General features: G+C 63.1%; 56 protein-coding genes (1 of these 56 running past the window's edge). 28 read left to right on the plus strand and 28 right to left on the minus strand.

All coding sequences use genetic code 11. The annotated features are described in order from the left end of the window. Window positions 1-146: the 5' portion of a 3-deoxy-manno-octulosonate cytidylyltransferase gene (locus tag G6N73_RS12570; RefSeq protein WP_165027996.1), read on the minus strand. The gene continues 586 nt to the left of window position 1, outside the view; only the first 146 of its 732 coding nucleotides appear in the window; it begins with the start codon at window positions 144-146; the stop codon falls past the left edge of the window. A gap of 205 nt (window positions 147-351) precedes the next feature. Between G6N73_RS12570 and G6N73_RS12575 the strand changes: the two genes are divergently transcribed. The 9 genes from G6N73_RS12575 to G6N73_RS12615 all read left to right on the plus strand — a co-directional run bounded on the left by G6N73_RS12575 (window position 352) and on the right by G6N73_RS12615 (window position 10,699). Further along, window positions 352-1,101 carry a c-type cytochrome gene (locus G6N73_RS12575; RefSeq protein ID WP_165027997.1) on the plus strand — a complete coding sequence of 250 codons (750 nt, stop codon included), beginning with the start codon at window positions 352-354 and terminating at the stop codon, window positions 1,099-1,101. 156 nt (window positions 1,102-1,257) lie between these two features. Next, window positions 1,258-3,138 (plus strand): extracellular solute-binding protein, encoded by a 1,881-nt coding sequence (locus tag G6N73_RS12580; RefSeq protein WP_165027998.1) that lies wholly within the window; start codon window positions 1,258-1,260, stop codon window positions 3,136-3,138. After that, window positions 3,138-5,018 (plus strand): extracellular solute-binding protein, encoded by a 1,881-nt coding sequence (locus tag G6N73_RS12585; RefSeq protein WP_165028104.1) that lies wholly within the window; start codon window positions 3,138-3,140, stop codon window positions 5,016-5,018. The genes G6N73_RS12580 and G6N73_RS12585 overlap by 1 nt, the downstream gene beginning before the upstream one ends. 66 nt (window positions 5,019-5,084) lie before the next feature. Then, the gene (locus G6N73_RS12590; protein WP_165027999.1) at window positions 5,085-6,179 is read left to right on the plus strand and encodes a microcin C ABC transporter permease YejB; all 1,095 of its coding nucleotides are present in this window, start codon (window positions 5,085-5,087) and stop codon (window positions 6,177-6,179) included. Then, window positions 6,179-7,312 carry an ABC transporter permease gene (locus tag G6N73_RS12595; protein WP_165028001.1) on the plus strand — a complete coding sequence of 378 codons (1,134 nt, stop codon included), beginning with the start codon at window positions 6,179-6,181 and terminating at the stop codon, window positions 7,310-7,312. Before G6N73_RS12590 ends, G6N73_RS12595 begins: the two co-directional genes overlap by 1 nt. A 62-nt stretch (window positions 7,313-7,374) precedes the next feature. Next, complete coding sequence (locus G6N73_RS12600) at window positions 7,375-7,608, plus strand: hypothetical protein (RefSeq protein ID WP_165028003.1); 234 nt, start codon at window positions 7,375-7,377, stop codon at window positions 7,606-7,608. Further along, window positions 7,608-8,108 (plus strand): type II toxin-antitoxin system VapC family toxin, encoded by a 501-nt coding sequence (locus G6N73_RS12605; RefSeq protein ID WP_165028005.1) that lies wholly within the window; start codon window positions 7,608-7,610, stop codon window positions 8,106-8,108. Before G6N73_RS12600 ends, G6N73_RS12605 begins: the two co-directional genes overlap by 1 nt. After that, window positions 8,105-9,733 carry a dipeptide ABC transporter ATP-binding protein gene (locus G6N73_RS12610; RefSeq protein ID WP_165028007.1) on the plus strand — a complete coding sequence of 543 codons (1,629 nt, stop codon included), beginning with the start codon at window positions 8,105-8,107 and terminating at the stop codon, window positions 9,731-9,733. Before G6N73_RS12605 ends, G6N73_RS12610 begins: the two co-directional genes overlap by 4 nt. A gap of 24 nt (window positions 9,734-9,757) precedes the next feature. Then, window positions 9,758-10,699, plus strand: a complete 942-nt coding sequence (locus G6N73_RS12615; protein ID WP_165028009.1) for a 2-hydroxyacid dehydrogenase — start codon at window positions 9,758-9,760, stop codon at window positions 10,697-10,699. Window positions 10,700-10,813: 114 nt separating this feature from the next. Here the strand turns inward: G6N73_RS12615 and G6N73_RS12620 are convergent, their stop codons facing one another. From G6N73_RS12620 to G6N73_RS12630, 3 genes are all read right to left on the minus strand, one after another. Beyond that, a complete protein-coding gene (locus G6N73_RS12620) occupies window positions 10,814-11,674 on the minus strand; it encodes a C40 family peptidase (RefSeq protein WP_165028011.1) in 861 nt (286 codons plus the stop codon). After that, complete coding sequence (locus G6N73_RS12625; protein WP_165028013.1) at window positions 11,671-12,021, minus strand: MarR family winged helix-turn-helix transcriptional regulator; 351 nt, start codon at window positions 12,019-12,021, stop codon at window positions 11,671-11,673. The genes G6N73_RS12620 and G6N73_RS12625 overlap by 4 nt, the downstream gene beginning before the upstream one ends. Window positions 12,022-12,221: 200 nt before the next feature. Next, window positions 12,222-13,586, minus strand: coding sequence for a leucyl aminopeptidase family protein (locus G6N73_RS12630; RefSeq protein ID WP_165028015.1), 1,365 nt, complete (start codon window positions 13,584-13,586; stop codon window positions 12,222-12,224). 127 nt (window positions 13,587-13,713) lie between these two features. Between G6N73_RS12630 and G6N73_RS12635 the strand changes: the two genes are divergently transcribed. Then, complete coding sequence (locus tag G6N73_RS12635) at window positions 13,714-14,538, plus strand: tetratricopeptide repeat protein (protein ID WP_165028017.1); 825 nt, start codon at window positions 13,714-13,716, stop codon at window positions 14,536-14,538. A 55-nt stretch (window positions 14,539-14,593) separates the two neighbouring features. On the opposite strand, the gene G6N73_RS12640 is transcribed toward G6N73_RS12635, so the two are convergent. The 10 genes from G6N73_RS12640 to G6N73_RS12685 all read right to left on the minus strand — a co-directional run bounded on the left by G6N73_RS12640 (window position 14,594) and on the right by G6N73_RS12685 (window position 24,073). Then, on the minus strand, window positions 14,594-14,947 hold the full coding sequence (locus G6N73_RS12640; RefSeq protein WP_165028019.1) for a VOC family protein: 354 nt from the start codon (window positions 14,945-14,947) through the stop codon (window positions 14,594-14,596). A gap of 87 nt (window positions 14,948-15,034) precedes the next feature. Continuing rightward, window positions 15,035-16,051 (minus strand): type II secretion system F family protein, encoded by a 1,017-nt coding sequence (locus G6N73_RS12645; RefSeq protein WP_165028021.1) that lies wholly within the window; start codon window positions 16,049-16,051, stop codon window positions 15,035-15,037. A gap of 4 nt (window positions 16,052-16,055) precedes the next feature. Next, window positions 16,056-17,069 (minus strand): type II secretion system F family protein, encoded by a 1,014-nt coding sequence (locus G6N73_RS12650; protein ID WP_165028023.1) that lies wholly within the window; start codon window positions 17,067-17,069, stop codon window positions 16,056-16,058. A gap of 19 nt (window positions 17,070-17,088) precedes the next feature. After that, a complete protein-coding gene (locus tag G6N73_RS12655; RefSeq protein WP_165028025.1) occupies window positions 17,089-18,585 on the minus strand; it encodes a TadA family conjugal transfer-associated ATPase in 1,497 nt (498 codons plus the stop codon). A gap of 29 nt (window positions 18,586-18,614) precedes the next feature. Further along, the gene (locus G6N73_RS12660; protein ID WP_165028028.1) at window positions 18,615-19,895 is read right to left on the minus strand and encodes a CpaE/TadZ family protein; all 1,281 of its coding nucleotides are present in this window, start codon (window positions 19,893-19,895) and stop codon (window positions 18,615-18,617) included. A gap of 30 nt (window positions 19,896-19,925) precedes the next feature. After that, window positions 19,926-20,660, minus strand: coding sequence for a CpaD family pilus assembly protein (locus G6N73_RS12665; RefSeq protein WP_165028030.1), 735 nt, complete (start codon window positions 20,658-20,660; stop codon window positions 19,926-19,928). Between the two features lie 14 nt (window positions 20,661-20,674). After that, entirely contained in the window at window positions 20,675-22,252 is a 1,578-nt protein-coding gene (locus G6N73_RS12670) for a type II and III secretion system protein family protein (protein ID WP_246251970.1), read from the minus strand. Continuing rightward, on the minus strand, window positions 22,249-23,061 hold the full coding sequence (gene cpaB / locus G6N73_RS12675; protein WP_165028031.1) for a Flp pilus assembly protein CpaB: 813 nt from the start codon (window positions 23,059-23,061) through the stop codon (window positions 22,249-22,251). The genes G6N73_RS12670 and cpaB overlap by 4 nt, the downstream gene beginning before the upstream one ends. A gap of 186 nt (window positions 23,062-23,247) precedes the next feature. Beyond that, a complete protein-coding gene (locus G6N73_RS12680) occupies window positions 23,248-23,769 on the minus strand; it encodes an A24 family peptidase (RefSeq protein ID WP_165028033.1) in 522 nt (173 codons plus the stop codon). 130 nt (window positions 23,770-23,899) lie between these two features. Continuing rightward, on the minus strand, window positions 23,900-24,073 hold the full coding sequence (locus tag G6N73_RS12685; protein ID WP_165028035.1) for a Flp family type IVb pilin: 174 nt from the start codon (window positions 24,071-24,073) through the stop codon (window positions 23,900-23,902). Window positions 24,074-24,429: 356 nt separating this feature from the next. Here G6N73_RS12685 and G6N73_RS12690 point away from each other — a divergent pair, with 356 nt between their 5' ends. The 14 genes from G6N73_RS12690 (at window position 24,430) to G6N73_RS12755 (ending at window position 37,588) form a co-directional block, all read left to right on the plus strand. Then, on the plus strand, window positions 24,430-24,855 hold the full coding sequence (locus G6N73_RS12690; RefSeq protein ID WP_165028037.1) for a pilus assembly protein N-terminal domain-containing protein: 426 nt from the start codon (window positions 24,430-24,432) through the stop codon (window positions 24,853-24,855). A gap of 149 nt (window positions 24,856-25,004) precedes the next feature. Then, window positions 25,005-25,598, plus strand: a complete 594-nt coding sequence (locus G6N73_RS12695; protein ID WP_246251972.1) for a TadE/TadG family type IV pilus assembly protein — start codon at window positions 25,005-25,007, stop codon at window positions 25,596-25,598. A gap of 30 nt (window positions 25,599-25,628) precedes the next feature. Beyond that, window positions 25,629-26,246, plus strand: coding sequence for a TadE/TadG family type IV pilus assembly protein (locus tag G6N73_RS12700; protein ID WP_165028041.1), 618 nt, complete (start codon window positions 25,629-25,631; stop codon window positions 26,244-26,246). Between the two features lie 172 nt (window positions 26,247-26,418). Continuing rightward, window positions 26,419-27,660, plus strand: coding sequence for a phosphopentomutase (locus tag G6N73_RS12705; protein ID WP_165028108.1), 1,242 nt, complete (start codon window positions 26,419-26,421; stop codon window positions 27,658-27,660). Further along, window positions 27,653-28,543, plus strand: a complete 891-nt coding sequence (gene mutM, locus G6N73_RS12710; protein ID WP_165028043.1) for a bifunctional DNA-formamidopyrimidine glycosylase/DNA-(apurinic or apyrimidinic site) lyase — start codon at window positions 27,653-27,655, stop codon at window positions 28,541-28,543. Before G6N73_RS12705 ends, mutM begins: the two co-directional genes overlap by 8 nt. A 60-nt stretch (window positions 28,544-28,603) precedes the next feature. Next, window positions 28,604-29,377: an enoyl-CoA hydratase gene (locus tag G6N73_RS12715; protein WP_165028045.1), complete on the plus strand. Its 774-nt coding sequence runs from the start codon at window positions 28,604-28,606 to the stop codon at window positions 29,375-29,377. Window positions 29,378-29,541: 164 nt separating this feature from the next. Then, window positions 29,542-29,808 (plus strand): 30S ribosomal protein S20, encoded by a 267-nt coding sequence (gene rpsT, locus G6N73_RS12720; RefSeq protein WP_165028047.1) that lies wholly within the window; start codon window positions 29,542-29,544, stop codon window positions 29,806-29,808. Between the two features lie 870 nt (window positions 29,809-30,678). Further along, on the plus strand, window positions 30,679-32,154 hold the full coding sequence (gene dnaA / locus G6N73_RS12725; protein ID WP_425484079.1) for a chromosomal replication initiator protein DnaA: 1,476 nt from the start codon (window positions 30,679-30,681) through the stop codon (window positions 32,152-32,154). 196 nt (window positions 32,155-32,350) lie between these two features. Further along, window positions 32,351-33,469, plus strand: coding sequence for a DNA polymerase III subunit beta (gene dnaN, locus G6N73_RS12730; protein ID WP_165028051.1), 1,119 nt, complete (start codon window positions 32,351-32,353; stop codon window positions 33,467-33,469). Window positions 33,470-33,499: 30 nt separating this feature from the next. Beyond that, entirely contained in the window at window positions 33,500-34,636 is a 1,137-nt protein-coding gene (gene recF / locus G6N73_RS12735) for a DNA replication/repair protein RecF (RefSeq protein ID WP_165028054.1), read from the plus strand. A 31-nt stretch (window positions 34,637-34,667) separates the two neighbouring features. Continuing rightward, on the plus strand, window positions 34,668-35,426 hold the full coding sequence (locus G6N73_RS12740; protein ID WP_165028056.1) for a molybdopterin-synthase adenylyltransferase MoeB: 759 nt from the start codon (window positions 34,668-34,670) through the stop codon (window positions 35,424-35,426). A gap of 4 nt (window positions 35,427-35,430) precedes the next feature. Beyond that, the gene (locus tag G6N73_RS12745) at window positions 35,431-35,919 is read left to right on the plus strand and encodes a GNAT family N-acetyltransferase (RefSeq protein ID WP_165028058.1); all 489 of its coding nucleotides are present in this window, start codon (window positions 35,431-35,433) and stop codon (window positions 35,917-35,919) included. Beyond that, entirely contained in the window at window positions 35,916-37,175 is a 1,260-nt protein-coding gene (locus G6N73_RS12750; protein WP_343044605.1) for an aconitase X, read from the plus strand. Before G6N73_RS12745 ends, G6N73_RS12750 begins: the two co-directional genes overlap by 4 nt. Further along, window positions 37,172-37,588 carry an aconitase X swivel domain-containing protein gene (locus tag G6N73_RS12755; RefSeq protein WP_165028060.1) on the plus strand — a complete coding sequence of 139 codons (417 nt, stop codon included), beginning with the start codon at window positions 37,172-37,174 and terminating at the stop codon, window positions 37,586-37,588. The genes G6N73_RS12750 and G6N73_RS12755 overlap by 4 nt, the downstream gene beginning before the upstream one ends. 20 nt (window positions 37,589-37,608) lie before the next feature. Here the strand turns inward: G6N73_RS12755 and G6N73_RS12760 are convergent, their stop codons facing one another. Both G6N73_RS12760 and G6N73_RS12765 read right to left on the minus strand, forming a co-directional pair. Beyond that, a complete protein-coding gene (locus G6N73_RS12760) occupies window positions 37,609-38,349 on the minus strand; it encodes a DUF4336 domain-containing protein (RefSeq protein ID WP_165028062.1) in 741 nt (246 codons plus the stop codon). Window positions 38,350-38,429: 80 nt separating this feature from the next. Then, the gene (locus G6N73_RS12765) at window positions 38,430-39,431 is read right to left on the minus strand and encodes a 2-hydroxyacid dehydrogenase (RefSeq protein WP_165028064.1); all 1,002 of its coding nucleotides are present in this window, start codon (window positions 39,429-39,431) and stop codon (window positions 38,430-38,432) included. A gap of 160 nt (window positions 39,432-39,591) precedes the next feature. On the opposite strand from G6N73_RS12765, the gene G6N73_RS12770 reads away from it, so the two are divergent. After that, entirely contained in the window at window positions 39,592-40,158 is a 567-nt protein-coding gene (locus G6N73_RS12770) for an SH3 domain-containing protein (RefSeq protein ID WP_206078822.1), read from the plus strand. A 92-nt stretch (window positions 40,159-40,250) separates the two neighbouring features. On the opposite strand, the gene G6N73_RS12775 is transcribed toward G6N73_RS12770, so the two are convergent. Continuing rightward, the gene (locus G6N73_RS12775) at window positions 40,251-40,643 is read right to left on the minus strand and encodes a DUF4260 domain-containing protein (RefSeq protein WP_165028068.1); all 393 of its coding nucleotides are present in this window, start codon (window positions 40,641-40,643) and stop codon (window positions 40,251-40,253) included. Further along, a complete protein-coding gene (gene irrA, locus G6N73_RS12780) occupies window positions 40,636-41,064 on the minus strand; it encodes an iron response transcriptional regulator IrrA (protein ID WP_165028070.1) in 429 nt (142 codons plus the stop codon). The genes G6N73_RS12775 and irrA overlap by 8 nt, the downstream gene beginning before the upstream one ends. A 235-nt stretch (window positions 41,065-41,299) precedes the next feature. Here irrA and fabA point away from each other — a divergent pair, with 235 nt between their 5' ends. The 3 genes from fabA (at window position 41,300) to fabI (ending at window position 43,939) form a co-directional block, all read left to right on the plus strand. Next, window positions 41,300-41,818, plus strand: a complete 519-nt coding sequence (gene fabA, locus G6N73_RS12785) for a 3-hydroxyacyl-[acyl-carrier-protein] dehydratase FabA (RefSeq protein WP_165028072.1) — start codon at window positions 41,300-41,302, stop codon at window positions 41,816-41,818. Window positions 41,819-41,892: 74 nt separating this feature from the next. Beyond that, window positions 41,893-43,113: a beta-ketoacyl-ACP synthase I gene (gene fabB / locus G6N73_RS12790; protein WP_165028074.1), complete on the plus strand. Its 1,221-nt coding sequence runs from the start codon at window positions 41,893-41,895 to the stop codon at window positions 43,111-43,113. A gap of 13 nt (window positions 43,114-43,126) precedes the next feature. Next, window positions 43,127-43,939, plus strand: coding sequence for an enoyl-ACP reductase FabI (gene fabI, locus G6N73_RS12795; protein ID WP_165028076.1), 813 nt, complete (start codon window positions 43,127-43,129; stop codon window positions 43,937-43,939). A 4-nt stretch (window positions 43,940-43,943) separates the two neighbouring features. On the opposite strand, the gene G6N73_RS12800 is transcribed toward fabI, so the two are convergent. The 10 genes from G6N73_RS12800 to rimP form a co-directional block, all read right to left on the minus strand. Beyond that, window positions 43,944-44,960, minus strand: coding sequence for a class I SAM-dependent methyltransferase (locus G6N73_RS12800; protein WP_165028078.1), 1,017 nt, complete (start codon window positions 44,958-44,960; stop codon window positions 43,944-43,946). 74 nt (window positions 44,961-45,034) lie between these two features. Further along, on the minus strand, window positions 45,035-47,182 hold the full coding sequence (gene pnp, locus G6N73_RS12805; RefSeq protein WP_165028080.1) for a polyribonucleotide nucleotidyltransferase: 2,148 nt from the start codon (window positions 47,180-47,182) through the stop codon (window positions 45,035-45,037). 301 nt (window positions 47,183-47,483) lie between these two features. Continuing rightward, on the minus strand, window positions 47,484-47,828 hold the full coding sequence (rpsO, locus tag G6N73_RS12810; RefSeq protein ID WP_280113308.1) for a 30S ribosomal protein S15: 345 nt from the start codon (window positions 47,826-47,828) through the stop codon (window positions 47,484-47,486). 98 nt (window positions 47,829-47,926) lie between these two features. Further along, a complete protein-coding gene (corA, locus tag G6N73_RS12815; RefSeq protein WP_165028082.1) occupies window positions 47,927-49,021 on the minus strand; it encodes a magnesium/cobalt transporter CorA in 1,095 nt (364 codons plus the stop codon). A gap of 135 nt (window positions 49,022-49,156) precedes the next feature. Further along, entirely contained in the window at window positions 49,157-50,125 is a 969-nt protein-coding gene (truB, locus tag G6N73_RS12820) for a tRNA pseudouridine(55) synthase TruB (protein WP_165028084.1), read from the minus strand. Next, the gene (gene rbfA / locus G6N73_RS12825) at window positions 50,125-50,526 is read right to left on the minus strand and encodes a 30S ribosome-binding factor RbfA (RefSeq protein ID WP_165028086.1); all 402 of its coding nucleotides are present in this window, start codon (window positions 50,524-50,526) and stop codon (window positions 50,125-50,127) included. Before rbfA ends, truB begins: the two co-directional genes overlap by 1 nt. A 108-nt stretch (window positions 50,527-50,634) precedes the next feature. Beyond that, a complete protein-coding gene (gene infB, locus G6N73_RS12830) occupies window positions 50,635-53,187 on the minus strand; it encodes a translation initiation factor IF-2 (protein ID WP_165028088.1) in 2,553 nt (850 codons plus the stop codon). Further along, window positions 53,184-53,834: an RNA-binding protein gene (locus G6N73_RS12835; RefSeq protein WP_206078823.1), complete on the minus strand. Its 651-nt coding sequence runs from the start codon at window positions 53,832-53,834 to the stop codon at window positions 53,184-53,186. Before G6N73_RS12835 ends, infB begins: the two co-directional genes overlap by 4 nt. A gap of 38 nt (window positions 53,835-53,872) precedes the next feature. Continuing rightward, window positions 53,873-55,468: a transcription termination factor NusA gene (gene nusA / locus G6N73_RS12840; RefSeq protein ID WP_165028092.1), complete on the minus strand. Its 1,596-nt coding sequence runs from the start codon at window positions 55,466-55,468 to the stop codon at window positions 53,873-53,875. 49 nt (window positions 55,469-55,517) lie between these two features. Further along, window positions 55,518-56,144, minus strand: a complete 627-nt coding sequence (rimP, locus tag G6N73_RS12845; protein WP_165028094.1) for a ribosome maturation factor RimP — start codon at window positions 56,142-56,144, stop codon at window positions 55,518-55,520. Window positions 56,145-56,278: the final 134 nt, after the last annotated feature.

The following is a 56,278-nucleotide window of genomic DNA, read 5'->3' on the forward strand; positions in this document are numbered from 1 at the left end:
GTCGCCACGACGACGCGGCCGAGCCCGCTCTCGCGCGCTCTTTCGGCGACGTGGACGATCATCGGGCGGCCTGAAATGTCGGCCATCGGCTTGCCCGGAAGGCGGGTCGAAGCCAGGCGGGCGGGGATCAGAATGAGGGTCGACATGGTGCGGGTAAATCAGTCTCGTAGGGGCGATTAAAAGTGTCAAAAGGTCTCACTGGCACGGCCCTTATAGGTGTTGCAACCCACAAGCAAAAGACCTAGTTTCCGCCGCAATTCGGCCGGGCTCGGCCGGTCGTCAAAACATGCCGGCTGCCCCGCGGAGGCGCACCTCCCGCCAGCCAGCCGTATGCAGGAAGCCTGGGCGCAGATGGACTCTTTCGAATTCAACAAGCTGATCGGCGCTCTCCTCGGCGCAGTGTTCATCGTGTTCTCGATTTCGATCGTCTCCGACACGATCTTCGCCTCGCCCTCTCCCGAAAAGCCCGGTTTCATCATCGAAGCCGCCGAGGAAGAACCCGCCGAAGGCCCGGCGGCGCCCGTTGAAGAGCCTATCGCCGTTCTGCTGGCCAGCGCCAACCCGGAAGCCGGCGCGGCCGTGTTCAAGAAGTGCACCGCCTGCCACACCGCGGAGAGCGGCGGCGCCAACAAGGTTGGACCCAATCTCTGGAACATCGTCAACCGTCCGCTGGCCTCGCATGAAGGCTTCGCATACTCCGCCGCGATGAAGGAGTTCGCGCAGGGCGGCTCGGTGGTCTGGGATTACGAGCACCTCAGCAACTTCCTGGCGTCGCCGAAGGGCTACATCAAGGGCACTGCGATGGGTTTTGCCGGCGTCAAGAAGCCCGACGAGCGCGCCAATTTGATCGCCTATCTGCGCACGCTGTCTGACAGCCCGGCGCCGCTGCCCGAAGCGGCGGCCCCTGCCGCCGCAGCCGAACCCGCGGCCGCCGCTCCCGAAGGTGGCGCAGCGCCGGCCGAAGCTGCACCGGCCGCGCCTGCTGAAGCTGCGCCTGCACCGGAAGCAACTCCTGCGCCGGCCGAGTCCGCTCCTGCGCCCGTGGAACCTGCCCCCGCGGAGCCCGCGCCCGCTCAGGCAGAACCCTCGCCTGCTCAATGACGAATTTGTAATCTCGAAAATCATGAAAAAGCCGGGTTCCGCCCGGCTTTTTTTGTTAGACATTTTGAATATGCCGCCGAATGCTGGCCCCGGGGCCGTTTTCAGGAGCGGGAGCTGGCCTAGATTGGCTCTCGAAGGTCTGATGGAGAATGAGCGATGAAGGTTTGCGGAATCGGTTTTCTTGGCAAGGCCGGATTGGCTGCCGCGATATTCGCATCCAGCCTTCTCGCGGCATCGGCGGACGAATGGCGCACCTCAGACTCGCTGACCGGCGAATCCAAATACGGCCAGGATTTCAAACGTTACGACTATGTGAATCCGGACGCGCCCAAGGGCGGCACTCTGAATTCCACGGTGGTCGGCACGTTCGATAGCTTCAATCCTTACATCGTCCAAGGCAGCCCGGCGGCGGGCTTTGCCGGATTCGGCGGCGGGTTGCTGTATGACACGCTGATGGAGCAGTCGATCGACGAACCGAGCACCAGCCATGCGCTGGTTGCCGAGGCGTTCAAATTTCCCGACGATTTTTCCTCCGCCACCTATCGCCTCAACCCGAAGGCGAAATGGCACGATGGCAAGCCGATCACCGTGGAAGACGTCATCTGGTCCTTCAACGTGCTCAAGAAGCACAGCCCGCAATACAGCCATTATTACGCCAACGTGACGGAAGCAGTGGCGATTTCCGATCGCGAAGTCGAGTTCCGTTTTGACCAGAAGGGAAATCGCGAACTGCCGCACATCATGGGCGATCTCGTCGTTTTGCCGAAGCATTGGTGGGAAGGCGCCGATGCCTCGGGCAAGAAGCGGGACATCACAAGGCCGACGCTGGAAGCACCGCTCGGCTCGGGGGCCTATCGCATAGAGAGCTTCAAGCCGGGATCGCAGATCGTCTGGGCGCGCGTGCCCGATTATTGGGCGGCAGATGTGCCCGTGAAGGTCGGACGCGAAAATTTCGATCGTCGGGAATATCTCTATTTCCAGGATGACAACGCAGCCTGGCAGGCCTTCACAAAGGGCGGCTACGAGGACATTCAGGTTGAAAACAGCTCGCGTCGCTGGATGACGCAATACAACTTTCCCGCCGTCAAGGACGGCGATGTGATCAAGAAGGAGTTCAAAAGCACCGCCGGCGTTTTCATGCAGGCATTCGCGCTCAATCTGCGGCGGCCGCAATTTCAGGATCGCCGCGTGCGCAAGGCGCTGACGCTCGCCTACAATTTCGAGTATATGAATCGCACGCTCTTTTTCGGACAGAATACCCGCACGAGCAGCTATTTCGTCGGAAGCGAACTCGCCTCGAGCGGCCTGCCCACCGGCAAGGAACTCGAGATTCTCACGCCCTACAAGGACAAGCTGCCGCCGGAGCTTTTCACCGAGGAGTTCAAGCTTCCGGTCTACGACACGCCTCAAGCCGAGCGGAAATATCTGCGGGAGGCCATCGACCTTTTCAGGCAGGCCGGCTGGAAGATCAGCGGCGGCAAGATGCTCAACGACAAGGGCGAGCAGTTCAGGATGGAATTCCTCGGCAGCGGCCCGACCGATGAGGTCTTAGCGAACTCCTACATCGAGACTCTCCGCAAGATCGGCATCGATGCATCGCTGCGCATCGTCGACCCATCTCAGTATGTCAACCGGGTCAACGATTTCGACTTCGACGTGGATACGACGATCCTCAACCAATCCGCTTCGCCGGGCAACGAGCAGCGCGACTGGTGGGGCTCCAAGGCAGCCGACTCGCCGGGATCGCGCAACGTCATGGGCATCAAGGACCCCGTTGTCGACGCGCTGGTGGACCGCGTCATCTTCGCCACCGACCGCGAGGATCTAGTCGCCGCCACCCACGCCCTCGACCGAGTGCTCCTGTGGAACTACTACGCCATCCCGCAATTTCATCGCCCGGTTCAGTGGGTAGCGTATTGGAACAAGTTCGGCATCCCGGAAAAACAGCCGGAATACATCGGCGCGGATATCGATTCCTGGTGGGTCGACCCCGAAAAGGAAGCCGCGCTCGCGGCCAAATACGAAAGCATCAATTGATGCGGCCGATCCCGCGACGGAGTTTTCTTGCCGGGGCCGCTTCGGCAGCGGCCGCGCCGTTACTGCCGCGGTTCGCCTTTGCAGCGACGCCGACCGGCACGAAGCTGCATGGCCTGTCGGCTTTCGGCGACCTGAAATACGCTGCGGATTTCGAGCATTTCGACTACGTCAATCCGGACGCACCCAAGGGCGGCACATTCAATTTCTCGCCATGGAACTGGTTCTTCAACCAGAGTTTGCTGACCTTCAACACGCTGAACAGCTTCGTTCCCAGGGGCGATGCCCCTCCGCGCATGGAAATGTGCTTCGACGCGCTGATGACAGGTCCGTTGACCGGCGCGCTCGACGAACCCGACGCGGTCTACGGGCTGCTTGCCGAAACTGTCATGCTCTCGGACGACCGCAACACATTCGAGTTCGCGCTGAGGCCCGAGGCAAAATTCCATGACGGAACGCCGCTGACAGCCGACGACTGCGCCTTCACCTTCAAGCTCCTCAAAAAGGAAGGCCACCCGAACCTGATGCTGCCGCTGAGCGAACTTGCTGATGCGGCCGCCGTCGACGCCCACACGCTGCGCCTGACGTTCTCTGGCGAGCAGTCGGCGCGTACGGTGCTCGACATAGTCAAGTTTCCGATCCTCTCGAAAGCTTATTTCGAAGCCAATCCGTTCGACGGACGCGGGCTGAAACCGCCGCTCGGCTCGGGGCCGTACAAGGTCGGTCACGCCGCGGCAGGGCAAACCATCGAATATGAGCGCGTGCCGGACTATTGGGGCCGCGACCTGGCGGTCAATCGCGGGCTGTACAATTTCGACCGCATCCGCATCGAGTTCTACAGCGAGCGACAGGCTGCGTTCGAAGCCTTCAAGAAGGGCAACATCCACTACCGGCAGGAATTCACCGCGCGCGTCTGGGCGACCGGTTATGATTTTCCGGCCCTGAAGGCAGGAAAAGTTATCAAGCGCGAGTTTCCCGCCGAGAAGCGGCCGTCCATGCAGGCGACCGCGATCAACCAGCGCCGCGAGCGGTTCCGCGACCGGCGGGTGCGGCAGGCGATCGCGCTTTGCTTCGACTTCGAATGGACGAAGCGAAATTTGTTCTACGATGCCTATGAGCGGTCGCAATCCTCCTTCGAACGGTCGGACTACAAGGCCGAGGGCCTGCCTTCGCCGGCTGAGCTGGCGCTGCTCGAACCCTTGCGCGACGGGATTCCGCCGGAGGCATTCGGCGAAGCAGTCATCCAGCCCGTGTCCGACGGGTCCGGCCGCGACCGGAAGCTCTTGGGCGCGGCGTCGAAGCTGATCGCCGAGGCTGGATGGAAGCGCAACGGCCGGTCGGTCGCCAACGGCAAAGGCGAACCGCTGACGGTCGAAATACTGGTTCAGGACGATGTCTTTGTGCGCATCGACACCCACTGGGTGGAAAACATGAAGGCGATTGGGATCGACGCCTCGATCCGGATGGTGGACTCGGCTCAGTACCAGGCCCGCCAGGCCGATTTCGATTTCGACATACTCTCGATGGCGCTTTCCTTCACCGCCACGCCGACCCGCGACGATATGGAATCGCTGTTCCATTCCCGCTCGGCCAATCTGCCGGGCTCAAGAAATTTTCCGGGCACCGCCGATCCCGCTATCGACGCTCTGATCGACGCGGTGGGCCGCGCCGCAGATCGGCAAAGCCTGGTTACGGCGGTCCGCGCGCTCGACCGGGTCTTGCGCGCGCGGCTCGACTGGATTCCAAATTGGTATTCGGCGAATCACCGGGCGGCTTTCTGGGACATGTTCGGCTTCAAGGAGCCGAAACCCGATTATGGCTTCCCGGTCGAAGCCATGTGGTGGTTCGACAAGGACAAGGCGGCGGCGATTGGCAAAGGGTGATGAACAACGTGACGCGGCTTTGCTGATGCGTTGCCATTCTTCGCACTCCTCGGCGGGCGCGGCCTGATGGGCGCCTATATCCTCAGACGCGTGCTTTTGATGATTCCGACGCTGTTCGGCATCATGGCGATCTCCTTCATCGTCATCCAGTTCGCACCGGGCGGACCGGTCGAGCAGGTGATCGCGCAACTGACCGGGCAGGGCGGCGAAGACCGCCTTTCGGGCGGCGGCAGCGATATGCCTGCGGGCAATGTCGACGCCGGCGGCGGAGCCTCGTCGAGATATCGCGGCGCGCAGGGGCTTAACCCCGAATTCATCGCCAAGCTGGAACAGCAATTCGGCTTCGACAGGCCGCCGCTCGAACGCTTCTTCAAGATGCTGTGGGACTATGCCCGCTTCGATTTCGGCGAGAGTTTCTTTCGCGACATCTCGGTCATCGACCTGATCCTCGAAAAAATGCCGGTGTCGATCTCTATCGGGCTATGGACCACGCTCCTCGCCTATCTGATCTCTATCCCGCTTGGCATCCGCAAGGCGGTCAAGGACGGGTCGGCCTTCGACGTCTGGACCAGCGGAATCGTCATCGTCGGATATGCAATTCCGGGCTTCCTGTTCGCCATTCTGCTCATGGTGCTGTTTGCGGGCGGATCGTTCTTCGACTGGTTCCCGCTACGCGGCCTGACTTCGGACAATTTCGATCAATTGTCGCTCGGCGGAAAGATACTCGACTATTTCTGGCATCTGGCGCTGCCGCTGACGGCGCTGGTGCTCTCCGCATTCGCAACCACGACGCTGCTCACCAAGAACTCGTTCCTGGATGAAATCCGCAAGCAATATGTCGTCACGGCGCGCGCCAAGGGCCTGTCCGAAGGGCGCGTCCTCTACGGCCACGTCTTCCGCAACGCCATGCTGATCGTCATCGCCGGCTTTCCCGGCGCCTTCATCGCGGCCTTCTTCACCGGTTCGCTGCTGATCGAGAATATCTTCTCGCTCGACGGGCTCGGCCTTCTCGGCTTTCGCTCCGTGGTCGCGCGCGACTACCCCGTCGTCTTCGCCAACCTCTACATTTTCTCGCTGATCGGGCTGTTCGTCGGCCTCATCTCCGATCTCATCTACACCTGGATCGACCCGCGCATCGACTTCGAGCGGAGGGACGTCTGATGGCGGCGGTCGAAGGAATCGGCCCGCGCGCCGCCCGGCCGTGGCTGTCGCCGCTCAACCAGCGGCGCTGGCAGAATTTCAAGGCGAACCGGCGCGGCTACTGGTCGCTCTGGATCTTCCTCGTCCTGTTCGTCCTGTCGATGTTGGCCGAATTCGTCGCCAACGACCGGCCGATCCTCGCCTTCTACAAGGGCGAATTGCTGGTTCCGGCGCTGATCGATTATCCGGAGGAGAAATTCGGCGGCTTCTACGCCGTCGCCGACTATCGCGACCCGGTGATATCGGACGAGATCGAGGCCAATGGCTGGCTTCTCTGGCCGCCGGTCCGCTATTCGTATCGCACGGTGAACAATGAAATCCCCGAAGCCGCCCCGGCCCGGCCGTCCTGGATGTTCACGAAGGAAGAACGTTGCCAGCGCTATCCGCTTGGCGTCGACGACCCGAACTGCACGATAGGCAATTGGAATTGGCTCGGCACTGACGACCAGGCGCGCGACGTGCTGGCCCGTGTCATCTACGGCTTTCGCGTTTCGGTGCTGTTCGGCCTGATCCTGACTCTCGGGTCGGCGGTCATCGGCGTTTCGTCAGGTGCAGTCCAGGGCTATTTCGGCGGCTTGGTGGATCTGATTTTCCAGCGCATCATCGAGATCTGGTCGTCGATACCGGTGCTCTACCTGCTCCTCATCATCGCGGCGATCCTGCCGCCCGGCTTCTTCATCCTGCTCGGCATCATGCTCCTGTTCTCCTGGGTGAGCTTCGTCGGCATCGTGCGCGCCGAATTCCTCCGCGCCCGCAACTTCGAATATGTGAACGCGGCGCGCGCGCTCGGCGTGCCCAACCGCACCATCATGTTCCGCCATCTTCTGCCCAACGCGATGGTGGCGACGCTGACCTTCCTGCCTTTCATCCTGAACGGATCGATCACCACGCTGACCTCGCTCGACTTCCTCGGCTTCGGCCTGCCGCCAGGTTCAGCCTCGCTCGGCGAATTGCTGAAGCAGGGCCAACGCAACCTCAACGCGCCCTGGCTTGGGTTCTCGGGTTTCATCGTCATGTCGTTGATGCTGTCGCTGCTGATCTTCATCGGCGAGGCGACGCGCGACGCGTTCGATCCGCGCAAGACGTTCAAATGAGGGGCGATCCGTGCTAGTTTTGCGCAAACCGCATCGGCACTGCCGGATGACAAGGCGATAAGATGAACAGAATTGTTAGGCAGCATTATCCCGCCTCGCAGCTTCCCGACGATCTGCGCGGTCAGATCGCTGAAAACGCGTCAGTGACGGTCACTGTAGAGGAGGAAGCGCGAAAGCCCCTCGGTCGCGAGGAATTGCTCGAACTTATGCGGAAGGCTCAAGAGAACGCTCCCGGAACCAGCGTGGAAGAAGCCGTTGCACGAATTCGCGCACTTCGCGATGAGTGGGATTATTGATGGCTTCCATCCGGCTCTATCTAGACACGAACATCTTCATATCCGCTTTTGAAAACAACGACGACCTAGCAAGAAAGCTGCTTGAGCTTATCTCGTTGAACTCGAACGCGAAATCTCCGTTCTTGGCAACGAGCGAAATGACGCTTGCCGAATTAATGGTCGATCCATTCAGGAAGAGCAATGATCGTCTTATCGAGATTTATGACAATCTGACCTTGGGGAATGCCTTCATCAGAGTGGGCATCGTCAGTCGCGACGTGCTCTGGCATGCCGCCCTATTACGCGCCGAACATGCCTCGCTGCGATTGCCGGACGCGATACATCTTTCGACCGCGATGCATTTCGGCTGCACTCACCTTTTGACTTCAGATACACGATTGAAAGAGGTTTATTCGATCACGTCGAACCGGCATACCTTTCCTAGTTTGAACGCGCATATCTCAACCACAAAGCCAACAATTCCAGTTCTGGATCGAATTATTCGCGAGTTGGCAAAGTGACCTCACCCCTCCTTTCGGTCCGCGATCTCTCCGTCGCTTTCAGCCAGGGCGGCAGGACGACCATGGCCGTCGATCATATCTCCTTCGACATCGCCAAGGGCGAGACGGTGGCGCTGGTCGGCGAATCCGGGTCGGGCAAATCGGTCTCGGCGCTTTCGGTGCTCAAGCTTTTGCCCTACCCGCCGGCCAGCCATCCGTCCGGCGAGGTCCTGTTCCATGGCAGGGATCTTCTGGCCCAGGGCGAGAACGAGTTGCGCAAGGTGCGCGGCAACAAGATCACCATGATCTTCCAGGAGCCGATGACCTCGCTCAATCCGCTGCACACGATCGAGCAGCAGATCGTCGAGATCCTGACGCTGCACCAGGGCATGGGCGAGCGCCAGGCGCGCGCCCGCACGCTCGAACTGCTCAACGAGGTCGGCATACGCGAACCGCAGAAGCGCCTCCAGGCCTACCCGCATCAATTGTCGGGCGGCCAGCGGCAGCGCGTGATGATCGCCATGGCGCTGGCCAACGAGCCGGAACTTTTGATCGCCGACGAGCCGACCACCGCGCTCGACGTGACCGTGCAGGCGCAGATACTCGAGTTGCTTGCCGGCCTGAAGGCCCGCAAGGGCATGTCGATGCTGTTCATCACCCACGACCTCGGCATCGTTCGCAAGATCGCCGATCGTGTCTGCGTGATGACCAATGGCAAGATCGTCGAGACCGGGCCGACCAAGGAAATCTTCGACAATCCCAAGCACGCTTATACCCGCCATCTGCTCGCCGCCGAGCCGAAGGGCCAGCCGCCGGTCGCCGACACCAGCGCGAAGACGGTGATGTCGGGCGAAGGCGTAAAAGTGTGGTTCCCGATCAAGCAGGGGTTTTTCCGCAAGACTGTCGACCACGTGAAGGCGGTGGACGGCATCGACGTCACGGTACGCGCCGGCCAGACGCTCGGCGTGGTGGGCGAATCCGGCTCGGGCAAGACGACGCTCGGCCTCGCTCTCGCCCGCATGATCTCGTCCGAAGGCAAGATCCATTTCAACGGCCGCGACATCGACCGGCTCTCCTTCAACGAAATGCGCCCGCTGCGCCGCGAATTACAGATCGTCTTCCAGGATCCGTTCGGCTCGCTCAGCCCGCGCATGTCGATCGCCGAAATCATCGAGGAGGGGCTGAAAATCCACGAGCCGAAATTGTCGGAGGAAGAGCGTGACCGGCGGGTGGTCGACGTGCTCAAAGAGGTAGGGCTCGATCCCGAGACGCGCTTCCGCTATCCGCACGAATTTTCCGGAGGGCAGCGCCAGCGCATCGCGATCGCGCGGGCGATGGTGCTCAATCCGCGCTTCGTCATGCTCGACGAGCCGACCTCGGCGCTCGACATGAGCGTGCAGGCGCAGGTCGTCGACCTCTTGCGCGACCTGCAGGCAAGGCACGACCTCGCCTATCTGTTCATCAGCCACGATCTCAAGGTGATCCGGGCGCTCGCCAACGAGGTGATCGTCATGCGCAACGGCAAGATCGTCGAGTTCGGCCCGGCCAAGCAGATTTTCGAAGCGCCGCAGTCGGACTATACGAGAGCGCTGATTTCGGCGGCGTTCAAGATCGAGACCGCGCCGACCGGAATCGTCAGCGAATAGCATTCCAGGGAAGAGACTGACATCATGCAGAAGGGCCGCATCCTGCTTTCGGTCACCGGCTTCAATCCGCAGCGCTGGCAGGAATTGCTGTCAGTCGACCGCGAGGTGATGCTGGCGCCGGACGGACCCAACGACCCGTCCATCACCTATGCGGTGGTGTGGAAGCAGCGTCCCAATCTGCTCGCCGGCCTGCCGAACCTGCGCGCCATATTCTCGATCGGCGCCGGCGTCGATCACATATTCACCGATCCCACGGTGCCGGACGTGCCGATCGTGCGCGTCGTCGCTGAAAACCTCACCCAGTACATGACCGAATATGTCACTTGGCGGGTGCTCGACCACCACCGGCAGGGCATGCTCTACCGCGCCCAGCAGCGCAAGAAAATCTGGCATGAGCCGCCCCAGCGGCCTGCAAACGACATTTCGGTCGGCATCATGGGTCTGGGGCAGCTTGGCCGCGCGGCCGCCCAGGCGCTGCTGGCGCTCGGCTTCCGGGTGAACGGCTGGGGCCGCACGGACCGGCCGATGGCCGGCGTCACGACGTTTTCCGGCGATGGCGGGCTGATCCCGTTCCTCAACGCCACCGACATTCTCGTGGTGCTTCTGCCGCTGACGCCGGCGACGCAGGGCATCGTCAATTACGGGCTGCTTCGGGAACTCAGACGCCGCAACGGGCTCGGCGGCGCAGTGCTGATCAATGCCGGTCGCGGCAGGTTGCAGCGCGACGCCGACATCTTGCGCGCGCTGGAGGATGGCACGCTGAAGGAGGCGAGCCTCGACGTGTTCGAGGTGGAGCCGCTGCCCCGGACCAGCCCGCTCTGGGCGCATCCGCGCGTCTTCGTCACGCCGCATGCGGCGGCGACCTCGGACCCCGCGCACCTCGCCGCGCCGATGCTCGAGCAGATGGACGCCTACGAGCGCGGCGAGCCGCTGCACAATCTGGTCAATCGCGAGGCAGGATATTAACCGGGCATTCCTTCGCAGGAAGGGACAATCGCCGGATGTCCGCCGTCCCTAGCAGGGAAGGATCAGCAGTTCCGCCGCCCAGCTTCGCGGGAGGGATCACATTCAACAAAAGGACTACGGCCTTCTGAACCCCGTCGGGCCGCCATAGAGGTAGCCGATGCGGTCGATGGCGTCGGAAAGTCGCTCGCGCGAGACCAGCATGGTATGGCCGTTGGCGTGGATCGTGTTTTCGGCGTCGGTCATGATCGCGACGTGGCCCTTCCAGAAGACGAGGTCGCCGCGCCGCAGTCTCGAAAAGCCGGGGCCTGGCTCGACCGGCGCGCCGATGCTTTCGGCCTGCATGTCAGTGTCGCGCAGCACGTTCCTGCCGGCCATGCGCATGGCGAGCTGCACCAGCCCGGAGCAGTCGATGCCGAAACCCGATACCCCGCCCCAGAGATAGGGCGTGTAGAGGAGCGTCTCGGCCACCGCGACATAGTCCGTCGCGGCTTCACCGATAGGGCGCAGGTGCCCCGCCACCAGCGCTTCGCCGGAGGAGAGCAGCGCATAGCGCGTGCCGCGCGTTTCGGCATAGCCGGTGACGGCCACCGCCGAGCCCATCGACAATTCGCCGGTGCGAGGGAACTTCAGGTCGGGGCCGGGATAGACAAAGCTGCGCGGCGCGGCCACGAGATGGGTCGGTTCGGCCTCGCGCACTCCAAGGGCCGTCTCGACCACATAGCCGACATAGCCGTCGCTTTCCGCCTGGATCCAGGCCCAGCCGGCCGCCCGCTCGAAGACCCGCACATCCGCGCCGAAAAGCGCCTGCGTGTTGACGCCTGCATCCGGGGCCGGCGCCTTCCTGATGTCCGCGACCGCTGCGACGATGCGGGCCGGCTGGCCGGCGACGAAGCGCTCGGCCGCGACTTCGCCCCTGAGGCGGTCGTCGGCGAGATCGGGACGGAAGGCATGCAGGCGGGCGTCACGGGCAGTCAAATCGGCAACTCCTTGGCTTTGGCGATGATAACATCGCCGAGCCGCTCGACATAGAGCGCGCCCTCGACGGTCCGCCTAACCAGCACGTTGCGCTTGTCGAGTTCGTCTCGGTGGCGCGAGACGAGCTTCAGCGCGCCCATCGAATCCAGCGCGCGCGTTATCACCGGCTTGGTGACGTTGAGCCGCGCGGCGAGGCCGCGCACAGTGTGCGGCGGTGGATCGAGATAGATTGTGAGCAGGATCGCCGCCTGGCGCATGGTCAGGTCAGGCGCGTCGTCGCGCACCTCCGAAAGGGTGACCTGCTGCCAGAGCCGGAGGGCCTGGCTGGGCCGCAAGGTGATCGTCATCGCTGCAGAATGGGCGCAAAACGTTTCGGTTCCGTTTCAGTTAGTGCAGATCATCATGTGAAGTCGGCGCCGCCCCTCACCTGTCTGCCGACAAGCTCAGGACGGGGAGAGGAGCGCGCTCCAGCGTTGATGACCCCTCTCCATGTTCGTCACGGGGAGAGGGTAACGGTGAGGGGCAGCGCCAGCCTTTTCCGAAATGCTCAGCCGTACCTCCGGGCCAGCACCCGCTCCAGCGCACGGATGCCCTGGGCTTCGCCGCCGGCAGGGCCGTGGGCGCGGTCGGAGGGGTTCCAGGCAAAAATGTCGAAATGCGCCCAGCTTGCCGCCTTCTCTACGAAGCGGCGGAGGAAGAGAGCGGCCGTGACAGAACCCGCGAAGCCGTCGGTGGTGACGTTGTTGATATCGGCGATCTTGGAGGTCAGCTTGGCCTCGTAGGGCCGCCACAGCGGCATCCGCCAGAGCGGGTCTTCGACGGCGACTGCGGCGGACGCGAGTTCGGCGGCGAGCGCATCGTCGTCCGTGTAGAAAGGCGGCAGATCCGGCCCGAGCGCTACGCGGGCGGCGCCGGTCAGCGTCGCCATGTCGATGAGGAGCTGCGGCTCCTCCTCGTCGGCGAGCGCCAGCGCGTCGGCCAGGACAAGCCTGCCTTCCGCGTCGGTGTTGCCGATCTCGACGGTGAGGCCCTTACGGCTCGGCAGGACGTCGCCGGGCCGGAAGGCGTTGCCAGAAATGGCGTTTTCCACCGCCGGGATGAGCACGCGCAGGCGGATGGCGCGCTTTGCCTCCATGATCATGGAGGCCAGGCCCAGCACGTTGGCTGCGCCGCCCATGTCCTTCTTCATGATCAGCATGCCGCTCGCCGGCTTGATGTCCAAGCCGCCGGTGTCGAAGCAGACGCCCTTGCCGACCAGCGTGACCTTCGGCGCGTTCTTCGGCCCCCAGCGCATGTCGATCAGCCGCGGCGCTTCAGTCGAAGCGCGGCCGACGGCATGGATCATCGGAAAATTCTTTTCCAGCAGGGCGTCGCCCGAGACGATTTTGACCTTGGCCTTGTGCTTGTCCCCCAGACCCTGGACCGCGGCTTCGAGCGCGTTCGGTCCCATGTCGTTGGTGGGCGTGTTGACAAGGTCGCGGGCCAGGAACACGGCGTCGGCGACGCGGCGCGTGTGCTCGATGTCGACGCCAGCAGGCACGGAAAAGCGTACATCGCGCGACGGCTTCTTGCCGTAGCGTGTGAAGGCGTAGCCGCCGAGCATCAGGCCGAGCGCGGTGAGCGCCGGGTCCTTCGGCTCGGAAGCGAAATACCAGTCGCCCTCCGGCAGCGCCTTGGCCAGCGCGCCGGCCGTCAGTGACGCTTCGCCGTCGCCCGTGCCGCAAAGCGCGCCGGCAGCCCCGCCGCCGGCCCCGGGCAAGAGCAGCACCTTGCCTGCCTCGCCGGTGAAGCCGTTCGCGGCAGCCCATGCCGCGGCGACTGGATCCAGCCCGGCCTTTTCCAGGCCGTCCTTGGTGACGAGGTAGACGGGCAGCGCGTTGCGGGGCTGCTTGTGCACGAGTTCAAGAGGCATGTTTTACGGTCCTGGGGCTGGTGGGCGGGCGTTCCTTAACCATCCATTAGGGTTAACGGAATATTTCTCCGGGGTGGGGCAGGCGGCCGGACGACGGTCGCGAAGACGGATGGAGGGTCGGGCGCCGATGTTGACCAATCGCACGATGAACGCAACAGGCAAGCGGCTCGTGACCGGCGTTTTCCTGACCGTGATGGCCGCCAACCTGGCTGGCTGCGGCACCTCGAAAATGATCACGGGCTCGATCTCGCGCGACGCGGGCAGGCCGATCGAAACCATGTCGGCCAGCGAACTCGACTCGACGGCCGACGCGCTGGGCAAGGCCTACACGCGCGACACGGAAGACAAACCCACAGCCATGCGCTACGCCAGCGTGCTGCAGATGAACGGCAAGGCCGACCAGGCTCTCGCCGTCATGCGCAAGCTCGCTATCGCGCATCCCAAGGATCGCGAGGTGCTCGCCGCTTATGGCAAGGCGCTGGCCGGCGTCGGTCAGCTCGAACCGGCGCTTGACGCCGTGCGCCGGGCGCAGACCCCCGAATATCCGGACTGGAAGCTGGCCTCGGCCGAAGGCGCGATTCTCGACCAGCTCGGCCAGACCGCCGAGGCGCGGCGGCTCTACCGCAAGGCGCTCGACCTGAAGCCGAACGAGCCTTCGGTGCTTTCCAACCTCGGAATGTCCTATGTGCTGGAAGGCGACCTCAAGACCGCGGAGACTTATATGCGCTCGGCTTCGCAGGCTCAGGGGGCCGACAGCCGGGTGAGGCAGAATTTGGCGCTGGTCGTCGGGCTGCAGGGCCGCTTCGAGGAAGCCGAGAAGATCGCCAGCCAGGAGCTTTCGCCCGAGCAGGCGGAAGCCAACGTCGCCTATCTGCGCGGCATGCTGGCGCAGCAGAACGCCTGGACCCAGATCAAGGCCGAAGAAGAAAAGCCGGAAGCCAATACGAACTGAGGCCGGTGTCGCTCAGGCAGCTTTCATCACAGCGGGCTAAGGCCCAGCCGCCGCTTCACTCCTCGTGCGAGAGGATGTTCACGAGGCGGCCGAACGGGTCGCGGACATAGAAGCGCCGCACGCCCCAGGGCTCGCTGGCCGGGCCGTATTCGATTTTCAGCCCGCGGGCCACAACACGCTGCCGGACCTCCTCCAGATCATCGACCTCGATCGACAGATCGGGAACGGGCGTGCCCGAACCGCCTTGTGTGGCGAAGCTGATCTGCGGGGCTGCAAGGCCATCGTCTGCGAAGGTCTGAATCCAGCCATGATCCATCACAACGCGGAGCCCGAGGATCTCGCCGTAAAAGGCATTGGCCGCGCCGAGATCTTCCGTTGCTAAGTTGGCGACTATGCGCTTGACCGTCATAGAATCCTCCATGCGCCGAAAGGCAACCGCGAAAGCTTTCTCGCGCGGTTTTAGCTGGATATCGAGGCAGCTTTAAGCCGTGTTGCCCTATTCGACGTTCGAGGTGCCGCCATCGCCGAAGATGCCACGCTCGCTGACCTGCATGCCGGCGGGGCCGAGAATGATGGCGAAGAGCACCGGCAGAAAGAACAGGATCATCGGAACGGTGAGCTTGGGCGGCAGCGCAGCCGCCTTCTTCTCGGCTGCATTCATGCGCATGTCGCGGCTCTCGGCCGCCAGCACCCGGAGCGCCGTGGCGACGGGCGTGCCGTAACGCTCGGCCTGGACCAGCGCCTGCGTGACCGACTTGACCGATTCCAGCCCGGTTCGGCTGGCGAGGTTTTCGTAGGCCTGCTTGCGCTCCTGGAGATAGGAGAGTTCGGCATTGGTGAGCACGAACTCCTCGGCGAGGTCGGCCGACTGGCCGCCTATCTCGTCGGCAACCTTGCGCAACGCCGCTTCGACGGACATGCCTGATTCCACGCAGATCAGCATCAGGTCGAGCGCGTCGGGCCAAGCCATCTGGATCGACTGCTTGCGCTTCGAAGCGCGGTTGCTGACGTAGAGATTGGGCGCGTAGAAGCCGCCATAGGCGACGACGATACAGACGAAGAACCTTATCAGAGGCGGCTGGTCCGGCAGGCCGCCCAGCAGGAACAGATAGACGGCCGCCAAAGCGAAGCCGACAAAAGGCAGGACGAGGCGGAAAAACAGGAACTTCGTCAGCGGATTCTGGCCGCGGAAGCCGGCGACCTTGAGTGCGTTCAGCGTCTTTTCGTCAACCAGCGCACGTCTCAGATCCAGCTTCTCGACGATGTTGCGCATGCCGATCGACTGTTCCTCACGCAGGCCCTTGCGGCGGCGCTCAGCATCGGCGGCGAGGCGCGCGCGCTGCTTAGCGCGGAGTTCGTCGCGCTCCAGCGCCACCGATTTCATGCGCGACTTGAGCGGATTGCCGCCGAACGCCGGCAGCACGGTGAAAACCGTGGCGAAGACGGCGATGCTGACCAGCATCGCAATGAGAAAGGATGGATCGGTAAGAGCTTTGACGACTTGATCGGTCATTTCCTCAGACCTCGAAATTCATCATCTTGCGCATGACGAAGATGCCGATCGACATCCAGACGCCGGAAATGCCCAGGATGAGATGGCCGGTGCTCGTGGTGAACAGCGGCATGATGTAATTCGGGCTCGACAGATAGACGAGGAAGGCGACGATGAAGGGCAGCGCGCCGATGATCGCGGCGGATGCCTTCGCTTCCATGGACAGCGCCTGCACTTTGGCCTTCATCTTCTTGCGGTCGCGCAGCACGCGCGAAAGGTTGCCCAGCGCTTCCGATAGATTGCCGCCGGCCTGGCTCTGGATCTGGATGACGATGCCGAAGAACCCTGCTTCGGGGCACGGCATGGTTTCGGGCATGCGCATCGCCGCCTCCGGGATCGATAGACCGACCTGCTGCGATTCGACGATACGGCGGAACTCGGTCCTGACAGGCTCGGGCGATTCATTGGCGATGAGCCGGATGCCGTCATTGAGCGGAAGGCCCGACTTCACCGCGCGCACGATGATGTCGAGCGCATTGGGAAACTCTTCGAGGAAGGCCTTGACGCGGCGCGACCGTCGAAACGACACGAACCAGCGCGGCAGGCCGAGCGTGCCGGCGATAAGCGCGCCGCCAACGACCATCAAGGGGGCGCCCAGCATGAAGGTCGCGAGCGTCAGCGCGAGACCGCAGGCGAGCGAATAGAGATAGAAGCGCTCGACCGTCATGGTCAAGCCGGCCTGCCGAATCTGAACCTTGAGCGGCGGCTTCTTGATGTTCTGGTCCTTCGCCTTCTGCCTGGCGTCGAGGTCGTTCAGCGAATCCTGCACGGATTTGCGGCGCTTTGCTGCTTCCGCCATGCGGTCGCGCGACGCCTTGACCACGGAGCGGTCGGTGTCGGCGCGCTTGACGGTTTCGAGCCGTTTGCCGGCATTCTTCTCGGTGGCGATGGTGTTGAACAGGAATGCATAGGCGACGGCGCCGGCGCTGAAGCCCGCGAGCGCGATGAAGGCCAGTATCGTTCCGTCGATGCCGAACATCAGAGGACGCTCCCGCGCATCAATCCGCCTTCTTTTCCATGGCTTCGAGCGCGCTGGCGAGGCGCTGCTCTTCATTGTAGTAGCGCGCGCGGTCCCAGAAATGCGGACGGCCGATGCCGGTGGACACGTGCTCGCCCAAAAGCCTGCCCGAAGAATCCTCGCCCTTGATGTTGTAGAGGACCAGGTCCTGCGTGATGATCACGTCGCCTTCCATGCCGATCACCTCGGTGACGTGAGTGATGCGGCGCGAGCCGTCACGCAGGCGGGCGGCCTGAATGATCACGTCGATCGAGCCCACGATGATTTCGCGCACCGTCTTTTGCGGTAGCGAATAGCCGCCCATGGCGATCATCGATTCGATGCGGTTCAGGCACTCGCGCGGGCTGTTGGAGTGGATCGTTCCCATCGAGCCATCGTGGCCGGTATTCATCGCCTGCAGGAGGTCGAACACTTCCGGTCCGCGGACTTCGCCGACGATGATGCGTTCGGGGCGCATGCGAAGGCAGTTCTTGACCAGGTCGCGCATGGTCACCTCGCCCTCGCCCTCGAGATTGGGCGGACGGGTTTCGAGGCGCACGACATGCGGCTGCTGCAGCTGAAGCTCGGCCGAATCCTCGCAGGTGATGACGCGTTCCTCGCGGTCGATGTAGTTGGTCAGGCAGTTCAGCAGCGTCGTCTTGCCAGAGCCGGTGCCGCCGGAAATGACGATGTTGCAGCGGACCCGGCCGATGATCTTCAGAACCTCGGCGCCCTGCGGGCTGATCGCGCCGAACTTGACCAGTTGGTCGAGCGTCAGCTTGTCCTTCTTGAACTTGCGGATGGTGAGCGTGGTGCCGTCGATGGACAGCGGCGGCGCGATGACATTGACGCGCGAGCCGTCGGGAAGGCGGGCGTCGCAGATCGGGCTGGATTCGTCGACGCGGCGGCCGACCTGGCTGACTATGCGCTGGCAGATGTTGAGGAGCTGCTGATTATCGCGAAAACGGATGCCGGTCTGCTCGACCTTGCCGTTGACTTCGATGAAGACCTGCTTGGCGCCGTTGACCATGATGTCGGCGATGTCGTCGCGGGCGAGCAGGGGCTCGAGCGGGCCGTAGCCCAGGACGTCGTTGCAGATATCCTCGAGCAATTCCTCCTGCTCGGAGATCGACATCGCGAAATTCTTGATCGCGATGATGTCGTTGACGATGTCGCGGATTTCCTCGCGCGCGCTGTCGGGATCGAGCTTTGCAAGCTGCGACAGGTCGATCGTGTCTATCAGGGCCGCGAAAACCTGCGACTTGGTATCGTAATAGCTTTCGCTGCGCTCGCGCGATGCGCGGCGCGGCTCGGGCGCGATCGGCGGGGAGGCGACCGCACGGCGGGTTGGGGCCGCGGCGGGAGCGATCGTCGACGCAAGCGCCGCCGAGGCCAGTGCAGGCTCCGGAGTCCGGACGACCGGGGGAGCCGCCGGAGCGGGCGCGCGGAATTCGGGCGTCACCCGGCTGCCGTCGTCATTGCCTCTTCTGCCAAACATGGTCGATTACCAATTCCGCTGCCGGTGGATCACTTCTTCTTTCGCTTCAGCTTGCCCAGAAGGTCTCCGAACGCGGCTTTCTTCCTGGCCTTGATCTCGCTTCGCCCGGTCAGCACGTGGGCGATGTCGTTGATCGATGCGACGACCGGGTTCTTGGCGTCCATCTCCCCGAGCATGCGCCCGTTGTTGGAGGCGTTGCCGAACAGGAGCGGCTCGAACGGTATGACCGCCATCGGCGTCACGCCGAGCGGTTCAGCAAAGTCGGCTATCGAGATCTCAGGCCGCTTGGGGACGCCCGCCTGATTGACGATCAGCTTCGGCGGCACATCGTTCGGCCTGATCTTCTTCAGCATGTCGACCAGGTTCTTGGCGTTGCGCAGATTGGCCAGTTCGGGCGTCACCGTGATGACGATCTCGTCGGCCTTCATCAGCGTGTTCTTGGTCCAGCCGGTCCAGACATGAGGCACGTCCAGCACCAGAAGCGGGGCGCTGCGCTGCGCCGTGTCGATGATCTGGGCAAAGGCGTCGATGTCGAAATCATAGACGCGGTCGAGCGTCGAGGGCGCCGCCAGCAGCGAGAGCCGCTCGGCGCATTGCGCGAGCAGGCGATCGAGATAGACCTCGTCCATGCGCTCCGGCGAAAAAACGGCATCCGCTATGCCCTGGGCCGGATCCTGGTCAAAGTTGATGTTGGCAGTTCCGAAGGCCAGGTCCAGATCGGCTACGACGACCTCGGATGCGAAGAGGTTGGACATGGCCCAGGCGACGTTGTGGGCGATCGTCGACGAGCCGACACCGCCCTTGGCGCCGATAAAGGCGATCGAGCGGCCGATCGGCTCGGCCTCGGGGTCGACAAAGATCGACGAGATGACGCTGACGATATCGGCCATCGAGATCGGCGCGACGACGTATTCGGAAATGCCGGTGCGGATCAGTTCGCGGTACAGCCCGACATCGTTGTAGTGACCGATGACGACGACCTTGGTCGACGGATCGCAGTATTCTGACAATTGCCGAAGCCCGGCGAGCAGTTCCTTCGGCTCGCTGCGGGATTCCAGAATGATCAGGTTGGGCGTCGGGGCCGTCTGGTAAAATTCGATCGCCGTCGCCAGGCCGCCCATATGGACCTTGAGATGCGCCTTCGACATGCGGCGATCCTCGCCGGCGCGCTCGATCGGGTTGGCGATGCCCTCGGTCTCGCAGAATGCCTGCACGGAGATGCGCGGAACCGGGCGCAATGCGTGCATGGCGGCGATGTCCTGCGCCGCGTCGCCGTTTTCGAGAGTGGAATCGTAGGCCAGATTGTTCATGTTTCACGCGCCCCCAAGGCTGCGACTGGATCAGAATTCGATTTCCTGTGCCGGCACCGGAGCGAAGACATCGGCATTCCGGTAGCCGTCTATGACCCGCCCGCGCCTTTCGGCGTCAATGCTGCTCTGCTTGCGTGGTCCGAGCAGATCGGACGGATTGGCGATCTGGGCGGCCAGATTATTCTGATAGGAGCAGCCGAAATCGGCGTAATGCTTGTTTTCGGCGGTCTGCAGAAGGTCTTCCGGCCAGCGCCCGCATTTGCCGGTCTGCGCCTTCATGGCCGTGTAGGCGACTCGGATCGGAGCCGAGATTTCCGGTGTCGGCGCCTGATAAGAACTGATCAGGATGCGGCTTTCGGGAACGCCGCTCGATTTAGCCAGCTTGGCGAAGTCGTGGCCGGCATGCGAGGCGGCCACGTCGTTGGCCGCGCCGACAGGCACCAGGATGCTCAAGGCGGGAGCGGCGCTGCGGTCGTAATCGGCGAAGAACCCTTCCAGAGAGGCGCGCTGCCCCGCCGTCATGCCGCGGTCGCTGGGGGCAACCGGAAGGTCGATCACCTGATCCTTCTCGGCGATCACGATCGGATGGTTGGTGCGGTAGTCGTCTGGGATCGAGCCCACGACAACGCTGTCGCGCCCTGCGCATCCGGCAAGGAGCGCCAGTGCGGCGATGCCGAGAATGGAAACCGCCGGCCGGCTGATGCGCGTGGGGGAAACGCCCTTGCGCGCGGCGTTCGTCCGGTTCTTAAACGCTGCCTTAGACATTGCCCGCTCCCCGCTCATTTGTAGATGAAGCCGACCATGCCGTGGTAACGGCCATTCGGCTTGTCGGTCTGCATGGTGCCATAGACGCGGTTGACCTTGCCAAGGAACATCCCAGCCCCGTCGCTCGCGGCATTGAAATTGTCGTCCGGTTTGGTGAGCGCGTTGCGCGCAACCGGCTTGACCAGATAGGGCGTCACGATGATGACGAGCTCGGTTTCGTTGCGGACGAAATCGCGGCTGCGGAACAGTGTGCCCAGCACCGGGATCTTGGTCAGTCCGGGCAGACCGTTGACGGCCTGCCTGATGTCGTCGCGCACCAGGCCGGCGATCATCATGGAGCCGCCGGAAGGCAGTTCGACCGTGGTGTCGGCAAGACGCTTGCGGATGGACAGCATGTTCACCGTCAGGCCTCTGCCACCGCTGGCGAAGGCCGGGGATTCGTTGGTGGGCTCCGAGACGGCCGTACGAACTTTCAGACTGATGCGCCCCGGCGAGAGAACCACCGGCATGAACTCGAGACCGATGCCATATTCGATCTTCTCGTACCCGAGCTGCACATCACCATCGAGGTTTTCGTCGCTTCGTGCGCTGCTGACACTGTTCAGAACATTGAACTCGCCGCCGACCCGGAACGTGGCCTTTTCGCCCGACACCGCGGTCAAGGTGGGCTCCGCCAAGGTCTTCATGACGCCAGCCTGCTCCATGGCCTGGAAATAGGCGTCGATCATCGTGCTGCCGACGCTCGCTATAGAGGCTTGAGAGGGAACGACGCTGCCCAGCCCCAGCGCGTTCTCGCTGATCGCACCCCAGCTGATTCCGTTGGAGGCTCCCTCCGCCATCAAGCCGACATTGAGCTGCTTCATGACGTTGCGGCTGATCTCGGCCACTGTCACCTTCAGAGTGACCTGATCCTCGCCGATAATCTGGAGAAGATTGACGATCTGGCTGACACGCCGTTCCTGATCGGGATTGTCGATGTCGACACCGCCGTCGCTGGAGCCGCCCGACGCGGTCTGCGAATACTGGCCGGTTGTCGCTTCACCGCCACTGACAAAGATGTTGGCAAGCTCGGCTGCGCGTTTCGCATCCAGTGGCGTGTCCACGGTGCCGGTGAGGACCACGTTGTCGTTGATGAGTTCGACCGTGATGTCCGAATTGGGGATGAACCGCTGAATATAATCCTCCAGGCCGGCGACATCGCGCTCGACAGCGAGGTCGAGGCTGACGATCTGCTCGCCATTCGGCCCGAAGACGAAGATGTTGGTCTGACCGACGGCCTTTCCGAACAGGTAGATGCGCCGCGCCGTGCGCGTGACCGCGTCGGCGACCGCCGGGTTGGCGACGAGAATATCGTAGGCGTCGCTGGGCAGGTCGATCACGATCGATTTGTTGAGCCCGAGCTTCACGCGCTGGCCCGCGGCGGACGCAGACCCGATTTGCGCAAGGTTCTCAGCCGCCTGGACACCGGTGAGGCTTTCGAGGCTGGTTCCCGCAAGCAGGACCGCGCAGGTGGCGGCGAATGTCGCGACAGAGCGGGCGATCTTGCGGGCGTGCCGGGCAGACATGGCGTGTGATTTTGCGGCCGTTGTCATTTCCTGGCTCCCACTTCGGAAACTTCACCCGATTTGATCAGTCGGACCGTGCCGCGCCGGCCGTTGCCGGAGACGAGATAGTCGGCCTCGGCTTGCGGCTCTTCCTGCGCGTCCGCGACCGACCGCAGTGCGAGCGTGAGGCGATCGGCCATCTGCTGCGCCACGGTGATGATCTCGGCCTGCTGGGGAGTGAGCTCCAGGGTCGCCGTCTCGCCGACCTTGACGCGGCGGCCCTCCTCGTCCTCCTGGATGGCCTGGTCGATCGCCAGCACTTTGATGTTTTGCAGGATGGTTTCGGTGATGAAGCCGCCGCCGGCATTGGCCGTGTCGGAGCGGCGCGTCATGATGACGTCGACAAAATCGTTGGGAAGGATGAAGCCGCCGGCCGAGGTGTCGGCGGCGATCTGGGTGGCGACGGCGCGCGATCCCGAGGGTAGGATCGACGACATGAAGCTCTGACCTTCGCCGACCAGCTTGGAGCGGCGCAACGGCTCGCCGCCATACATAGCGAGGCGGGCGATCGAGCCTTTCAGCTTTTCCGTCGCATCGGGCTCGGCCGACCGGGTGATGAAGTGCTCCGTGACTGCGTCAGACGGCCAGGCCTGCCAGGACAGTTGGTCACCAACGGGAGCGCCCATCGGCACGTCGCCGGAAAGCACCAGCACTTCCGTGGTCTCGATTGACGGCTGTTGTGGGCCGGCCTCGACGATGATTTCTGCCGGAGGCGCCGACATGTTCTTCGCCACGTAGCCGGCGCCGCCCGCCGCAGCCACGGCTACGCCCAAAATGATCAATCTCGATGCAGCCATTTGTCCCAGCCCGCCCTTGGCAACTCATCTAGTCGAGCCGGACATTGCATCGCCAATCGTCAAATTACGGTTAATGCAATGCTTACGATCGTGATTAATTTAAGGTTTACTCAAATGCCGCCAAACCCATGCCGGCAAACGAAAAACGGGCGGCCAGGCCGCCCGTTGCGAATGGGTTGACCGGCGTCAGTTCGCCGAAAGCCGCTCCAGCGCCCAGACGACCAGCGGCGAATCGGGATAGGCGACGAGCCCGCCGAGGCCGAGCGCGATACCATAGGGAATGCCGACGGCGTCGTCTGCGAAATGGCGCAGGAACATGTTGCGGCTGGTGAATACGGCAAGCGCCGAGTTGCGGTAGGCCAATATGGCGACGGTGAGGACGCCACCCAGGAAAGCCGAGATCACCAGATACTCGACGAGATGGACGTTGAAGCCGAGAAACAGCGCGGTGGCGGACATGAGCTTGGCGTCGCCGCCGCCCATGCCGCCGAGGGCGAAGAGCCCGAACGTCACCAGAAGCACGAGACCGCCGGCGGCGAAGTGCCAGCCGTATGCCGCCCAATCCATGCCGGTGAAAGGCGCGACCAGCGCAAACGTGGCCACGAGCACGACCGCCACGCGGTTGGCGATGGTCATCGACAGCATGTCGGAAACAGCCGCGAAGACCATGCAGAAGGGGAAGACTACGAATATCAGTGCTTCGAGCATGACCTGTTCCAGATGAGCGGCGCCTTTGCGTTGCCGAAGGGCGTCAGCGGAAAGGCATTGTCAAAGTCAAAAGGCCGCCCTGTTGGGAGCGGCCTTTTGTATGCAGCGATAAGGCTTGCAGCCCCGTCGATCAGTTGGCCTCGTTGAGCGAAGTGGCGATCTTGTTGAACTTGGTGCTCAGCGAATTGCCGACCGCGCCGGCGCCGACCAGGATGGCGAGGGCAATAAGAGCGGCGATCAGACCGTATTCGATTGCGGTCGCGCCGGATTCGTCCTTCACAAAACGTGCAACGAGTTTAGACATTGGAGAGCTCCTTACTCCACGTGTTACAGCACTTCCGTCAACTTTTTTGTGGGGGTTGATCGGATGACCGGAAACTACAAGCGAGCTCTTTCGATCGGCTTAACAAACAGCCTTACCGAATTCTTTCAGCCGCCTGCCGCCGCTTTTGGTTAACCGCCGGCTAAACTTCGACGGGGTCTTTGAAACCGGGCGAATTGCTGGAGTGGCTGCCTCCGGCAGGCTTTCACACGCTCTTAATTAGATGGCCGCCGCCGACCATCCCGACCGCTCCGGGTAGCGGCCCTGCAACGCTTAACCGTTGGTTCACCAATATCGTTCATCTTCCATTGAACACTTCCCTCGCCCGGAGAGCCCCCATGGCCGCGTTGAGATCTTTCCTTCGCATTGCTGGAGCAGCCGCGCTCATCGCCGCGTCCACGCTTGCCGCGCATTCGGGCGCCGGCATCGAGGTGGTCATGAACCAGGCCAAGATCGTCAAGCTTTCGCGCGCCGCAGACACGATCGTGATCGGCAATCCGGCAATCGCCGACGCCGCTGTGCAGGACGGCACGACGATCGTGCTGACCGGCAAAGGCTTCGGCGTGACCAATCTCGTCGTGCTCGACGAAGCGGGCGCACCGATCGTCGACGAACAGGTGACGGTGACGCGGCAGACGACTTCGTCTGTGCGGATCTATCGCCGCGCCAATCTGCAGACATTGTCCTGCACGCCCTATTGCGAGAACTCCTACAAGACCGATGCCGAACGCATATCGGACATGGCGCTGGGCGCGAGCCAATAGCGGCGGCCAGCCCGTCGGGCAGCGGCGCGCCAGGCATGGTAACTGCAGGGTAAAATCGGACGCGCCAATTCTAGCGACCATCAAAACCAGACTTCAACCGGTTCAGTCTAATGTCCGGGCGCGATGACATTGGATCGGCGGGAACCGAAATGATTGCCAGACCCAATACGGATAGTGGAAGCCCGCAAAGGCGGCGGCGGAGCATTCTGTCGCGGTTCGTGCGCGATCGAAGCGGCGCCACCGCGATCGAGTTCACGGTATTGGCGTTGCCGTTCTCGCTGCTGGTCTTCGCGATCCTCGAGAGCTGCATCTCGTTTGCCGGACAGCAGGTGATGTCCAACGCTGCGGACGACATTGCGCGGCAGTTGCGGACCGGGCAGCTCAAGGCCAGCGACCCGACGTTCACCCACAAGTTTCTCAAGGACAAGATCTGCGAAAAGCTGGAGATTATGGTCGCCGACGGCTGCATCGACCGCCTGCACGTCGATCTCAGAAGCTTCGACACGTTCGAGGAAGCCGCCGCCCTGCGTATCATTTACGAGGGCAGCGGCAAGGACAAAACGCTTGCGACGTCCAACTTCACCTTCGACCCCGGTCCGTCGCTGTCCAAGAACGTCCTGCGGGTATTCTACGAATGGCCGGTCATCACCGATTTCATGCGCGCTTCGATGTCCAATCTGCAGGGCGGCAAGACACTGCATTTCGCTACCGTGACCTGGCAGAACGAGCCGTTCGACGACTGAGGCGCTCTAAACCACGGAAGGTCCAAGGAAATGTCTGTTCGTGCGGGGGCACAAACTGCGATATCGAGGCTGACGGCAGGATTTGCCAGGCTGATCCCGGACCGGCGCGGCGTCGCCGCGGTGGAATTTGCGCTGATCGTGCCTCTGCTCTTGTCCATGTATTTCGTGACCATGGAGGTCGGGCAAGGCATCGAGGCCAACCGGAAGGTCAGCCGCATCGGCAGCATGGTGGCGGACCTGATCACCCAGCAGCCGGAGATCACGCCGGCCGAACTCGCAGCAATCCTGAAGATCGGCGAGTCCATTCTGCAGCCTTACAACCGCTCCGCGCCCAAGATCGTCGTGACGGCGATCGATATCACGACGGGTTCGGAGGTCAAGGTCGCCTGGTCGGGCAAGCTCGAGGGCGGCGTTTACAGCAAGGACGCCACGGCGGGAACGCTGACAACCGTGCCGGCGACGCTCAAGATACCCGGCACCTTCCTGATCCGTGTCGACAGCTACCTGAACTACGAGCCGCTCATCACCTGGTCGCCAGGCGCCAAGTCGACGCTCGGCCTCCTTTCCGCGTTCGACAACATCTCGATGAAGGAAACCTACTATTTGCGGCCGCGCATGAGCCAGACCGTCAAATGCGAGACCTGCTGAGCGATCCTTCCACAACTCCAGCGTGCGCCTGGCGCAGCTTTCTGATGAGCGACCTTTAGCTTTTTGGCAGGAGCTTGCGCCGGCCGGTTCCGGCGCTTGCGGCGGCGAATTGCCAAGGCCTCTCCCGGACCTTATGTCTGGGATGACCATCCGCAGCGAGAACCGATACTTCATGGCCCGCGCATTCCTGTTCGTCCTCGATTCATTCGGCATTGGCGGCGCAGCCGACGCCGAGCGCTTCGGCGATTCCGGGTCGAACACGTTCGGCCACATCGCCGAAGCCTGCGCGGCAGGAAAAGCCAACAGAGAGGGATTGCGGCAGGGGGCGCTCAAAGTCCCGAACTTGCTGGCGCTGGGGCTCGGGCGAGCCGGGGCGCTGGCGACCGGCTTCTCCTTCGGCCAGGACGCACCGCGGCTCATGCCTTACTCCTTCCACGGCGCGGCCGACGAGGTGTCGAGCGGCAAGGACACGCCCTCCGGCCACTGGGAAATCGCGGCGGTGCCGGTTCCGTTCGAATGGGGATATTTCCCGCACACCGAACCGACCTTCCCCGCTGAGCTGACGGAGGCGATCATCAAGGAGGGCAATATTCCGGGTATTTTCGGCAATTGCCACGCCTCGGGAACGGAAATCATCGCCAAACTCGGCGAGGAGCACATCAGGAGTGGCAAGCCGATCTGCTACACATCGGCGGATTCGGTCATCCAGATCGCCGCGCATGAGAGCCATTTCGGGCTCGAACGCCTCTATGAGCTTTGCAAGACAGTACGAAAGCTGGTCGATCCGCTCAATATCGGGCGGGTTATCGCGCGGCCCTTCGTCGGCGAGAGCCCGACGGATTTCGAGCGCACGGCCAACCGGTGCGACTTCGCCGTACCGCCGCCGGAGCCGACGCTACTCGACAGGCTGGTCGAACGCGGCAGCCGCGTCATCGGCATGGGCAAGATAGGCGACATCTTCGCGCATCGCGGCGTGTCGGAAGTGCGCAAGGCGGCCGGCAACATGGCGCTGTTCGAAAAGACGCTTGTCGCCATGGACGACGCCCGCGACGGCGACCTGGTGTTCGCCAATTTCGTCGATTTCGACACGCTGTACGGCCACCGGCGCGATATTGCCGGCTATGCGGCGGCGCTCGAGGAGTTCGACCGCCGTCTGCCGGAGGCGCTGGCGCGGCTGAAAAATGGCGACCTGCTGCTTTTGACCGCCGATCATGGCTGCGACCCCTCCTGGCGCGGCAGCGACCATACGCGCGAGCGCGCTCCGATCATCGGCGTGATCCCAGGGCGTTCCGGCGGGTCAGTCGGCCTCAGGAACACCTTCGCCGACATGGGCGAGACGGTCGCCGAGCATCTCGGCCTTTCGCCCGGCCGCCACGGTGTGTCCTTTTACAAAACGATTTCCGCGCATGCCTGAACTTCCCGAAGTCGAGACCGTGCGGCGCGGCCTGCAGCCGGTGATGGAGGGGGCCCGCATCGCGCGCGTCGAAACCCGACGGCCGGATTTGCGCTTCCCGCTGCCCGAACGCTTTGCCGAACGGCTCGAAGGACGCACCATCAGCGCGCTGGGCAGGCGCGCAAAATACCTTACCGCGCATGTCGACGGCGGGCCGACGCTGATCTGCCATCTCGGAATGTCCGGATCTTTCCGGGTTGAAGCGGGTGCGGACAGCGATACTCCCGGCGCCTTCCACCGCGAACGCTCCAAGGCATCGGCGCACGACCATGTGGTGTTCCACATGGAGAAGCCGCGCGGCGAAACGGCGCGCGTGGTGTTCAACGACCCCAGGCGCTTCGGCTTCATGCTGTTTGCCGAAGGGGCCACCGACGACCATCCGATGCTGGCCGGGCTAGGGATCGAGCCGACAGGCAACGCGCTCGACGGGCGACTGCTCCAGGAATTGTTCCAAGGCCGAAAATCGCCGCTCAAGGCGGCGCTGCTCGACCAGCGGCTGATCGCAGGCCTTGGCAATATATATGTCGCGGAGGCGCTGTGGCGCGCTGGCCTGTCGCCGCTTCGCGCGGCCGGAACGATCGCCGAGCGGGGAAAGAAGGCCGCAGCCCGCGCGGATGCCCTGGCTGAAGCCGTGCGGTCGGTGATCGCCGACGCCATCAAGGCTGGCGGCTCGTCACTGCGGGACTATATCCAGGCCGACGGCTCGCTCGGTTATTTTCAGCATTCGTTCTCTGTCTATGACCGTGAGGGCGAGTCCTGTCCGACGCCCGGCTGCAAAGGCCATGTCACGCGCGTTGTGCAGAGCGGACGATCGACATTCTATTGCCCGTCCTGCCAGCGTTAGGTTAGAGCAAAGTCTGCTCTAGGTCAGGGCGACAACGCGCAGATTTCAGGAGAGCTTCCGATGGCTTATGAAACGATCATCGTCGAAACGCGCGGCAAGGTCGGCCTTGTCACGCTCAACCGGCCGAATGCGCTGAATGCACTGAACTCGACCGTTCTTGCCGAAGTGCTGGCGGCGATGCAGATATTCGAAGCCAATCCGCGCATCGGCGCCATGGTGTTAACCGGCTCGGAAAAGGCGTTTGCGGCCGGCGCAGACATCAAGGAAATGCAGTCCAAGAGCTATGTCGACGCCTATTTCGAGGATTTCTTCGTCGGCTGGGAGCAGTTTGCCCGCATCCGCAAGCCGGTGATCGCTGCAGTCGCAGGATATGCGCTCGGCGGCGGCTGCGAACTCGCGATGATGTGCGATTTCATCATTGCCGCCGACAATGCCAAGTTCGGCCAGCCGGAAATCACGCTCGGCGTCATGCCCGGCATGGGCGGCTCGCAACGCCTCACCCGCTTCGTCGGCAAGTCCAAGGCCATGGACATGTGCCTCACCGGCCGGACGATGGACGCTGCCGAAGCCGAGCGCTCCGGCCTGGTGTCTCGCGTCGTGCCGATAGGCGAGCTTCTGGAGGAGGCGCTGAAGGCCGCGGCCAAGATCGCCGAATTCTCGCTGCCCGCCGTGATGATGGCGAAGGAAGCGGTCAATCGCTCGTATGAAACCACGCTGGCCGAAGGCCTGCGCTTCGAGCGCCGGCTCTTCCATTCCATGTTTGCGCTGGAGGACCAGAAGGAAGGCATGGCGGCCTTTGTCGAGAAGCGCTCGGCCAATTTCAGGAACCAGTGACCGCCACCGCGAACCCGTTCAAAATCGCACCCAAACAGCGTTGACGCGCCGGGAAAGCTGCACTATAAGCCGCACCAACCGAGGCGGCCTGTGGCTGCCCGTTTGTTTTTTGCGCCCCGAGCTAAAATCCGGGCGCCCATGCAGAGATTGAAAAGAGAGGCACCATGGCCAATACGTCTTCGGCCAAGAAGGCTACGCGCAAGATCGCACGGCGCACCGCGATGAACAAGAACCGTCGCTCGCGCGTCCGGACCTATGTCCGCAAGGTCGAGGAAGCGCTGGCCGCCGGCGACAAGACCGCCGCGGAGGCGGCCTTCCTGGCTGCCCAGCCGGAACTGATGCGCGCGGCGACCAAGGGCGTTATGCACAAGAACACCGCTTCCCGCAAAGTTTCGCGGCTGGCCCAGCGCCTCAAGACGCTGTCTGCCTGACGCACAGGAAGCGCCCGACCGAAACGAACCCGGCCTAATCCGCCGGGTTTTTTCGTTTGCCGACAATGGGTTGCAAAATACCCGCAACAGGATGCCCTAGGGGAAGTCCCAGGAGTTGCAACTGTTTTGCCGGCATATGCAGGATTTCTGAAGTTTGGCGGCCGAAAGCCCCACGCCGGCGGATAACTCGCCTGACAGATTTTTTCTTTACAAATCATACACTTGCAGATGGTTATCCACAGGTTATTCAATATACCGGTGGATGATCCGGGGCAATTAGCTGTCAAGCAAATATTTTAAAAATATTTCCCGCGAGGGCCCGAATTCGGCAACCAGCGAGAAACGATTTGAATCCACACGCTTTTGTCGTTTCGGCGACCAACGGCGCCCCGGAGTCAGGCAATTCACCAATCAGATTCATTAAAAATCCGTTAGCTGCGGCCTTGCCCTGTCCACAGCGATTTTTGTAATGTCTGTCTATCGAAAGGGGCGGGCCAATGGCCTGACGACCTAGCAGGAAATCGCAGAATTTGAGCGTGGGGTTTATCTCTGCGAACGGACTGGGTTGCCTTTTCGGGCATGTAGGGGACTGGGGCAAGACAAAATTTCGGGAAGCGAGTGCGCTCTGGCTATTTGCCGGAAACGAACTTCCTTTGCCTTGTTTGGGGTGAAGCCGGTGCGGGCGGGGACAAGCCCGTGCCGGCAATCAAGGAACTGTATCGTCGGGCAGGTGCTCGGCGATCGGGACCGACTGTCGACAATGCGCGGCGCGGCGTCGGCGGAGCAACAGAAATGAAAACGAGGGATTGACCAATGCAAAGCGGCGTCGAGAGGGAAGCAAAGTCCGGCTTTTCTTTTCCTGGAAATCCGATCGGGGGGGATGGCATAGTGGTGGCCGGCAACGCGGAGAAGGCATTCGACAAGGTCAAGGCGCAACTGAAGGCGCGTCTAGGAGGCGAGGTCTATTCCAGCTGGTTCGGCCGGATGAAGGTGACCGAAGCGTCCAAAGGCCTGGTCCGGATTTCCGTGCCGACCGCGTTCCTGCGCTCCTGGATCAACAGCCACTATCTCGACCTGATTTCCGAGCTTTGGAAGCAGGAAGATCCCGACGTCCTGAAGATCGACATCGTGGTGCGCACCGCGACCCGCATGGCGGCTCCTGCCGGCGAGACCGAGCCGACCTTCGCCCGCAAGGCAACACGGCAGACTCACACCGCGCTTTCGGCCGGCACCGCCGCGGCGGCTGCGATCGAACGGGCGACGCCCACCCGGGCAAACGGTGCCGAGGTGGAGTTCCGGCAGAGCGTTCTCGGCTCGCCGCTCGACCCGCGCTATACGTTCCAGTCCTTCATCGAAGGACCGTCAAATCGCGTCGCGCTGGCTGCGTCCAAGGCCGTGGCCGAATCGACCTCGCGGTTCAACCCGCTGTTCCTCCACGCCACAGTCGGGCTCGGCAAGACCCATCTTTTGCAAGCGATCGCCGCGGAGTCCCTGAAGCAGAACCCGAAATCGCGGGTGGTCTATCTGACGGCAGAATATTTCATGTGGCGCTTCGCCACCGCCATCCGCGACAACAATGCGCTGACGCTCAAGGAGCAGCTGCGCGACATCGATCTCTTGATCATCGACGACATGCAGTTCCTGCAGGGGAAATCGATCCAGCACGAATTCTGCCATCTGATCAACATGCTGCTCGACAGCGCCAAACAGGTCGTGGTGGCGGCAGACCGGCCGCCTTCCGAGCTGGAATCGCTCGAGCCGCGCGTGCGTTCGCGGCTGAATGGCGGCGTTGCGCTGGAAATGTCGGCACCGGATTTCGGCATGCGGCTCGGCATGCTGCAGTTGCGGCTGGCCAGCGCCAAGGCCGAGGATCCTGCACTCGACATATCGGAGGAGATCCTGACCCATGTCGCGCGCACCGTCACCGGCAGCGGCAGGGAACTGGAAGGCGCTTTCAACCAGCTCTTGTTTCGTCAGTCCTTCGAGCCGCAGATCACGATCGACCGCATCGACGAGATCCTCGGCCATATCTACCGCTCTGGCGAGCCGAAGCGGGTGCGCATCGAGGATATTCAGCGGATCGTGGCGCGGCACTACAATGTGTCCAAGACCGAGCTTCTGTCGAACCGGCGCACGCGCACCATCGTCAAGCCGCGGCAGATCGCCATGTATCTGGCCAAGGTGATGACGCCGCGCTCGCTGCCCGAGATCGGCAGGCGTTTCGGCGGCCGCGACCACACCACGGTGCTGCACGCAGTACGCAAGATCGAGGATCTGTCCGGCGGCGACAACACGCTGGCGCAGGAACTGGAATTGCTGCGCAGGCTTATCAGCGACCAAGCTTGAGCCACGAAGGACAAGCAGCCGGCCGCCAGGGGCCGGCTTATCCCCAGAAAGACCGCGGAACCGTACCCTTGCGGTTTCGCGGGCTTGCCTTTCGAAGCTTTTTCTTGTCAGTCTGACGCATTCTGTCCAAGTTGGGCCTTACGCGGGAATCCGAGCCCGGAATTCCGCTCCTTCGTTCAAGCGAGCCTATTTCGTCATGCGTGTAATCCTCGAACGCTCAAACCTCTTGAAGTCGCTGAACCACGTCCATCGCGTGGTCGAACGGCGCAACACCATCCCGATCCTGTCCAACGTGCTGCTCGCCGCCGAGGGCCAGAGCCTCGAACTGAAGGCGACAGACCTCGACCTCGAAATCACCGAGGCGACGGCGGCCAAGGTCGAGCGCGCCGGCGCCACTACCGTTCCGGCGCATCTGCTCTACGACATCGTGCGCAAGCTGCCGGAAGGCGCGGAGGTGATGCTGAAGACCGACGAGGACGGCAACGCCATGACAGTTGCGTCGGGGCGGTCGAGCTTCCGCCTGCAGTGCCTGCCGCAGTCGGATTTTCCGGAACTCTCGGCCGGCTCGTTCTCGCATATTTTCCGCTTGGAATCGGCGGCTCTGAAGGGACTGATCGACAAGACGCAGTTCGCGATCTCGACCGAAGAAACGCGCTACTATCTGAACGGGATCTATTTCCACGCCATCGAGACCGGCGGCAAGTTGAAGCTGCGTTCGGTTGCGACCGACGGCCACCGGCTGGCGCGGGCCGAAATGGATGCGCCGGCTGGCTCCGAAGGCATGCCGGGCATCATCATTCCGCGCAAGACGGTCAGCGAGTTGCAGAAGCTCGTGGACGATCCGGACGTGGCGGTCACCACGGAACTGTCGGACACCAAGATCCGCTTCACCATCGGCAGCGTGATTTTGACCTCCAAACTGATCGACGGCACATTCCCGGACTATCAGCGCGTTATCCCGACCGGCAACGACAAGAAGCTCATCATCGACCGCGAGACGTTTGCACGCGCGGTGGATCGGGTTTCAACAATATCGTCGGAGCGCGGCCGCGCCGTGAAGCTGTCGATTTCGGACGGGCAGGTCACGCTGGCGGTAAACAATCCCGATTCGGGAAGCGCGACCGAGGAGCTGGCCGCCGACTACTCGTCCGACCCGATCGAGATCGGCTTCAACGCAAAATACCTGCTGGATGTCGCGGCGCAGCTTTCGGGCAGCGAAGCACGCTTCATGCTGGCCGATGCCGGGTCGCCGACCCTGATTCACGATACATCGGACGAGCATGCGCTCTACGTGCTCATGCCGATGCGCGTTTAGGAATGGGCCTGACCCGGACCGGAGCCCGACGTGGAAACGGTCCACATAAGCAAGCTCACGCTTGCCGATTTCCGCAACTATGCGGCGCTCGCGCTCGATCTCAAGCCCGGGCCGGTGGTGTTCACCGGCGAAAACGGCGCCGGCAAAACCAATCTGCTTGAAGCGATATCCTTCCTGACCCCTGGGCGCGGACTGCGCCGCGCGCCCTATGGCGATGTCGTCCGCGAGGGCAGCGCCGGTGGCTTCGCCGTTCACGCCAGCCTCGATGGGCCGGAGGGTCCGGTGGAGATCGGCACCGGCACCAGTGGCGCGGAGGCTGAGAGCGGACGGCGGGTGCGCATAAATGGCGCCAATGCCCGCTCCGCCGAGGACATGCTCGAATGGCTGCGCGTGGTGTGGCTGACGCCGGCCATGGACGCGCTATTCACCGGGCCGGCGGGCGACCGGCGGCGATTCCTCGACCGGCTGGTGCTGGCGATAGATGCACGCCATGGCCAGCGGGCGCTGGACTACGAGAAGGCGATGCGCGGGCGCAACCGATTGCTTGCCGAGGATTCGCGCGACCGCGCCTGGTTCGAGGCGATCGAGGGCCAGATGGCCGAAACCGGAGTGGCGATCGCGGCGGCGCGCGTCGAGCTGGTGCGGCTGCTTGCGGCGATGATCGAAAAACTGCCCGACAGGGGGCCGTTTCCGCAGGCCGACATTAGCCTGGCCGGAACGCTGGAGGCGCGGATCGGGCTGGAGCCGGCGGTTGACACGGAGGAAGCTTTTCGCGAGGCGCTGGCGCAGGGTCGCGACCGCGACCGCGCAGCCGGCCGCACACTGGAAGGGCCGCACCGCTCCGATTTGATCGTGCGCCACCACCCCAAGGCTATGCCGGCGGAGCTCTGCTCCACGGGCGAGCAGAAGGCGTTGCTGGTCGGCATTGTGCTTTCGCATGCCAGGCTTTGCGGCGAGATGTCGGGGCAGGTGCCGATCCTGCTGCTCGACGAAATCGCCGCGCATCTCGATACAGGCCGGCGTGCCGCGCTGTTTTCCATCCTGGAGGAACTGAACTGCCAGGTGTTCATGACCGGCACGGAGCCGGCGCTGTTTTCCAGCCTGAAGGGCAAGGCGCAGTTTCTGACCGTCGATCACGGCCGCGTCTTTCCGACGGCAGACGCCTGACAAGCGTTGCGGACCGCATTATGGTCGCGCCATGGATGCCGCGACGCCGCTTACACCTGAAGAACTCGAGCGCTATGCGCGCCACATCGTGCTGCCTGAAATCGGCGGCGCGGGCCAGCAGAAGCTGAAGCGCGCGCGCGTGCTGGTGATCGGCGCGGGCGGGCTTGGCGCGCCGGTGCTGCAATATCTCGCGGCGGCCGGCATCGGCACGCTGGCCATAGTGGACAATGATCACGTGTCGCTGTCGAACCTGCAGCGGCAGGTGGTGCACGACACCCAGTCGATCGGCATGGCCAAGACCGAAAGCGCGCGGGCGGCGATTTCCCGGATAAACCCGAACGTCATCGTCATCCTGCACGATCTGCGCGTGACGGCGGCGAATGCCGCACAGCTCGTGTCGCAATACGACATCGTCGCCGACGGTTCGGACAATTTCGAGACGCGCTATGCGATCGCCGATGCATGCGCGGCGGAAGGAAAGCCGCTGGTGCATGCGGCGGTCGGGCGTTTCGACGGCTCGATTACCGTGCTGAAGCCCTTCGAGAGCGACGCGGAAGGGCGGCCGAACCCGAGCTATCGCGATCTTTTCCCCTCCCCGCCGCCGCCTGGCTTGGTGCCTTCTTGCGCGGAGGCCGGCATTCTGGGCGCGTTGACCGGCGTGGTCGGGACGCTGCAGGCTATGGAGGTAATCAAGCTCGTCACCGGCATCGGCGAGCCGCTGGTGGGAAAACTGCTCCTCTACGATGCGCTTGCCGCGCGTTTCGAGACGATGCGCTACAAGCGGGCCTGACCGGATGCGCGACGCGCCGACCGCGCTGATCGAGCGGCTGTCTGCCGGCTTCAACCGCTGGGAAGAAGTGCTTTCGCTGATCAACCGCTCCTTCGCCTATATGGACGGTGTTATCGACCCGCCATCATCGGCCCATCGGCTCACAACGGAAAGCCTGCGCCGCGAGGCTGAGGAAGAGATCGGATTTCTGGCGACGAGCGAGGGCAGGGTGGTCGGCTGCGTCTTCATGGTCGAGCGGGAGCATGATTGCTACGTCGGCAAGCTGGCGGTTGAGCCGGAACTCCAGGGCCAAGGGATCGGTAAAAAGCTCGTCGAGGCGGCCGAGGAGTTCGCAGCGAGCTGCGGCAAGGAAGCGCTGGAACTGCAGACGCGCATAGAGTTGACCGCCAACCACGCCGCATTCGCCCGGCTCGGCTTTCGCGAAACGGCACGTACAGCGCATGCCGGCTATGAACGGCCAACGTCTATCACCATGCGCAAGGTGCTGCGGTGACGCTCGCGCTGTCGGCGGAAGAACGCCCGATTGCCGACGGTGAGCATGGAGCCGGCGCGGCGATGGCGATGCGGATTGTGGCCGAGAGTGCGCGGCTGCTTGGCGCACCGCGGCTGATCCCGATCGCCTCGGCGCACATCGACGGGGCGCTCTACCACGGCGATTCCGGCACGCTGTTCGCCGAAAAGCTGGTGGAAGGCGGCGCGCGGGTGGCGGTGCGGGCGACGTTGAATGTCGGCGCGCTCGACCTGATGGGGTGCTCGCGGGTGCGGCTGGAGGAGCCCGAGCGCGGCATGGCGCGGCGAATGATGGAGGCCTACCGCAGGCTCGGCTGCGAGCAGAGCTGGACCTGCGCGCCTTATCAGGCAGGCCATCGCCCGGCGTTCGGCAGCGACGTCGCCTGGGGCGAATCCAATGCGGTCGTGTTCTGCAATTCGGTGCTCGGGGCGCGGACAAACCGCTATGGCGATTTCCTCGACATCGCCTGCGCCATCACCGGCCGCGCGCCCGATTACGGCCTGCACCGGCCGGAAAACCGCATCGCCACGCTTGTTTTCGACGTAAGCGCCCTGCCCGCAGAGTTCATGGCGTCCGAGATCGCCTGGCCGGTGCTCGGCAGCCTCTATGGCCGGGAGGTTGGGAATACGGTCGGGGTGGTTGCGGGAGTGCAAGGCCATCCGGGCGACGATGCGCTGAAGGCATTCGGCGCGGCTGCGGCCTCGACCGGCGCGGTCGGGCTTTTTCATATCGCCGGCGTGACGCCGGAAGCACCCGACGTAAAGACGGCGCTGGGTTTTGGGCTGCCGCAAGCGACGATTTGCGTGACACCCGACATGGCAGCGGACGCACAGGCGCGGCTGTCGACGGCTGAAGCGCCGGACGCAATCGATGCCGTGGCGATCGGCAGCCCGCATCTGTCGCTCGCCGAGTTCGACGCGCTGGAGAGCCTGGTCGCGGGGCGGCGGCTCACCGTGCCGATCCACGCCTGCACCGGCCGCCACGTGCTCTCCAAACTGGAACGGAACGGGCGGCGGCAGGCGCTGGAAGCGCTGGGCGTGGTCATCGTCGCCGACACCTGCGTCGTCGTCACGCCGATACTGGCCGACAGGCCGGGCGGCGTCCTGATGACCAATTCCGGGAAATTCGCGCAATATGCGCCGGGAAATACCGGCTATTCGGTGCTCTACGGCTCGCTGGCCGACTGCGTGGAGAGCGCGGTTGCCGGCAGGCCCGTGTTTTCGGAAGCCCTTGCATGAAGCCGGCAGCGCAAGGCGAGATCCTGGTTCCGGGCGCAACTGGCGAGGGTGAAGCGCTGGTGCTGACGGCGCCGATCAGCTTCTGGGGCGGCGTCGACCCGAAGAGCGGGCGGATCGCCGACGTGCGCCACCCGCAATGCGGCGAGACGATTTCCGGGAACGTGCTGTTCCTGCCCGGCACGATCGGTTCATCGTCGGCCTCGGCGGTGCTGATGGAACTCGTGCACAACGGCCACGCGCCGGTCGCACTCGTGCTGCACGAGCCGGACGCGATCCTGCTGCTCGGACTGATTGTGGCGCGAGAGATGGGCTGGCAGACGCCGGTGGCTGTGAGGCTGGAGAGCGCGAGATTTCCGGCATTCGACGGCAGGGAAGTCGTGGTCGCGACCGACGGCTCGATCTCCATTCGGTAGCGAATAGCCTTCGCACCCAATCAGTCCAGCACCCAGCGGAACGCTCGCCGTAACTCGGCGACGCCGTTCGTCTTATACCAGCGGCCATGGGCGAGAATGACGCGCTCGGGATTCCAGGAGATCATCTTTTCCACCGCCGCCTTCACCTGTGGTTTGGCGAATGTCAGCCGCATATCGCGCGGCGTCTGGCCGTCCGGGTCGCGTGCGCCTCCAAGCCATGTCAGAACGCGCGCGAACGGCCCCAACTTGCTTGGCTCGAAATTCTCGATGAGGTCGGTGAGCACGAGAGTTCGGCTGGCGAAATGGAAGAAAACCACCTCGGTCATGTAGCTGCCGACAACCGGCAGCGTCGCGATCTCGACATCCCATGGATAGCCCGCATCGCGATCAAGTTCGTGGGACGGAAAGTCTATTCGACCGTCCGCTTGCTCCCTTATCCGGGGCGCGAGATAGATCTGCGCGTCCGGCCAGGCTTTCTTCCAATCCGGTATCCACCAGTAGTGAATCCGGTTGGGTCCGATAATGAAGCGAGGTTGCCCGACCACCCGGACCTCGGCCTCGAGTTCCGGCACGAGTGATGTCGGCGAATGAACGAACAATTCGCCGGGCGCCAGGCGGATTACCGTCATGCGGGTGGAGAACGGCATTTTCAGCAAGGCCGGCCCGAAACGGATGACCGGCCCATCGACGATCCACAGATCGTTGGCGACGGGCTTCAGCGTATTGAGCGGCGGGTATATGGCACGACGATCATCCGACATCGAAGCAACGGCTTCCCCCAGTCTACAGCCGCTACCGATGGCCTGCTCGCGGCCATCGTAGAGATTCCGGCCTAGACAGCTCAATCCCGGAGCGGCAGCACCCGGTCCGGCGGGCGGTGGCCGTCGAAGAAGGTCCGGATGTTGATGATGACCTTCTCGCCCATGTCGATGCGGCCCTCGATCGTTGCCGAACCCATATGCGGCAGGAGCACGACCTTGCCCTTGGCCGCCAGCTTCAACAGCTTCGGATTGACCGCCGGCTCATGCTCGAAAACGTCGAGGGCCGCACCGGCGAGCTTGCCGTCCTGCAGCATCTTGATCAGCGCATCCTCGTCGACCAGTTCGCCGCGCGCGGTGTTGACGATGTAGCTGGACGGCTGCAGCAGAGCCAGCCGGCGCGCCGAGAGCAGATGGAATGTGGCGGGCGTCGATGGGCAATTGACCGAGATGATGTCCATGCGAGCCAGCATCTGGTCGAGGCTGTCCCAATAGGTAGCCTCCAGCTCGTCCTCGACCTTCTGCAGCACGCGGTGGCGGTTGTGATAGTGAATGGAGAGGCCGAAAGCCTTGGCGCGGCGGGCAACCGCGGTTCCGATGCGGCCCATACCGACAATGCCGAGGCGCTTGCCCCAGATGCGGCGGCCGAGCATCCAGGTCGGCGACCAGCCGGCCCATTTGCCGTCGCCCCTGAGCACGTTCGCGCCCTCAGCCAACCGCCGAGGTACGGCGAGCATCAGCGCCATCGTCATGTCGGCCGTGTCTTCGGTGAGCACGTTGGGCGTGTTGGTGACGGTGATACCCTTCTTCGCCGCCGCCATCACGTCGATCTTGTCGACGCCGTTACCGAAATTGGCGATCAGTTTCAATTGCGGCCCGGCTTGCTCAATCAGCGCCGCGTCGATGCGGTCGGAGATGGTCGGCACCAGCACGTCCGCCTCCTTGACCGCAGCGACCAGTTCGGGCTGGCTCATCGGCTTGTCGTCGACGTTGAGTCGCGCGTCGAACAATTCGCGCATGCGCGTTTCCACCTGGTCCGGCAGCTTGCGCGTGATCACTACGAGGGGCTTCTTTTTGCCGGCCATTAATGCCTCGACTCCGGATCCTGTTGAGACCTCTTTAACCAAGACGGGCGAAACTGAAAACCAGTCCTGGCGCGACAACTGTGTAACAAGCGGTTCGGCCGATGACAAAGAAAAAGGGCGCCTGAACCGGGGACGGCGCGGCGCCGGTTACAAAGGAACAATGAGAGTGTCTCGCTTCGCATCGCTTCGCATGACCGTCAGTGCAGCGCTGCTCGGTCTGGCGTTCATTTGCCCCAACACATTGCCGGCAACCGCGCAAATGGCGGCCGGCCAGCAGGTCAACCGCGGCGCGAGCGGGCTGCCGCTGCCGCGCTTCGTCAGCCTCAAATCGGGCCGCGTGAACTCGCGCATCGGCCCCGGCCTGAACTATCCTGTCGACTGGCTCTACATGAAACCCGGCCTGCCGATGGAAATTATCCAGGAATACGACAATTGGCGGCGCGTGCGCGATGCGGACGGCTCCGAAGGCTGGATCAACCAGTCGCTGCTGTCGGGCCGGCGCACGGCGATCGCCGCTCCCTGGCAGCGCGGCAAGGATACACAGCTCACGCTTCTGGCAGAGCCGGACAAGGAGGCCAGCACGATCGCCATCGTCGAACCCGGCGTGGTCGGCACGATCAAGCAGTGCAACGGCGAATGGTGCCAGATGACCTTTGACGGGCATACGGGCTGGATCGCCCAGACGCAGGTATGGGGCGCCTATCCGGGCGAGCAGGTCAAGGACTGATGCCAGAGCCTAATCCATTCCGATAGAATCGGAATGGGGCTCTTACCTGCAACTTGCCGCATGATTTTCCGAAAAGTCTGCAACTTTTCGGATCATGCTCCAAGGTCCCGGCCGATGCGGCCGAGATGCGTGTCCTGAAATCCGGTGGAGAATTTCAGACCATAGCCAAGTGCGCGGTCGATCGCGATATGGGCGAGCCAGATCGCGGCGATGTGCATGGCCATGTCCTGCCCGGCCAGAAAGCCGGCTGCCAGCAGGCACAGCGGCACGATCAATGTGTGGAATAGATTGTAGGCGGCGACGCCGATGCGCGGGCCGGCCAGATAGCCGAGCATTGAAAGGTCGGGCGCGAGGATCAGCAGGAAGAACAGCGGCCAGGAACCGCCGGACAGGGCATAGCCGGCAACGCACAGGGCAAACAAAAAGGCCCATTCGAGCCTGACGAGGAGATTAATCGGTCCGGAGGATCGACGCTGTTCAGACATTCCGCTTGGGGCGGAGCCGCACGACGATGTCGACGTTGCAGATTTCCATGCCTTCGGGCGGTTCGGGCAGGTTGCGTACCTCGACCGGGCCGGAAGCGATGTCGAAGATCTTGTTTTCGCCTTCGATGAAGAAATGGTGATGGTCGGAAGTGTTGGTGTCGAAATAGGTTTTCGACCCCTCGACCGCCAATATGCGCAGCAGGCCAGCCTCGGTGAACTGGTGCAGCGCGTTGTATACCGTCGCCAGAGACACGGGAACGCCCGCGGCTAGCGCTTCCTCGTGTAGTTCCTCGGCCGAGAGATGACGGTCGCCCTTGGCGAACAGCAGATCGGCCAGCGCCACGCGCTGACGCGTCGGCCGCAGGCCCGCTTCGCGCACCCGCTGATCAACGCTCACACCGTCCTTGCAATTCGGAACCATCAACCCGCCAAACTTCGCCTATATGCCTTCCGAACCGTCGATCCCACGGGTTCAACGGCGCCGGATGGTTCCCGACATATATTCGGTCACGGCAAACCGATCAATAGGCGCGGATTGACCCGGCAAGGCCGGCACGCTAGTTCGTGCACTGCTGTTTCCGACCCGAAACAGACTGTGATAATGACATTGCCAAGGGCGCCGCAGCGCGCCCACAAACATTACGGGGACGGAATTCATGGCGGTTGCGAAATCGAGCTACGACTACGAGGAACTGCTTGCCTGCGCGCGCGGCGAACTCTTCGGGCCCGGAAACGCGCAGCTTCCCGCGCCGCCAATGCTGATGTTCGACCGCATCACGCAGATCAGCGAGACCGGCGGCGAGTTCGACAAAGGCTTCATACGCGCGGAACTCGACGTCAGGCCGGACCTCTGGTTCTTCCCCTGCCATTTCATCGGCAACCCGGTCATGCCCGGATGCCTTGGCCTCGACGCGATGTGGCAAATGACCGGCTTCTTCCTCGGCTGGCTGGGCGAACCGGGCAAAGGGATGGCGCTGTCGACCGGCGAGGTCAAGTTCAAGGGCATGGTCACGCCATCGGTGAAGAAGGTGGAATACGGCGTCGATTTCAAGCGCGTGATGCGAGGCCGGCTGGTCTTGGGCATCGCCGATGGCTGGCTGAAGGCGGACGGAGAACCCATCTACAAGGCCACCGACCTGAAGGTCGGCCTCTCGAAGCAGGAAGCCGCCGCCTAGGTCAGACCTGAGCGAACCACCAAACAGGCTGCAAATCGCGACCTTCAAGGGCGCGCAGCAAAGAGGAGCCTCACATGAGACGTGTCGTCGTGACAGGCCTTGGGATCGTGTCGTCCATCGGCAACAATGCCGACGAAGTGCAGGCCTCGCTGCATGACGCCCGCTCGGGCATCAGCTTTTCCAACGATTTCGCCGAGCACGGCTTCCGCTGCCAGGTATGGGGCGCGCCGACGCTCGAGCCGACCGAGCTAGTCGACCGGCGGGCGATGCGCTTCCTGCACAAGGGCGGGGCGTGGAACCACGTCGCCATGCAGCAGGCGATAGCATCCGGGGGGCTCGAGGAAGGCGATATCACCAACGAGCGCACCGGCATCATCATGGGCTCGGGCGGGCCGTCGACGAAGACGATCGTGGAGGCCGCTGAAATCACCCAGAAGAACAGCAGCCCGAAGCGCATCGGGCCGTTCGCGGTCCCCAAGGCGATGTCGTCGACGGCATCGGCGACGCTCGCGACCTGGTTCAAGATCCACGGCGTCAACTATTCGATCTCGTCCGCCTGCTCGACTTCGGCGCATTGCATCGGCAATGCTTATGAGCTGATCCAGTTCGGCAAGCAGGACATGGTATTCGCCGGCGGCCACGAGGATCTCGACTGGACGATGTCGAACCTGTTCGACGCGATGGGTGCCATGTCTTCCAAGTTCAACGACCGGCCTTCGGTGGCGTCCCGCGCGTATGACGTCAACCGCGACGGCTTCGTCATCGCCGGCGGGGCGGGCGTGCTGGTGGTGGAGGAACTGGAGCACGCCAAGGCGCGCGGCGCCAAAATCTATGCCGAGATCGTCGGCTACGGCGCGACATCGGACGGCTACGACATGGTCGCGCCTTCCGGCGAAGGCGCGGTGCGCTGCATGAAGCAGGCGATCTCCACCGTCGAAGGCGATGTCGACTACATCAACACGCACGGCACCTCTACGCCGGTCGGCGATTCGAAGGAGATGGGCGCGATCCGCGAAGTGTTTGGCGACAAGATGCCGAACATCACCTCGACCAAGTCGCTGACCGGGCATTCACTCGGCGCCGCAGGCGTGCAGGAATCGATCTACTCGATCCTGATGATGCAGGGCGGCTTTATCGGCGAAAGCGCCCATATCGAGGAACTCGATCCGGAATTCGAGGGCATGCCGATCGTGCGCAAGCGTATCGACAACGCCAGGATCGACACCGTGCTGTCGAACTCGTTCGGCTTTGGCGGCACCAACGCCACGCTGGTATTCCAGCGTTATAACGGTTGAAGGTTTCAGGCCGATGGACGGATTGATGAAGGGCAAGCGCGGCCTGATCATGGGGGTCGCGAACGATCACTCCATCGCCTGGGGCATCGCGAAGAAGCTTGCCGAACAGGGCGCGGAACTCGCCTTCACCTATCAGGGCGAGGCATTCGGCCGGCGCGTCAAGCCGCTGGCCGAGAAGGTCGGCGCATCGCTGGTGCTGCCTTGCGACGTGGAGGACAGCGCTTCCGTCAGCTCCGTTTTCGAGACGCTGGGCAAGGAATGGGGCGGCCTGGATTTCATCGTCCATGCGATCGGCTTTTCCGACAAGAACGAGCTCAAAGGGCTTTACGCCGACACCACCCGCGACAACTTCATCCGCACCATGGTGATCTCCTGCTATTCGTTCACCGAGGTGGCGCGCCACGCCGCCGCGCTGATGAAGGAAGGCGGCACGATGATCACGCTGACCTATGCGGGGTCGGTGCGGATCATGCCCAACTACAACGTCATGGGCGTCGCCAAGGCCGGACTGGAAGCCAGCGTGCGCTATCTCGCCAATGATTACGGCCCGCGCGGTATCCGCGTGAACGCAATTTCGGCCGGTCCGGTGCGCACGCTAGCCGGCGCCGGCATTGCCGATGCGCGCCACATGTTCTCCTACCAGCAGCGCAATTCGCCGCTGCGCCGCACGGTGACGATCGAGGAAGTCGGCGGATCGGCGCTCTATCTGCTGTCGGACCTGTCGTCCGGCGTCACCGGCGAAATCCACTATGTCGATTCCGGCTATCACATCGTGTCGATGCCGACCCTGGAAGAGCTGAAGCGGACAGGCGAAGAGCGGGAATAAGCGCTCAGCGCTTCGCCGCCAGAACCTTGAACAAGCCGTCGCGCACGATCTCGGAATGGCTGGAGAAAGCCTCCGAAAGCGTCTTCTCATAGGGAAGCTGGCGGTTCGCGACCATCAGCAGCCGTCCGCCCGGTTTCAGCGCCGCGCTGGCCGTGCGGATCATCCTCTGGCCGATGTCGGGCTCCGCCTCCCGCTTCTGATGGAAGGGCGGGTTCATGACGATGAAATCGTAGCGGTGGGGCACCTCTTCGGTCAGCAAATCGTGCCAGAAGAAGCGAGGCTCGACCGTGCCGGTGGCCGCGACATTTCGCTTTGCAGCTTCCAGCGAGACGAAATCGGCCTCGTAGAGGTCGAGCATCGAGATTTTCGAATAGCGATTCGCAAGTTCCGCGGCAAGAAAACCCCAGCCGGCGCAGAAATCGGCAACCGCGCCGGAAATCTTGTCGGGCAGGTGAGCGGCCAGAAGTTTCGAGCCGGCGTCGATGCGGTCCGATGAGAACATGCCGGGAGCAGTGACGAAGCGGCCTTCGATCAATGTCTCGCCATTGCCGTCGCGCAGGGCCGCAATCGGCTCCGAAATCTCCAGGGGGCGTTGGAACCAGAAGGCGACGCCGTGATGCTTCGGCATGTGGCCTTCCAGTTCGACCAGTCCTTCCATTCGCTTGCGCAGGCTCGCTATGCCGTCATCCTTGCCCCCGGCGATAAGGATCAGCCCGCTGCCCTTGGTCCGCTCGATCGCCTCGGCGATGCGAAGCTCATTTTCGCCGCGATGGCGACCGGCAAGCACCAAGGCGACGTCGAAATTTTCCCCCTCCGGCTGCGGCGTGATTTTGTAGCGGCCAGCCAGCGCCCGGAACCAGGGCCGGAAGCCCTGGACGAGCGAAAGATCGGCATCAAACCCTTCCGGAAGGCGGAAGCCGGACTGGGCGCCGAGGAAGAGAACGCGCCGGCCTTCACCTGGTGCGGCAAGCGCCTCGGCTTCGAACGGGTGGAAAAGGGTTTTAAGCACGTCGCGGGTCATTTGCCTGATGGTAATTCAAAACAAAACGGGCGCCACCTTGCGGCGCGCCCGTTCGTTGGTTCTGCGTGCGGCTATCAGGCGGCGGTCTCTTCGCCTTCGGCCCGCTTCTCGCGCACGATCTCCTTGCCGGTCTCCTGGTCGACGACCTTCATCGACAGGCGAACCTTGCCGCGTTCGTCAAAGCCCATGAGCTTGACGAAGACCTTGTCGCCTTCCTTGACCACGTCCGACGTCTTGGCGACGCGGTCGTTGGCGAGCTGCGAGATGTGGACCAGGCCGTCCTTCGGGCCGAAGAAGTTCACGAAAGCGCCGAAGTCGGCGGTCTTGACGACCGTGCCTTCGTAGATTTCGCCGACTTCCGGTTCGGCGACGATAGTGTGGATCCACTTCTTCGCCGCCTCGATCTCCTTGGCGTTCGACGAAGCGATCTTGACCGTGCCGTCGTCCTCGATGTTGATCTTGGCGCCGGTCTTCTCAACGATCTCGCGGATAACCTTGCCGCCTGAGCCGATCACGTCGCGGATCTTGTCGGTCGGGATGTGCATGACCTCGATGCGCGGCGCGAACTCGCCGAGCTCCGAACGGCCTTCGGCGATCGCCTTCGACATCTCGCCGAGGATGTGCACGCGGCCTTCCTGCGCCTGGGCGAGCGCAACCTTCATGATCTCCTCGGTGATGCCTTCGATCTTGATGTCCATCTGCAGCGCGGTGATGCCGCCCTGGGTTCCGGCCACCTTGAAGTCCATGTCGCCGAGGTGGTCCTCGTCGCCGAGAATGTCGGAAAGGACGGCGAAGCGGTCGCCTTCCTTGATCAGGCCCATGGCGATGCCGGCAACCGGCTTGGCCAGCGGCACGCCGGCATCCATCAGCGCCAGCGAGGTGCCGCAGACGGTAGCCATCGACGATGAACCATTGGATTCGGTGATCTCCGACACGACACGAAGTGTGTAGGGGAAGGATTCCGTCGCCGGCAGCATCGGACGGATAGCGCGCCAGGCGAGCTTGCCGTGACCGATTTCGCGGCGACCAGGCGAACCCATGCGGCCGGTCTCACCGACCGAATAGGGCGGGAAGTTGTAGTGAAGGAGGAACTTCTCCTTATACATGCCGGTCAGCGAATCGACGTACTGCTCGTCCTCGCCGGTGCCCAGCGTGGCGACAACGATCGCCTGGGTCTCGCCGCGAGTGAACAGCGCCGAACCGTGGGTACGCGGCAGGATGCCGACTTCCGAGACGATCTGGCGGACGGTCTTCAGGTCGCGGCCGTCGATGCGCGAACCGGTGTCGAGGATGTTCCAGCGCACGATCTTGGCCTGGAGTTCCTTGAACACGGTCGCGACCTGTTCGGAAGAGTACTTTGCTTCCTCGCCCTCGGCCGGAGCGAATGCGGCCTTGACCCTGGTCTTGGCGGCGTCGACGGCGGCGTAGCGGGTCTGCTTGTGGGTGATCTTGTAGGCTTCGCGCAGGTCTGCTTCGATGAGCGCCAGCATCTCGGTCTCGAGATCGGAATAGCTCGGCGGGGTGAAGTCGCGCGGATCCTTGGCGGCCACTTCGGCGAGCTTGATGATCGCATCGATGACAGGCTGGAAGCCCTTGTGGCCGAACATGACGGCGCCGAGCATGACGTCCTCGGAAAGCTCCTTGGCTTCCGATTCGACCATCAGAACGGCGTCACCGGTTCCGGCGACGATGAGGTCGAGCTTCGATTCATCCATCTCGTCGATGTGCGGGTTCAGCACATATTCGCCATTGATATAGCCGACGCGCGCGCCGCCGATCGGGCCCATGAAGGGCACGCCCGAAAGCGTCAGAGCCGCCGAGGTGGCGACGATCGACAGGATGTCCGGATCGTTCTCCAGGTCATGCTGGACGACGGTCACGACGACCTGGGTGTCGTTCTTGTAGCCATCGGCGAAGAGCGGACGGATCGGGCGGTCGATGAGGCGGGAAACCAGCGTTTCCTTCTCGCTCGGACGGCCTTCACGCTTGAAATAGCCGCCCGGGATCTTGCCGGCGGCATAGGTCTTTTCCTGATAGTTGACGGTCAGCGGGAAGAAGTCGAAGCCGGGCTTGGGCTCCTTGGCCGAAACGACGGTGGCGAGCACGATGGTTTCGCCGTAGGTGGCGAGAACGGCGCCGTCGGCCTGACGGGCGATCTTGCCGGTTTCCAGAATGAGCGGACGGCCCGCCCATTCGATCTCTACCTTGTGATGATTGAACATATCTTGTCCTTGCGTAATGCGGAAAGGGCCGCGAACTCTCGCGGCATCCTTCTCCTGGCTTGTTTCAGACGAGCCACGGGCAAGACAACGGGGTGTCTGGACAGTCGGCGTCGGATCAACGCCCCAGGCATCCTGCAATCCTGCCCCATGACCGTCTCATGAGGCGGTTCCGATGCTGCCCTGTGCCGCACCTGGAACCAGTTCGGACACGATCCCTCGGACCATGTCCCGCCAGGAAGCCTTTGACGGCTGCCCGGATAAGCGAACGGCGGACCTCGATGAAGCCCGCCGGCCGGAAGTCTTAGCGGCGCAGACCGAGTTTCTCGATCAGCGTCTGGTAGCGGCCTTCTTCGCGCGACTTCAGATAGTCGAGCAGACGGCGGCGCTGCGAAACGAGAGCGAGCAGACCACGACGGGAGTGATTGTCCTTCTTGTGGTCCTTGAAGTGTTCGGTCAGGTTCTTGATGCGCTCGGAAAGAATGGCCACCTGGACTTCCGGCGAACCGGTATCGCCTGCGGCGGTCGCAAATTCCGTCATCAATTCCTTCTTGCGTTCAGCAGTAATCGACATCGTGCTTTTCCTTTCGAATTTGAGGAAACGGGTCGCCCTCAGCCGGGATGTCGTCCAGCAGGGGCCGGTGTACATTGCGCGTCTCGCCCAATGCTGCGGCGCATATAGTGCAAAACCGAGCGGAAAGCCAGAGAGAATCCAAACCGGCAAAGAATCTCGATCTGGCGGTCAGTTCAAAGCCATTTCTTCCAGCGGAAGAAGCCAACGAGCGAAAATCCAATGACGGCCATCATGCCCAGTGCGATCGGGTAGCCATAATAGCTCAAGAGCTCCGGCCTGTTCCAGGGTGAGGCGCCGGGATCGAAATTCATGCCCCATATGCCGGCGAGAAAGGTCAGCGGGATAAAGATCGCCGAGACGATGGTCAGGAAGCTGATCACGTCGTTGGTGCGGGCCTGGCTCAGCGAAAGATGCATTTCGATCAGCCCGGTCAGCATGTCGCGGTGCATCTCGACCACCTCGATCAGCCGGACCGAATGGTCGTGCGTGTCGTTCAAATAGACCTTGGTTTCGGGATAGATGAAGGGCACCTCGGCGCGGAGCAGGGCCGCGAGCGCGTCACGGAGCGGCCACAGCGCCCGCTTGAGCACGATCATCCCGCGCTTGAGCTCGTGCAACTCCCGCACCTGATGACGCCCTATGCCGCTCAGCATCTCGTCCTCTATGCCGTCGATCGTTTCGCCCTTGCTCTCCAGGATGGGGAAATAGCTGTCGACGATGGCGTCTATCAGAGCATAGGCGAGATAGTCTGCCTTGCGCGTGCGCAGCCTGTTGGGCAGGTTCGCCTTGATGCGCTTGCGAACCGGCCCGAACGGGTCGCCCTCGCGCTCCTGGAAGGTGACGACGAAATTCTCGCCGAAGAACAGCGACATCTGCTCGTAGCGGCCGGCAAGCGCGTCGTCGATCGCTGAGACGACGACGAAGGCGTGGTCGTCGAAGAAGTCCACCTTCGGGCGCTGGCCGGTGTTGACCGTGTCCTCGAACGCCAGCGGGTGCAGCTTGAAGATCGCGCCGATCTCGGCGATCAGCTCGACATTGGCGAGGCCGACGCAATCGAGCCAGATGACCGGCCATCCGGCGCAGCTTTCAGCGACATCCCGAAGGCTGGCGTTGCCGATGAACTTGCACTCATCGGGAGAAATCAATGTGAGGCTGAGCGCCGACTGGCGGGCGGCGGGATCGGCGATCAACGTACCGGGCGACGCGCCTATGGGCGACCTCTTGACCTTGCGCGGGGACCGCCTCTTGACCGTCTCAACCTTCGCCATGCCGCTTCTCGCCCAGCGCATGACCCCGAAAGCCGGAACCGGTTTTCATGCGCAGATTTACAGTCTCAGAGCGTCCCTTGCGCGTCCAGGAGGACGCGCGGCGCTCTGACCGATTCGGCTCAGAGAATACAGGAATCAGCCGGCAAAAACCCGCTTCGGCTTGAACATGCCGGCTTCGACCGCGCCGATCGCGACCAGCCTGCCGCGGACGGTGGCGCACGCCTCCTCCGCCTCGACCGGGGCATCGCGGCCGCGGATGATGACGGGATTGCCGAGCCGGATCTTTGCCGCGGCATCGTCGGTGACGGCGATCTGCGGCAGGCATTCGAGGGCTGCGCCGGTATCGACCAGATAGGCGTCAATCGCGGCGAAGCGGTCGCTCCAGTTGCCGAGCGCAGCGGCCGGCTGATCCGGATCGGGCTTCGGCGGCGCGGCGGCCTGGAGTTCTTCCAGCGTGACGAAGTCTTCCGCCGTGAACGGCTCGACCTCGACACGGCGCAGTTCGGCAATGTGGCCGAAGCAGCCGAGGTCGCGGCCCATGTCGCGGGCCAGCGAACGCACATAGGTGCCCTTGCCGCATTCGGTCTCGAAGACGGAGCGGCCATCGGCCATCGTCTCGATCAGGTCGAGCCGGCCGATCTCGATCTCGCGCGGCGGGATGTCGACGCTTTCGCCCTCACGGGCGAGGTCATAGGCGCGCTCGCCGCCGATCTTGATCGCCGAGAATTGCGGCGGCGTCTGCATAATGACGCCTGTGTATTTCGGCAGCAGCGCCAGGATCTCGGCTTCACTCGGGCGTTTGTCGGAGGTTTTTGTCACCGGACCCTCGAGATCGTCGGTCGAGCGCTCCTCGCCCCAGGCGACGGTGAAGCGATAGACCTTGGCCCCGTCCATGACGTAGGGCACGGTCTTCGTCGCCTCGCCGAGCGCGATCGGCAGCATGCCGGAGGCCAGCGGATCGAGCGTGCCGGCATGGCCGGCCTTCTCGGCCTGAAACAGCCATTTGATCTTGGCGACGGCGTCGGTCGAGCCCATGCCGACCGGCTTGTCGAGGATCAGCCAGCCGGAGACCGGCCGGCCCTTTTTCTTGCCGCGGCGCGCCATTATTCCTCGTTGTCCTTGTCCAGGTCGCGCACCACTTCGGGCGAGCGCAGAAGCTCGTCGATCTTCGCGAAATTGTCGTAGCTGGTGTCGCGGCGGAAGCGGAACTCGGGCATGTACTTCATCTGCCGGAGCGCCGACGACACGCGTCCGCGAATAAATTTCGCGTTCCTGTTCAACGCCTCTATCACCGCCTCGTCGTCCTTCGCGCCGAGCGGCGAGACGAAGGCTGTCGCGATCTTGAGATCGGGCGACATGCGAACCTCGGAGATCGAGATCACCGCCCCTTCGATCACGTCGTCGCGAACCTCGCCGCGCTGGATCAGGTCGGAGAGCGCATGGCGCACCTGCTCGCCGACGCGAAGCATACGCTGGGAGGGGCCGGAAGATTGGGATCGGGGCATTGTGCAAAATCCAAAAGACATGGAACGGGTGTAGGACCGCGTTCCATGTCTGATCGTTACGAACGGAGGCGTCTGCCACCGTTCCTGTATGCGTCGGCTACAAGACGGCTAAAGCGTCCTTGTCACCATCTCGACGCGGAAGCACTCGATGACGTCGCCGGGACGCATGTCTTCGTAGTTCTGGAAGGCCATGCCGCATTCCTGGCCGGCAGGCACCTCCGACACTTCGTCCTTGAAGCGCTTCAGCGTCTTCAGCGTGCCCTCGTGGATGACCACGTTGTCGCGGATGAGGCGAACGCCCGCGCCACGCTCGACCTTGCCTTCGGTGACGCGGCAGCCGGCGATCTTGCCGACCTTGGTGATGTCGAAAATCTCGAGGATTTCCGCATTGCCGATGAAGGTTTCGCGACGCTCCGGCGACAGCAGGCCCGACATCGCCGCCTTAACGTCATCCACCAGATTGTAGATGATGTTGTAGTAGCGGATCTCGATGCCTGCAGCTTCCGCCGCCTGGCGAGCCTGCGGGTTGGCGCGGACGTTGAAGCCGATGACCGCCGCTCCCGACGTCTCGGCAAGCGAGATGTCGCTTTCGGTGATCGCGCCGGCGCCTGCATGAACGATGCGCGCCCGCACCTCGTCTGTGCCGAGCTTGTCGAGCGCTGCAACAATCGCCTCGACCGAACCCTGCACGTCGCCTTTGATGACGAGCGGGAACTCCTTGAGACCGCTCGACTGCAACTGCGACATCATCTGCTCGAGCGAGCCACGCTGGCCAACATGCTTGGCCACCGCCTTGTCGCGCGCCAGACGCTGGCGATATTCGGTGATCTCGCGGGCGCGCGCCTCATTGTTGACAACCGCGAAGCGGTCGCCGGCCTGGGGCGTTCCCTGGATGCCTAGGATTTCCACCGGCGTTGCCGGCGGCGCTTCGTCGAGATGCTCGCCGCGATCGGTGACCAGCGCGCGAACGCGGCCCCACTCGCTGCCGGCAACGACGATGTCGCCGACCAAGAGCGTGCCGGTCTGCACCAGCACCGTCGCGACAGGGCCGCGGCCCTTGTCGAGCTTGGCCTCGATGACGACACCCTCCGCGGTGCGGTCGGGATTTGCCTTGAGGTCGAGAAGCTCGGCCTGCAGCAGGATCGCTTCGAGCAGCTTGTCGAGATTGGTGCCTTTGGTGGCCGAGACTTCAACATCCAGTACTTCGCCGCCCATCGATTCCACAAACACTTCATGGCGCAGCAGGTCGGCCCGGATCTTCTGGGGATCGGCCTGCGGCTTGTCGATCTTGTTGATCGCCACGATGATCGGAACGCCGGCAGCCTTGGCGTGGCTGATCGATTCCACAGTCTGCGGCATCACGCTGTCGTCGGCCGCGACCACCAGAATGGCGATGTCGGTGGCCTGCGCGCCACGGGCGCGCATCGCCGTGAAGGCGGCGTGGCCGGGCGTGTCGATGAAGGTGATCTTCTGGCCGTTCTTCTCGACCTGATAGGCGCCGATATGCTGGGTGATGCCGCCGGCTTCGCCCGACACGACATTGGCGTTGCGGATGGCGTCGAGCAGCGAGGTCTTGCCGTGATCGACATGGCCCATGATGGTGACGACCGGCGAACGTGGCTTCAGATCCTCGGGCTTGTCTTCGACATCGAACAGGCCGCCTTCGATATCCGACTCGGCGACGCGGCGAACCGTGTGGCCGAATTCGGAGGCGATCAGCTCGGCGGTATCGGCGTCGATCACGTCGCCGGGCTTCAAAATCTGGCCCTGTTTCATGAAGTATTTGACGACATCGACCGCGCGCTCGGACATGCGCTGCGCGAGTTCCTGGATGGTGATGGTTTCGGGCAGCACCACTTCGCGCACGATCTTCTCGCGCGGCTCCTGATGCATGGCGCGCTTGAACTTCTCCTGGCGGCGGCGCATCGACGAGAGCGAGCGGGCGCGCCCGTCGCCATCCGAAGTCGCAGTGCTGAGCGTCAGCTTGCCGCGGCGGCGATCTTCCTCGCCCTTGGCCTTGGCGGGACGCGCCACTTCCGGCGTGACGATGCGCTTGATCGGCGCGCCGCGGGCGAGCGCCGGGCTCTTGCTCTTGGCCTCCGGCTCATCATCAACGCCGATGTCGGATTGCGGCGCACGGCGGCGCGCTTCTTCTTCGGCGCGGCGGCGCGATTCGGCTTCGGCCTGCAGGCGCGCTTCCTCTTCCGCCTGGCGGCGGGCGGAAGCTTCGCGCTCGCGCTTGCGCAGCTCTTCCTCTTCGAGGCGGCGCTTGACTTCCTCGATGGCGCGCTGGCGATCCTCGATCTCGCGAGCCTTCGAACCTTCGAGGGCGCGGCGGCGCGCTTCCATCTCGCTGGTAGACAGCTCGTTCAAGACGATGTGCGGGCGCTCGACCGGCGCCTTGGGCGCTTCCTGCTGGACGGCCGGAGCGGCAGCCACGGGCGCCGCCGGCTTCGGCTTGAACACCGATGCCGCCGCGTCCGGCTTGTCGCCGGGCATGGAGAATTTGCGCTTCTTGGTTTCGACAACCACGGACTTGGTGCGCCCATGCGAGAAATTCTGCCGCACGGTGCCCTGCTCCAGGCCGGGCCGCTTCAGCGTCAGGGTCTTCTTGGTGTTAACGCTCAGCGTGTTGTCGTCACCGGTTTTCGTATCGCTCATTCCATATCCTCTGCGGCTTCATCTTCGTCAGCAATTGCCGCAAACATTGCCCGGTCATCCGAGGATCCGCCCCGGTATCGGTCAAGCGCAACCATGCGCTTCAGCACCGCTTTTCCCGCGTCTTGCGCGAGAACGGCAGCATGTATCACATTTGTACCCCCCAATGCCAAACTCAAATCGGCTTCCGAAAAAAGTTTATAGGCATGAATATGGGGTCCGCCGGCATAGGCGGTCGCCCGCCTGGCCTGGGTGATCTTGCGCAGTCCGTCCGGCGACGCCTCTACGGCATGCAGCACGAGCAGGGCTTCGCCGCGGCGCACGGCGCTTTCGACCTTGGTCGCTCCCAACGCGACGGCGCCGGCTTTGCGCGCCAGACCGAGCGCGCCGAGCGCCGATTTCGCGAGCAACGCGTCGATTATCGCGCCGAGATCCGGCGGAACGGCCACCTCTTTCCTGAAAGCTCGGGAAAACAGGTTCTTGGCCGCAGCGTTGTCTATATGTAGGCGCTCCCCCGTGACCCAGCAACCGCGGCCGGGCAGGTTTCTTTTCAGATCGGGAACGACGGCGCCGTCCGGCCCGACGACGAAACGGATCAGTTCATCCGGCTCGGCGCTGTTGCGCGTGACGATGCAGGTGCGATCGTTCATCTCGTCCAAGGGCGGCTCGTGTGTGATGCGTGTTCACCTCACGCACCGGCGGCAAGATCGGCCGCTTCTTCTTCACCAGCCACTTCTTCCTCGGTGATCCAGCCGGCCTTGAGGCGAGCGGCCAGCACCATCTGCTCGGCGTCCGCACGCGAAATCGAGTGATTTGCCAGAACGCCGGGGAAGAACTTGGTCTCGCCGTCCTTGCGCTCCTTCCAGCCGACCAGATCGTCCACCGCATAGCCGGCGAAGTCCTCGATCGACTTCACGCCGTCCTCGCCGAGCGTCACCATCATGGCGGTGGTGATGCCCGGGATTTCGCGCAGTTCGTCCAGAACGCCCAAAGCGCGGCGCTTCTCGTCATGCTCCGCTTCGATCTTGGCGAGATACTCCTTGGCGCGCGACTGGATTTCGTTAGCCGTGTCTTCGTCAAAGCCGTCGATCGAGGCAATCTCGTCCTGGTCGACGAAGGCCACTTCCTCGACGCTGGTGAAGCCTTCGGAGGCCAGCACCTGGCCCACCATCTCGTCGACATCCAGCGCTTCCATGAACAGGGTCGAACGCTCGACGAATTCCTTCTGGCGGCGTTCGGATTCTTCCTGCTCGGTGAGGATATCGATGTCCCAGCCGGTCAACTGTGAAGCAAGGCGCACATTCTGGCCGCGGCGGCCGATGGCCAGCGAAAGCTGGTCGTCCGGCACCACCACCTCGATGCGCTCGGCGTCCTCGTCGAGGACGACCTTGGCGACCTCGGCCGGCTGCAGCGCATTGACGATGAAGGAAGCGGCCGAAGGCGACCACGGGATGATGTCGATCTTCTCGCCCTGCAACTCGGCGACGACCGCCTGAACACGCGAGCCGCGCATGCCGACGCAGGCGCCGACCGGATCGATCGAGGAATCACGCGAAATCACGGCGATCTTGGCGCGCGATCCGGGATCGCGGGCGACCGACTTGATCTCGATGATGCCGTCGTAGATTTCCGGCACTTCCATGGTGAAGAGCTTCGCCATGAACTGCGGATGGGTGCGCGACAGGAATATCTGCGGGCCGCGCTGCTCGCGGCGCACATCATAGACATAGGCGCGGACGCGATCGCCATATTTGTAGTTCTCGCGCGGGATCAATTCGTCGCGGCGGATGATCGCCTCGCCGCGGCCGAGATCGACGATGACGTTGCCGTATTCGACGCGCTTGACGGTGCCGTTGAGGATCTCGCCGATGCGGTCCTTGTATTCGTCATACTGCCGGTCGCGTTCGGCCTCGCGCACCTTCTGCACGATGACCTGCTTGGCCGACTGGGCGGCGATGCGGCCGAAATCCATCGGCGGCAGTTGCTCGGCGATGAAGTCGCCGACCTGCGCGTCGGGATTGCGCTCGCGGGCCGAGGACAGCGCGATCTGCGTTGCGTAGTCCTCGACGGTCTCGACGACTTCCATGAGCCGCTGCAGCTTCATCTCGCCCGTATTGGGGTTGATGTCGGCGCGGATGTTGGTTTCCTGGCCGTAACGCGAGCGCGCGGCCTTCTGGATCGCATCGGCCATGGCCGCGATCACGATCGATTTGTCGATAGACTTCTCACGCGCGACCGCATCGGCGATCTGCAGCAGTTCAAGCCTGTTTGCACTGACTACCATTTTCGTCTCCCGGAACAATGCCGGCGAACCTTTCCGCGCGGCTGCTCAATCAATCTTCGGTTTCGTTCTGTTCTTCCTGGTCGTCGGGTTCGCCGCGACGCTTCCTGGCTTCCTTGCGCGCCTTGTTGTCCTTCGACAACGCATCGCGAATGAGATCGTCGGTCAGGATCAACCGCGCCTCGGCGATCGCCTCGAACGGCACCCGAACGCTCGGTTCTTCGCCATAGGCCGCCTGGTCGCGCTCGATGACGACGCCATCCTCGTCTGCCGACGCGATCTTGCCGCGAAAGCGCTTGCGGTCGGCGACCAGGATCGACGTCTCCATCTTGACGAGATGGCCGGTCCACACGGCGAAATCGGATTTGCGGACCAGTGGACGGTCGATGCCGGGCGACGACACTTCGAGATGATAGGCCTTGTCGATCGGATCGTCGACATCAAGCGACGGTGACACTGCGCGGCTAACTTCTTCGCAATCCTCGACGGTCATCGTGCCGTCCTCGCGCTCGGCCATTATCTGCAGGGTCAGGCCGTTCTGGCCCGACAGCCGCACCCGCACCAGGCGGAAGCCTATAGCGCGCAGCACCGGCTGGATGATCGACGCCACGCGCGCATCGATGCCGCTCTCGCGGATGATGCGGTCGTCGCCGATGCTTTCGCCTGTGGTTTCGCTCATGCCGTCTCCGGGCGGTCCAGGTAACAAAAAAGAGCGGGACCGGGTGGACCCACTCTTCGCCATACCGACCAAGAATTTGAAGCCGATATAGTCCCATCGGGAGTCATTTGCAAGAGTTGACGCATGCCGTCAGA

Origin of the sequence: Allomesorhizobium camelthorni, assembly GCF_011045125.1 — a bacterium.
GTDB lineage: Bacteria > Pseudomonadota > Alphaproteobacteria > Rhizobiales > Rhizobiaceae > Allomesorhizobium > Allomesorhizobium camelthorni.

Coding starts and splice junctions, on each gene's coding strand:
- G6N73_RS12575 (WP_165027997.1), top strand. CDS start 352: ATGGACTCTTTCGAATTCAACAAGCTGATCGGCGCTCTCCTCGGCGCA.
- G6N73_RS12580 (WP_165027998.1), top strand. CDS start 1,258: ATGAAGGTTTGCGGAATCGGTTTTCTTGGCAAGGCCGGATTGGCTGCC.
- G6N73_RS12585 (WP_165028104.1), top strand. CDS start 3,138: ATGCGGCCGATCCCGCGACGGAGTTTTCTTGCCGGGGCCGCTTCGGCA.
- G6N73_RS12590 (WP_165027999.1), top strand. CDS start 5,085: ATGGGCGCCTATATCCTCAGACGCGTGCTTTTGATGATTCCGACGCTG.
- G6N73_RS12595 (WP_165028001.1), top strand. CDS start 6,179: ATGGCGGCGGTCGAAGGAATCGGCCCGCGCGCCGCCCGGCCGTGGCTG.
- G6N73_RS12600 (WP_165028003.1), top strand. CDS start 7,375: ATGAACAGAATTGTTAGGCAGCATTATCCCGCCTCGCAGCTTCCCGAC.
- G6N73_RS12605 (WP_165028005.1), top strand. CDS start 7,608: ATGGCTTCCATCCGGCTCTATCTAGACACGAACATCTTCATATCCGCT.
- G6N73_RS12615 (WP_165028009.1), top strand. CDS start 9,758: ATGCAGAAGGGCCGCATCCTGCTTTCGGTCACCGGCTTCAATCCGCAG.
- G6N73_RS12625 (WP_165028013.1), bottom strand. CDS start 12,021: ATGACGATCACCTTGCGGCCCAGCCAGGCCCTCCGGCTCTGGCAGCAG.
- G6N73_RS12630 (WP_165028015.1), bottom strand. CDS start 13,586: ATGCCTCTTGAACTCGTGCACAAGCAGCCCCGCAACGCGCTGCCCGTC.
- G6N73_RS12635 (WP_165028017.1), top strand. CDS start 13,714: ATGTTGACCAATCGCACGATGAACGCAACAGGCAAGCGGCTCGTGACC.
- G6N73_RS12640 (WP_165028019.1), bottom strand. CDS start 14,947: ATGACGGTCAAGCGCATAGTCGCCAACTTAGCAACGGAAGATCTCGGC.
- G6N73_RS12645 (WP_165028021.1), bottom strand. CDS start 16,051: ATGACCGATCAAGTCGTCAAAGCTCTTACCGATCCATCCTTTCTCATT.
- G6N73_RS12650 (WP_165028023.1), bottom strand. CDS start 17,069: ATGTTCGGCATCGACGGAACGATACTGGCCTTCATCGCGCTCGCGGGC.
- G6N73_RS12655 (WP_165028025.1), bottom strand. CDS start 18,585: ATGTTTGGCAGAAGAGGCAATGACGACGGCAGCCGGGTGACGCCCGAA.
- G6N73_RS12660 (WP_165028028.1), bottom strand. CDS start 19,895: ATGAACAATCTGGCCTACGATTCCACTCTCGAAAACGGCGACGCGGCG.
- G6N73_RS12665 (WP_165028030.1), bottom strand. CDS start 20,660: ATGTCTAAGGCAGCGTTTAAGAACCGGACGAACGCCGCGCGCAAGGGC.
- G6N73_RS12670 (WP_246251970.1), bottom strand. CDS start 22,252: ATGACAACGGCCGCAAAATCACACGCCATGTCTGCCCGGCACGCCCGC.
- cpaB (WP_165028031.1), bottom strand. CDS start 23,061: ATGGCTGCATCGAGATTGATCATTTTGGGCGTAGCCGTGGCTGCGGCG.
- G6N73_RS12680 (WP_165028033.1), bottom strand. CDS start 23,769: ATGCTCGAAGCACTGATATTCGTAGTCTTCCCCTTCTGCATGGTCTTC.
- G6N73_RS12685 (WP_165028035.1), bottom strand. CDS start 24,073: ATGTCTAAACTCGTTGCACGTTTTGTGAAGGACGAATCCGGCGCGACC.
- G6N73_RS12690 (WP_165028037.1), top strand. CDS start 24,430: ATGGCCGCGTTGAGATCTTTCCTTCGCATTGCTGGAGCAGCCGCGCTC.
- G6N73_RS12695 (WP_246251972.1), top strand. CDS start 25,005: ATGATTGCCAGACCCAATACGGATAGTGGAAGCCCGCAAAGGCGGCGG.
- G6N73_RS12700 (WP_165028041.1), top strand. CDS start 25,629: ATGTCTGTTCGTGCGGGGGCACAAACTGCGATATCGAGGCTGACGGCA.
- G6N73_RS12705 (WP_165028108.1), top strand. CDS start 26,419: ATGGCCCGCGCATTCCTGTTCGTCCTCGATTCATTCGGCATTGGCGGC.
- mutM (WP_165028043.1), top strand. CDS start 27,653: ATGCCTGAACTTCCCGAAGTCGAGACCGTGCGGCGCGGCCTGCAGCCG.
- G6N73_RS12715 (WP_165028045.1), top strand. CDS start 28,604: ATGGCTTATGAAACGATCATCGTCGAAACGCGCGGCAAGGTCGGCCTT.
- rpsT (WP_165028047.1), top strand. CDS start 29,542: ATGGCCAATACGTCTTCGGCCAAGAAGGCTACGCGCAAGATCGCACGG.
- dnaN (WP_165028051.1), top strand. CDS start 32,351: ATGCGTGTAATCCTCGAACGCTCAAACCTCTTGAAGTCGCTGAACCAC.
- G6N73_RS12740 (WP_165028056.1), top strand. CDS start 34,668: ATGGATGCCGCGACGCCGCTTACACCTGAAGAACTCGAGCGCTATGCG.
- G6N73_RS12745 (WP_165028058.1), top strand. CDS start 35,431: ATGCGCGACGCGCCGACCGCGCTGATCGAGCGGCTGTCTGCCGGCTTC.
- G6N73_RS12755 (WP_165028060.1), top strand. CDS start 37,172: ATGAAGCCGGCAGCGCAAGGCGAGATCCTGGTTCCGGGCGCAACTGGC.
- G6N73_RS12760 (WP_165028062.1), bottom strand. CDS start 38,349: ATGTCGGATGATCGTCGTGCCATATACCCGCCGCTCAATACGCTGAAG.
- G6N73_RS12765 (WP_165028064.1), bottom strand. CDS start 39,431: ATGGCCGGCAAAAAGAAGCCCCTCGTAGTGATCACGCGCAAGCTGCCG.
- G6N73_RS12770 (WP_206078822.1), top strand. CDS start 39,592: ATGAGAGTGTCTCGCTTCGCATCGCTTCGCATGACCGTCAGTGCAGCG.
- G6N73_RS12775 (WP_165028068.1), bottom strand. CDS start 40,643: ATGTCTGAACAGCGTCGATCCTCCGGACCGATTAATCTCCTCGTCAGG.
- irrA (WP_165028070.1), bottom strand. CDS start 41,064: ATGGTTCCGAATTGCAAGGACGGTGTGAGCGTTGATCAGCGGGTGCGC.
- fabA (WP_165028072.1), top strand. CDS start 41,300: ATGGCGGTTGCGAAATCGAGCTACGACTACGAGGAACTGCTTGCCTGC.
- fabB (WP_165028074.1), top strand. CDS start 41,893: ATGAGACGTGTCGTCGTGACAGGCCTTGGGATCGTGTCGTCCATCGGC.
- fabI (WP_165028076.1), top strand. CDS start 43,127: ATGGACGGATTGATGAAGGGCAAGCGCGGCCTGATCATGGGGGTCGCG.
- G6N73_RS12800 (WP_165028078.1), bottom strand. CDS start 44,960: ATGACCCGCGACGTGCTTAAAACCCTTTTCCACCCGTTCGAAGCCGAG.
- pnp (WP_165028080.1), bottom strand. CDS start 47,182: ATGTTCAATCATCACAAGGTAGAGATCGAATGGGCGGGCCGTCCGCTC.
- rpsO (WP_280113308.1), bottom strand. CDS start 47,828: ATGTACACCGGCCCCTGCTGGACGACATCCCGGCTGAGGGCGACCCGT.
- corA (WP_165028082.1), bottom strand. CDS start 49,021: ATGGCGAAGGTTGAGACGGTCAAGAGGCGGTCCCCGCGCAAGGTCAAG.
- truB (WP_165028084.1), bottom strand. CDS start 50,125: ATGGCGCGCCGCGGCAAGAAAAAGGGCCGGCCGGTCTCCGGCTGGCTG.
- rbfA (WP_165028086.1), bottom strand. CDS start 50,526: ATGCCCCGATCCCAATCTTCCGGCCCCTCCCAGCGTATGCTTCGCGTC.
- infB (WP_165028088.1), bottom strand. CDS start 53,187: ATGAGCGATACGAAAACCGGTGACGACAACACGCTGAGCGTTAACACC.
- G6N73_RS12835 (WP_206078823.1), bottom strand. CDS start 53,834: ATGAACGATCGCACCTGCATCGTCACGCGCAACAGCGCCGAGCCGGAT.
- nusA (WP_165028092.1), bottom strand. CDS start 55,468: ATGGTAGTCAGTGCAAACAGGCTTGAACTGCTGCAGATCGCCGATGCG.
- rimP (WP_165028094.1), bottom strand. CDS start 56,144: ATGAGCGAAACCACAGGCGAAAGCATCGGCGACGACCGCATCATCCGC.